The sequence below is a fragment of the Pseudomonas sp. LBUM1658 genome (assembly GCF_059716055.1).
The window spans coordinates 459,626-516,225 of sequence record NZ_CP166798.1 but is presented as its reverse complement, the minus strand read 5'-3'; the positions used below and the strand labels follow the sequence as shown (position 1 = coordinate 516,225).

The following is a 56,600-nucleotide window of genomic DNA, read 5'->3' as shown; positions in this document are numbered from 1 at the left end:
TGTTGTTCTCCGCGACCTTCTCCAACGACATCACGGCCTTGGCCGGGAAGTTGTTGCACAACCCGGAACGCATCGAAGTCACGCCACCGAACACCACGGTCGAGCGTATCGAGCAACGGGTGTTCCGCCTGGCGGCCAGCCACAAACGTTCACTGTTGGCCCACCTGATTACTGCCGGCGCCTGGGAACAGGTTCTGGTCTTCACCCGCACCAAGCACGGCGCCAACCGCCTGGCCGAGTACCTGGACAAGCACGGCCTCACCGCCGTAGCCATTCACGGTAACAAGAGCCAGAACGCCCGCACCAAAGCCCTGGCCGACTTCAAGGCTGGCGAAGTACGGATCCTGGTCGCCACCGATATCGCCGCTCGCGGCCTGGATATTGACCAGTTGCCACACGTGGTCAACTTCGAACTGCCGAACGTCGACGAAGACTACGTGCACCGGATCGGCCGTACTGGCCGTGCCGGTCGTTCGGGCGAGGCGATCTCGCTGGTGGCTCCGGATGAAGAAAAACTGCTGAAAAGCATCGAGCGCATGACCAAGCAGAAAATCGCCGATGGCGACCTGATGGGTTTTGACTCCAGTGCCGTAGAAGCCGAGAAACCTGAAGTTCGTGAGCGTCCGGATGTGCGTAACCCGCGCAATGCTCCGCGCGGTCCACGTGGTGACGGCCCGAACGGCAGCGGTGGCGGCGGTGGTCGTAAAGACAAGGGCAAGGACAAGGGCGGTAAAGAGAAGCCGGCCGCTGCAGCTCGCTCCGATCGCCCTGCTCGCGAGCAGAAGCCGCGTGAAGGCACTCCGGCCCGCGAACAGCGTCAACCCGCACCGCGTGCAGCGGCTGATCGTGCACCGGATGAGTTTCTCGACGACGATGTAGACAACTTCGGTAATCGCGTTGACTACGTTCCACAGCAAAAGGCACCTCAGGGCCGTGGCCGTCGTCCAGGCGCTCCGGCGCAGGGCGCTGCTGCAGGCGCCGGCACACCGCCACGCAGCGGTGGCGCGGGTCGTCCAAGCGCTCCACGCAATGGCAGCGGCGCCAGCACGGGCACCCCGCCTGCCAAGCGCAGTGGTCCACGTAATGGCGCTCCACGTGACGGTCAGGCCCGTCGCGAAGAGCCGCGCAATCGCCGTCCGGCGAGTGACGATCAGCCAGTACGCCAGGAACCCGCGGTTCAAGGCCCACGCGACAAGCAGCCGAAGATCATGCACAAGGAGTCCAAAAGCGATCGCTTCCCGACACCTGAGCAGCTCGATCAACTGCCAAGCCGTCCACGTGGCGAAAAACCGGCATTGCTGACCCGCAATCGCTGATTTCTCCTGCTAACAAAAACGCCCCCGATCGTAAGATCAGGGGCGTTTTTGTTTGTATGGCGAACTGCTTTTGTAGGAGCTGGCGAAGCCTGCGATCTTTTGATCTTTAAAAGATCGCAGCCTGCGGCAGCTCCTACGGTCTCAACATTATTTCGTTTGAACACCTTCGAACGAGATGTTCAGGTCCAGAGTTTGCGAAGAAGCACCTGGGCCCTTGATGCCGAAGTCGTTCAGCTGAACGGTAGTAGTACCGGCAAAACCGGCACGGTAGCCACCCCATGGATCCTTGCCTTCGCCAATGAAGGTAGTCTTGAACACCACCGGCTTGGTCACGCCGCGCAGGGTCAGGTCACCGGTCACGTCAGCGGTTTTTTCGCCAGTGGATTTGACACTGGTGGAGACGAACTTGGCTTCCGGGTATTTGCTTACGTCCAGGAAGTCTTTGCTGGCAATGTGCTTGTCACGTTCTGCGTGGTTGGAAAACAGGCTGGCAGTTTTCAGCTCGACAGCAATTTTACTGGCTTCTGGCTTGGCAGCATCGAAGCTGAACGAACCGTCCCAATCCTTGAAAGTGCCGTAGATGAAGCTGTAACCCAAGTGGCTGATTTTCCATTCGACGAAGGCATGTTGACCTTCCTTGTCGATTTTGTAGTCAGCCGCCATCGCCTGACCGGCGGACAACAGTGCAGAACCGATTGCCAGAGCGGCGAGAGTCTTTTTCAACATGCTTTCTATTCCTTTGGAGTCGAGGTTGAGCATCAGGCTTTGCGCCCCAGCATTCGCGTCAGGGTCGCGTCACGATCGATAAAATGGTGTTTCAATGCTGCCAACGCATGGAGACCGGAAAAAATTACCAATACCCAAGCCAGGTACAAATGGATCACCCCGGCCGTATCTGCCTGGTCCGGTAGTCCGGAAACCAGTGCAGGGATTTCAAACAGGCCAAACACCGGAATACCGACACCGTCTGCGGTGGAAATCAGGTAACCGGCAATCATCACAGCGAACAGACTGAGATAGAGAAAGCCATGGCCGAAACTGGCACCGAGCCGGGTCAAACGCCCATGGCTGGCCGGGACTGGCGGCGGCAGACTGATAAAACGCCATAGCAGCCGCAGCAACATGATCGCGAACAGCGTCAGGCCAATGCTTTTGTGCAGGTCGGGTGCGTCTTTACGCCAGGTGCTGTAATAGTCGAGGCCGACCATCCACAAGCCCAGGGCAAACAGACCGAAGACCGCGAGTGCCACGCCCCAGTGCAAAAAAATGCTGACCCAGCCGTAGCGGGAGGAAGAGTTACGAAGCTGCATTGCCCAAATCCTGTAAGAACAGCGCCCAAGACTAACGATTTACCTATCGATTTAAAGCGGAAAATTTCGCTTTGAAGTATCGAGAAATACGATCAAGAGTCTGAAGGGGGCTGGTTAAGGAAAGATTAACGACCAGGAAGGACTGGGATGAGGAGCCCAGTGAAACCCTGTGGCGAGGGGGCTTGCCCCCGTTGGGGCGCGCAGCGGCCCTGAAATCTGCAAACCGGTTCTGTCAGGCACACCGCATGTGCAGGCTTTACGACTGCTCCGCAGCCGAACGGGGGCAAGCCCCCTCGCCACAAGGTTCGATGCTCCGCTCAATATCGGGGTTGGATCAAGAAGAGCGCGGCATGGACGCCGCGCCCTGGAGAGGGTTACTGCACTTTGACGTCAGCGGCTGCCGCAGGCTTGGCCGCAAGCTTTTTGACCGGCTCCACGATGGCAGGAGCTTTCTTCGCTACAGGCTTGGCCGGGGCCTTTTTGGCTTCGGTTTTCACCACCGGCTTTTTCGCCGGTTGAGCTTTGGCCGGAGCTTTTTTCACCGGTTCGGCTTTCGCTGGCAGCAGGGGCTTCGGCGGTTCAACCGGCGCAGGCGCAACAACCGGCTCCGGAGTGGATACTGGAGCGGCTTGCGGCGCAGGCGCTGGTTTGGCCGGGGCCTTTTCCGTAGCGCCAAACATCCGCGAGAAGAAGCCAGGCTTGGAGTCTTGCGCTTTGCTTTCGGTTTTTGCCGGTTCAGGTTTCTTGTCGGTCGCTTTATCGGACGAGCCACCGAACATATCAGAGAAGAAATTCCCTTGGCTGGCTTTCGCCGCGCCAGCCGCTGCGACCGCAGCCACCGGCAGCACTTTGGCCGGCTCGAAGGATTTGCCTGCAGCCAGGTCTTCAACCTGGCTGGCCGCACGCTGCCCCGTGCGCAAGGCACCTTCCAGAGTGCCTGGGTACAAGGCGTCGGTATGCTCGCCGGCAAAGGCTACGCGTTGCATCGGACGCTCCCACAGGCGCCAGTACTTGCTGATCTGACCCGGACCGAAGGCCAGGTATGCACCGCCAGTCGATGGGTCGGTACTGTAACGACGGATTTCATAGCCGGTAAACGCACCACGAGCCTGTGGATAAAACGCGTGCAGACGGATCAGCACCTGGTCGACCATCTGCTTGTCGCCGAACGCCTGCAGGATCCGCGCGTTGTCGCCGGACAGGTTGATCACCACATTGGCGCCACCTTTGAGGGCTGGTTCAACCCACAGCATACCCAGGCCAGTGTTGCTGAAAATCTCACCGGACATCCGTGCCTTGCTTTCCCAGACCGGGGTGCTGAACTTCAGCATGATCTGGTCGCGCCAACCGTAATTGGTGCCTTTGATTGCCTTCTGATGCAGAGCATCCAGGGACGGGGTCATCTGGATTTTGCTCAGTGCCCGCAACGGTACCGCCAGCACCACGTAGTCGGCCTGGTAGCCAACGCTACCGACCTTGACCGTGACGCCATCCTTATCCTGGATAATCGCCGAAACCGGCGAACTGGTCTTGATGGTTTTCAGCTCTTTGACGAAGGCCTGGGCCAGCACCGGGCTGCCACCGAGCAAACGCGAAGCTCGCAGGTCGCGATCGGCAATGCCACGATAAACCCGGCTCTGCTGTGCAAAGTACAGCAGCGACAAGCGCGACGGTTCGTCGTAACGACTACGAATCTGCTGATTGACCAGCTGACGCGCGGTGACTGGCAATTGCAGGCGATCCAGCCAATTGGCTACGTTGATCTGGTCAAGTGCGAACAATGTGCTGTTGGCCGCTGGGTTCAGCGGGTCATCGATCGAGCGAGCCAGATCGTCCAGGGTCGTTTCGTAGCGTTTGAGCGCTTCGGCAGTCGCTGGCTGTTTCACCGCCAGATCGGCGACGGTGTAGTAGGTACCGTCGATCAGGTAGCTGGGGGTACGAACGAATTCCGGCGCCGGCGTAGTGCCCAGCTTAAAGGTCTCGATGTACTTGTTCAGGACCGGCTGGGTCTTGCTGTTGCCGATCCATTCACTGGTGGCCATGCCCGAGCGCCCACCCATGCCGGATTTGGCTTCCAGCAGCGTGACCTGCCAGCCTTTAGTCTGCAGCTCGTAAGCCGCGGTCAGGCCCGCCAATCCACCACCGATCACGATCGCCGTGGGTTTGTCCTTTGCCAGCGTCGAGACGCTGAACAGCCCTATAATCACCAGCGCACAGGCGCGCAGCCAAGCAGCAGACATTCTGCGAACTCCAGAAAAAAAGCGAGAAAAGTGTCGGATTATCGAGTCCGACGACTCAAAGAGCCGCGAAGAATACGTCAGGCATCACACGCCCGCCAGCGGCGTCTTCTACCCACTTCAGAGTAGCTGAAACTACGCAATGGGTTGTCCCCGCGTCATGCATTGCATAGGCTTGCGCGATTGTATGTCCGCGCATGTCGAGGACCGCCTCCAGGAGAATGAAAATGGGCCTGAATAATCAGTGGATGCAGCGCGATCTCGCGGTCTTGTGGCATCCCTGCACCCAGATGAAAGATCACGAACAACTGCCGCTGATCCCGATCAAGCGCGGCGAAGGCGTGTGGCTGGAAGACTTCGAAGGCAAACGCTACCTCGATGCGGTCAGTTCCTGGTGGGTCAACGTGTTCGGCCACGCCAACCCGCGGATCAATCAGCGCATCAAGGATCAGGTCGACCAGCTCGAGCACGTGATTCTTGCCGGATTCAGCCATCAGCCGGTGATCGAGTTGTCGGAACGCCTGGTGAAGATGACCCCGGAAGGTCTGACCCGGTGCTTCTACGCCGATAACGGCTCGTCCTGCATCGAAGTCGCGCTGAAAATGAGCTTTCACTACTGGCTCAACCGCGGTCAGCCGAACAAAAAGCGCTTTGTCACCCTGACCAATAGCTACCACGGCGAAACCATGGCCGCGATGTCGGTCGGTGACGTGCCGTTGTTCACCGAGACCTACAAGGCGCTGCTGCTCGACACCATCAAAGTGCCAAGCCCGGACTGCTACCTGCGCCCGGAAGGCATGAGCTGGGAAGACCACTCGCGCAATATGTTCGTCGCCATGGAACAGACCCTGGCCGAGAACCATGACACTGTCGCGGCGGTGATCGTCGAGCCGCTGATCCAGGGCGCCGGCGGTATGCGCATGTACCACCCGGTGTACCTGCAATTACTACGCGCAGCCTGCGACCGCTACGGCGTGCACTTGATCCACGATGAAATCGCCGTCGGCTTCGGCCGCACCGGGACGATGTTCGCCTGTGAACAGGCCGGTATCCGCCCGGACTTCCTCTGCCTGTCCAAAGCCCTGACCGGCGGTTATCTGCCGCTCGCCGCGTGCGTGACCACCGAGGATGTCTACAGCGCCTTCTACGACGACTACCCGACCCTGCGCGCCTTCCTGCATTCCCACAGCTACACCGGCAATCCGCTGGCCTGTGCGGCGGCGCTGGCGACCCTGGATATTTTCGAACAGGACAACGTGATCGAGAACAACAAGGCCCTCGCCCAACGTATGGCCACGTCCACTGCGCATCTGGTCGATCACCCGCATGTGGCGGAAGTGCGTCAGACCGGCATGGTGCTGGCCATCGAGATGGTTCAGGACAAGGCCAGCAAGACCGCCTATCCGTGGCAAGAGCGGCGCGGCCTCAAGGTGTTCCAGCATGCGCTGGAGCGTGGCGCGTTGCTCAGGCCCCTGGGCAGCGTGGTGTATTTCCTGCCGCCCTATGTGATTACCCCGGAGCAGATCGACTTCCTGGCCGAAGTGGCCAGTGAAGGGATCGATATCGCCACTCGCAGCGACATTCGCGTAGCGGTACCGGCGAATTTCCATCCGGATTTTCGTGATCCGGGCTAAGGTCCGACTCCGAGCCACAGTTGTGAGAGGGTTTGTGTGGCGAGCTCCCTCGCCACAGATGTTTTCCAGATCAAGTTCTTCGCCACACATTCGACTTTCAACAGAGATCCAGAATGAGACTGTCCCGCTTCTTTATCGACACCCCCTTGAGCCTCGGCGAACACGAACTGCCGGAGGCTCAGGCGCATTACATCAGCCGTGTGCTGCGCATGGCCGAAGGCGATGCGCTGCAGGTGTTCGACGGCTCAGGCTTTGAGTTTCGCGGAAAGTTGCTGGAAGTCGGCAAGAAGCGCGTGGTGGTCCAGCTGGATGAAACCTTCTCCGGGCAGATCGAATCGCCGCTGCAGATTCATCTGGGTCAGGGCTTGTCCCGTGGCGAGCGGATGGATTGGGCAATTCAGAAAGCCACCGAGCTGGGCGTTACCGAAATCACCCCGATCTTCAGCGACCGCTGCGAAGTTCGCCTCAAGGACGAGCGCGCCGACAAGCGTCTGATGCACTGGCGCCAGGTCGCCATCAGCGCCTGCGAGCAATGCGGGCGTTCACGGGTGCCAGTGATTCATCCACCGCTGTTGCTGGCCGATTGGCTGAAACAGGCCGAAGCCGAATTGAAGCTGGTGCTGCACCCGGTGGCCAAGCCGCTGCTCAGCCATGCCAAACCAGCGACGCTGGCGTTCCTGATCGGCCCGGAGGGCGGGTTGTCCGACGCTGAAGTCGATCAGGCTCAGGACGCCGGCTTCCAGCCCGCCCGCCTCGGCCCACGGGTGTTGCGAACCGAGACGGCGCCGGTGGTGGCGTTGGCGGTGGCCCAGCAACTTTGGGGTGATTTCTAACCGCACCATTGTTGATTTGCGGTGGCTGGGAAAAGATCGCAGCCTGCGGCAGCTCCTACGGATTTTCGTCCGCTCGCCATCGGGGGTTGAGCCGGTTGGCGCAGCCTGCGATCTTTTTGTCGATTTATTGCACCGGATCGCTCACCGGCTTGGCGATGATGGCCTTCAGCTCGCTGGTCATCGGGAACTCAAGGTTCAGCCCCTTGGGCGGGATTGGCTGTTCGAACCAGCGCTGATAGATCCCGTTGATCTCACCCGAGCGGTACAGATCCGCCAGCGTTTCGTTGACCAACGCGAGGAACTGCGGATCATCCTTGCGCACCATGCAGCTGTAGATTTCCCGCGACTGTTCTTCCCCTACCACCACCCATTTATGCGGGTCGCGGGCCTTGGCGCGCTCGCCATACAACAGCGCATCATCCATATAAAACGCTGCGGCCCGACCGGTTTCCAGCATCTGGAAGGCTTCGCCGTGATCCTTGGCGCTGATCACGAACATGTCGATCTTGTGCTCGACGTTGTAGCTCTTGAGGAAGCGTTCGTTAGTCGTGCCCGCAGTGGTCACCACGTTCTTCCCGCGCAAGTCGGCAAAGCTCTTGATGCCGCTGTCTTTCGCGGTCAGCAGTTGGCCTTTGACATAGATAAACCCATAGGAAAACGCCACCTGCTTCTGCCGCTCGGCGGTGACGCCAGTGGAGCCGCATTCCAGATCGACGGTGCCGTTCTGCACCAGCGGGATGCGCGTCTGCGAAGTCACCAGGTTGTACTTGACCTTGAGTTGCGGCAGCTCGAGTTTGTGCTTGATCCGCTCGACAACTTTGCTCGCCAGGTCCACCGAATAGCCCATCGGCTGGCCAGAGTTGTCACCCACATAGGAAAACGGCACCGACGCATCACGGTAGCCCAGCGTGATGCTGTTGGCATTGGCAATCTTGTTCAGCGTTCCCGCAAGTGTCGCCTCGGTGGCCTGCAGTTGGGTGCTGAGCAGAAGGCCCAGGGTGCAGCCGATCAACGTGATTTTTTGCATTGTTATTCTCCGTTGTGGGTGTGGGGATTAGCAGCGAACCGCGATGACACTGATTTCCACCAGGATTTCAGGTCGCGCCAGTTCGGCTTGCAAGGTGGTGCGGGTGGGCGCCTGGCCAGGCGCTAACCAGGCTGACCAGATCTCATTCATCGGGGCGAAATCATTCCGAATGTCTTTCAGGTAAATGGTCGCGTTGAGCAGGTGATCCTTGTCGCTCCCCGCCTCGGCCAACAGGAGGTCGATCTTTTCCAGCACCTCGCGGGTCTGGCCAGAGATCTCGGGGCTTGCTCCCGGGACCTGGCCGGAAAGAAATATCAGGTCGCCGAAGGTCACGGCAGCGCAGAGTCGGCTGTTGCTGTTGATCCGATTGATGGTCATGGGATTTTCCTTCTGCTGGATGAGTGTCAGGCGGCAGCGGGCGCGAGGCCCAGCATGTCGATCGAGGTACTGCGTTGGCCAATCAATTCGCTGAGCAGTCGGGCGCTGCCGCTGGCCAAGGTGAAACCCAGGGCGCCGTGACCGAGATTGAGCCAGAGGTTGCGATAGCCACTGGCGCCGATCAGCGGCACGCCGCTGGGGGTGGCCGGCCGCATGCCGGCCCATTCGATGGCGGCGTTGTAGTCCCCGGCATTCGGGAAAGTTGCGCAGGCCTGGCGTTTCATCAGCGCCAGGCGTTTGGGATCAACCGCTGGATCGAACCCGACGATGTCCACCATTGCCGCTATCCGTAGCTGCTGCCCGATACGGGCGTAAACCATCTTGCGGTCGTAATCGGTGATGCTGATGTCCGGCGCGTGATGCTGCATACCAATCGGCACGGTGAGGCTGTAACCCTTGAGCGGATAGAGCGGCACCCGCACACCGGGCAGCGCTAGCGCCGGGCTGCGATGGCCGGCGGCGATCACCAGTTGTTCGACCGGCAGGACTTCGCCACCCAATTCGATGGCCTGCACCGCGCCGTTGCCGTGACGAATGCCCGTCACCGTACGGCCAAGCAGGAACTCGCAGCGACCGGAAGCCTTCAGCTTCGCCGCCAGTTGCTGGCAGAAGGCGTAACAGTCACCAACCTCTTCGTCCGGGGTGTAGATCGCGCCGACAAAGGGCGAGTCGGCCAGTGTGGGCTCCAGCTGTGCGCAGTCGGCCTGAGACAAAACTTGCTGGTGCCGGGTATCGGCCAGGTTGTGCCGGGCATGGGCAAAACTGCCCGAGTTGCGGAAGGTCACCAGCTTGCCGTTGCGCCGCCAGTTGAACCCCTCGAGGTGGTCTTCTTCGCGCCAGCACTGCAGCGTGCTCTGGCTCAACAGGGCCAGACGCAACAGATGGCCAGCGTTCCGGCGATTCACTGAACTGCGGCACGCACCGAGGAACGACGCCATCCAGCGCCATTGTGCCGGATCGAAACGCGGGCGCAGCTTTAACGGTGAATCTCCGCGCAACATCCAGCCGATCGCCTGCAAGGGCACGCCGGCATCCGCCAGCGGCGCGACGTAGCGATAAGAGAGTTGGCCACCATTGGCGAAGCTGGTTTCGCTGCCCAGCGAGTCCCGAGCCTCGACCAGGGTCACGCCAAAGCCGTCACGAACCAGTGCGTAGGCCGTTGCCAAGCCGATTACGCCACCTCCGATGATGCAAACCCGTTGAGCCATATCAGTCCTTAGCCGCAATTGGAACGAGCTTCAGATTAGGACCAGGTGACAGGCGCGGAACAATGAATAAAGATGCGCTAACCATAAACAAAGGTTATGGACTAGCCATGCGATTGCGACATATCGAGATCTTCCAGGCCATCCGCCAGACCGGCTCGGTCAGCGGCGCGGCGCAACTGCTGCATGTCTCACAGCCGGCGGTGACCAAGGTCCTGCAGCACGCCGAACTGCAGTTGGGCTTCCCGTTGTTCCTGCGGGTGCGCGGCAAACTGCAAGCCACACCCGAGGCGCTGGAGCTGGAGCGCGAGGTCGATAAGGTCACCGAAAGCCTGCAAGGCGTAAGGCGCCTGGCCCAGAGCTTGCGCCGCGATCCGGGTCACAGCTTGCGTATCGGTGCCACACCGGCGCTGGCCCTGTCGCTGCTGCCACCGGCGATCAGCGAATGGACCCGGCGTTACCCGGACATTGTCTGCGAGCTATCCAGCGCCCATAGCCGCGAACTGGTGCAGAACCTGTTGATGCGCGAGATTGATGTCGCCCTAAGCCTGCAGCCGCCGGATCACCCAGGGCTTAAAGCCCAGGCGTTGGCTCACGGCGTGTTGGTGGTATTGGCGCCCATCGATTACTGGGCCGACGAGAGCAAGGGCAAACCATTGCCGTTGATGGAGCTGGCGAATGCGCCATTGATTGGCTTGTCCAGTGCCGATCCGCTGTCGGCGAAACTCGACAGCTACCTGAAAGCCGTCGAACCGCCGCCACGGATCAGCATTGCCGTGCAGACTTATTCACTGGCCAGGGCCATGGTCGAATCCGGTGCCGGACTGGCGGTGATCGACCCGTTCACCGCCCTCGGGGCGTCGCCCACCAGCACCGCCATACGCCCGCTGGCTCCGGCGCTGCCGATCAGCCTGTACGCCGTGACCCGCGCCAATGAACCGCCGCCGCACACCCTGAGCAATCTGCTGGAGATCTTCAGCAGCCGGGCGCAGGAGCAGTTGGATCGGTTGATGGATAAGGGTTGATCGCGGTGCCGTCACAACACATAAAACAGGATCGCCACAAAATGCAGCAAACTGCCGGCGATCACGAACAAATGCCAAATCCCATGGGCATGGCGTAGACGGTTGTCGAGAGCGAAGAAAATAATTCCCACGGTGTACAACACCCCACCTGACGCCAGCCAGGCGAAACCGGCAGTGCCCAGCGCCGCCAGCAACGGCTTGACCGCCACCAGCACGATCCAGCCCATAACCGCATAGATCACGATCGACAGAATCCGTGCCTCGGAACGCGGCTTGATCTCTTGCAGGATGCCGATGATCGCCAGGCCCCAGACAATCCCGAACAAGGTCCAGCCCCAAGGTCCACGCAAAGTAACCAGACAGAACGGTGTGTAACTCCCGGCGATCAGCAAGTAGATCGAAAAATGATCGACCTTTTGCATGATGGTTTTCTTGCGCCCTTGCACGCTGTGATACACCGTCGAAGCGCTGTACAGCACCAGCAAGGTGAAACCGTAAATCGCCACGCTGACAATCTTCCAGGGGCTGCCGTCCAGACTGGCAATCACCAGTAACCAGACCGCCCCGATACTCGCCGCGACCGCACCCACCAAATGCGTCCAGGCGTTCAATCTTTCCCCGTGATACATGCGTCACTTACCTCATCTACCGACCCAACATCACCCAAGGCTCAGGCCTTAAGCCTAAAAGCACAATGTCTATGCACACATCCAACTGTAGGAGCTGCCGAAGGCTGCGATCTTTTGATCTTCAGCGCCAGAGAGGTCGCTAAAGATCGCAGCCTTCGGCAGCTCCTACAAAAGCACGAGCCAGGCTCCCGACAGTTGGGCACAATCAAGTCATTCGAATAAGAGTCCGCGCCATGCTGATCGATGAAGAGTTGACCCTGAAAAAGCTCGAGGTGTTCCTGGCCTTCATGCGTACCGGCAATCTGGCGCGAGCGGCGGTTGAGTTGCAGACCAGCAATGTCAGCGTGCATCGGGCCATCCACTCCCTGGAAAGCGCCCTGCGTTGCCCCCTGTTCAAACATGAAGGGCGCAACCTGACGCCACTGGAAAGCGCCTATGTGCTGGAAGAACGCGCACAGAAGCTGATCCAGGACGTGGTCGAAACCGTGCGTCTGACCCGCGAAGCCGCCGGATTCTCCGCGGAGCGCTTCAAGCTGGGCTCGTTGTATTCACTGACGGTCAAGACCGTGCCGCAACTGATCATGGGTCTGAAAATCCGCCGCAGCGAACTGAATATCGACCTGATTCTCGGCTCGAATATCGATCTGCTGTACAAGCTCAAAAACATGGAAGTCGACGCGATTCTGGTGTCTCTCGACGACAGCATGAACGACCCGGACTGTGAGCAGATTCCATTGTTCTCCGACGATATCTTCCTCGCCACACCGGCCGATTCACCCTTTGCGCAACAAGCGGAAGTCGACCTCAGCGATGTACGCAACGAAACCTTCATCACCCTGACCCAGGGCTTCGCCACTCACCAGGACGGTAATCGGGTGTTCAAACAAGCAGGCTTCGAGCCGAAGGTGGCGATGCAGGTCAACGACATCTTCACCCTGCTGAGCATGGTCAGTTCCGGGGTCGGTTATGCCTTGCTGCCGGGGCGGATTGCGGCGGTGTATGAAAACCGGGTGAAGCTGATTCCATTGCAGGCGCGTTATCGCCTGCAACAGCATATCGGCGTGGTGTTTCTCAAGGCCAAGGAGCGCGATCCGAATTTGTTGGCGCTGTTGGCGGAGTGTCGGATGTATGCCCATCGGCATGCCTGAGACACCGCGGCGCCTGCTTCGCGAGCAGGCTCGCTCCCACAAGTACAGTGTCGAACCCATCTTTGTTGATCGACACACAACCCTGTGGAGCGAGCCTGCTCGCGATGACGGAGTAACATTCAACACAAACCTGGAACCTACCCCACAATCCCCCGCACAATGAAATACAACAACGACGGCCCCAGCAGACAACCCAACCCGGTATGGAAAGTCGCCGTCAGCGCCCCATAAGGCACCAACCGTCGATCCGTCGCCGCCAACCCCGCCGTCACCCCGCTGACCGTGCCAGCCAAACCACCGAAGACCATCGCCGAGCGCGGGTTATCCAGCCCCATCCAACGGGCGGCCATTGGCGTGCCGACCATCACCAGAATCGCCTTGATCAGCCCCGTGGCAATCGACAGCGCCACCACATCGGAACTCGCCCCAATCGCCGCACCGGTCACCGGACCGACGATGTAAGTCACCGCACCGGCACCGATGGTGGTCATGCTCACCGCATCGCGATAACCGAATACCCAGGCAATGCTCGCACCGACGATAAACGGCAGCACCGTGCCCAGCACCAGCGCGATCGCCCCGATCATTCCGGCCTTGCGCGCTTCAGTGGCCTGCACCTCGAACGCCGTGGCGACGATCGCGAAGTCCCGCAGCATGGCACCGCCCATCAGCCCGATGCCGGAAAACAGCGCCAGATCCGCCAGGCCTTTTTGTCCGCCGGTAATAGTCCCGCCGACCCAGGCCAGTACCAGCCCGATGACGATGGCAATCGCCGAGCCGTGGATCCGCCCGAAAGTCAGGCGCTTGGACAGCACCACCGAGACCCACATGATCACACCGACAAACGCGAATGCCGTGACCAGACCGTTATGTTCCAGGCCTTTTTCAATGAGATCCCACATATCAACGCCCCCCTGCGGTAACGGCAGACTGCGCGATATCGTCCGGCTCATCCGGCAGTGGCTCGCCTTTGTGAGTCCGGCTGATCAAGGCAATGGTGCATCCGCAAATCACCACTGAGCCGATCGCCGCCAGCACCGCCACCGGGCCGCCGTGCAGCGCGGTCACCACGTTTTGTTGCGCGGCCATGGCCACCACCACCGGAATATACATGGCACCCCAGAAGCCGACACCCAACTCGCACTCCTTGCTCATGCCGCCCTGCCGGTGCGTCCACAACCGCGCACAGATCAACAGGATCATGGCGATACCCACACCGCCGACGTTCGACTTCACGCCCAGCAGCACGCCGAGCATGTCACCCAGAATCACCCCTGCCAGCGTACAGATCGCCAACAGCGCCACACCGTAAATAATCATTGTTGTAATCCTCAAAGTGCATCGTCGAAGTTGTTGTTTTTGTCCTTCGAAAGCCTGAGCAAGGTGTCTAGGGCTGGCTTCCCTCCTCACGCAACAGTGCTTGCAAGGTGTCCAGACGCGCACCGTCGAAAGCAATGGCCGTGCCTTGTTCAAACACCCGGCGCGCCAGCCCGGTAAGCACCGCACCCGGCGGCAGTTCAATCTGCAGCCGCACGCCACGCTCGTAAGCGCTTTGTACGGTGCCGCGCCAGTCGACAACCCGGCACATGTTGAAAGCCAGATCGTCGCGCAGCTGCTCGACCGTACGAATCGGCCGGGCGCGACTGCCGCTTAAATAACCCAGCGTTGGAACCTGCAGAGGCACCTGGGCAAAGGCTTGCGCCAAAACCCCGGCCGGTTGTTCCAGCAGTGGACAATGGGACGGCACGCTGACCGCCAGCCGCTTGGCCAGACCGGCACCACAACTGCTAGCCAGCTTGGCGACCGCTTGCATCGCCCCATCGCTACCGGCGATGACTACCTGGTTATCGGCGTTGATATTGGCCAGGTAGACCGGTGTTGGCGGGCGATGAACCTGCGCCAGCAACGCCTCCACCGTCGCCAGATCCAGACCGATAATCGCGGTCATTCCATAGCCCTGTGGATAAGCCTGCTGCATCAACTCACCACGCAGGCTGACCAGACGCAGCGCATCGCTGAACGCCAATGCACCGGCCACCACCGCCGCCGGATAGGCACCGATCGACAGCCCGGCCACGTAGTCCGGTGCCGGCGCTTGCTGCAACAGCAAACGCGAACCGGCAATCCCGGCGATCAGCAGACAGAGCTGAACCGCACGGGTCGAGGCCAGCGCCTGAGTGGAGTCCAACTGCAAAACGTCCTGCCCCAGCACTTCGCTCGCCTCTTTCAAGCAAGCTTCAACCTCTGCGTTTTGCGGCAGACGATGAAGCATGCCCGGCTGCTGCGCACCCTGGCCCGGGAACACCAGCAGACTGCTCACGCTGCCTGCTCCAATGCCTGCCATGGATCCAGCACCAACCGTGCACCGCTGGCACTTTTGAGCAACACCCGCTGCGCCGAACCGGCCCATTCACGCAAGGCGACGGCGCCGTTGGGTGTTTGCAATTGCAGGTCCACCGGGCAAACGGCTGCGTCCAATTGCTTTAACAATTCCAGGGCCTGAACACGACTCAGCGGCTGTGGGGTACGCAGGATCAGATCGAGATCGCTGTGCTGATGCAGCGCCGCGACGCCACTGGCCAACTCGAACCCGGCACTGCCGCTGACACCCCAACTCAGGCCGCCAACGTCGAGCAATGGACGCAATTGAGCCAAAGCCTGCAGCGCCGGCCAGTTCCGATCCGTCTCGACATGACAAAGCTCCTCCGGCCGCACTCGCCGCTGGATCGCCGCGACCGCCATCACCGTGGCGTAACGCTGCTCACGCATACGCCCGCGCACGCCGACAGCGATCTGGTTGGCCGCAGCCAACGCGCGCCGTACCACAACCGGCTGACCGGCGCTCATGGCCTCAACGGCCCAGGCTGGCGCATCGGCAGGTAACTGTTCTGGAGTCAGTCCCCAGAGCAGGTCATGGGCAAGTATCCCGGTCATCTCGCTCACCACTGTTCGCGCAACAACTGCCGAACCTTGCTCGACGCTGCTCGATTGCTGGCACCCAAGCGGCTGCTCAGATCATGACCACTGGCTTCAACGTCGTGGATCGCCTGAGCCAGACAAGCATTCACCTGAGCCAGATCACTGGTTGTTGGCTGCTCGATCTGGCTGACTTCCAGGGTTTCCCACAGCAAGCCAAGGCTGGCGAAGCTGTCGATGTCATAAGCCATCGGCGGTACGCTGGCGGCCAGGGCTTCGAGCTCTTCGACGCTGCGCAAGGTCACTCGCGCCGCCGAGGCCTTGCCCATGGCATGCACCATCACACCGGGATCGCGCAGGGCGATGAGTCGGTTCGCTTGATATCCATGAGCGAGAAACGCCCCGGACATGGCCTTGCCGACCAACAGACTGATCACCGCATGCCCGGCCAATCGTGCCCGGGCATAACTGTCCACCGCGCCCGCCAATGCCTGATGAATGCCCAGTGCTTCTTCGCGTCGGCCATAGGCCTGACTTGGCACGTCGACGATGACGATCAAGGCTCGTTTGTGCGGCTGGTTGCGATCCGCCTCGATCACTTCATCAATCGCCTTGGCCAGACCCCAGCCTTCCAGCAGACCGACTTCGCCGTTGCGAGCGCGGACGAAGCGGTTTTGCGGGTCCGCTACCACGGCGAGAAAGCGCACCGGTTGCTCGCCCAGCAAACCGTCGGCGACTTTCAACGAAGCGGGTAATCCGTTCACGGGTACGGCGCCGGCACTCAAGGCCTGGAACCACTGCAAACCTCTCAGGGAATAGCTACTCATGAGCGCGCTCCTTGATACAGATCGCGAACCGTCGCTGGATCGATTTGCGGTTCGGCATCGAGACGGGCCAGGCGTTGCAGGAATAATTCGGCCTGACGGCTGCGTTGTTCGCTCGGCAGACCCTGTTGCAGCAGTTCACTGACCTGCTGCTGAATCTGCGCCACATCGTCGGCCACATAACGGTCCACTAAACCACTGGCAAACCGCTGCTCACCTCCGGTCAGGCTCCAGATAAACGGCCGATCGCGGGAGTCGTATTCCTCAAGTCCTGCTTCCTGCTCGATCACCTGCGGGCCGTTGAGACCCAGGCGGGCTTCCCGGGTTACCAGCAGATAGCTGCACAACCCCGCGGCAATCGACATGCCGCCAAAGCAACCGACGCTGCCGGCCACTACGCCGATCACCGGCTGGTATTGGCGAAGGTCAACGATGGCGGCATGGATATCAGCAATCGCTGCCAGCCCCAGGTTGGCTTCCTGCAAGCGCACGCCACCGGTTTCCAGCAGCAACACGGCGCGGGTGGCAATGCCGTTGCGGTTGTCCTCGGCTGCCAGTTCCAGCGCGCCGGCGATTTTCGCTCCGCCCACTTCACCCAGGCTACCGCCCTGGAAAGCGCCTTCTATGGCCGCGATCACCACCGGCAAACCACCGATGCTGCCCTTGGCGATCACCACGCCGTCATCGGCTTGCGGGACCACGCCCTGGCGCGCCAACCACGGCGACATCAGTCGTTGGAACGGATCAAGTAGTTCGCGAAAGCTACCGGCGTCAAGCAGGGCTTTGGCCCGCTGGCGAGCACCGAGTTCGACGAAGCTGTGCTTGTTGAGCAAGGCTGTACTGTCAGTCATGACCGATCTCCTCGAAGCCTTGTTCCAGACGCAAACGCACCACACCCGGCGTAGCACCGAAATCATGAATATCGATCAACAACGCCGGGGGCATCGATTCGTCGAACATCCGCTCGAACAAGTGCCGCCAACGTTGCGCGCTGCCGTTGACCGAGGTCTGCACCTGGATCGTCAGCTTGCCGGCCTGGCCCGGTTCCAGCAGTACTTCCAGATCACCGGAACCGACACAGCCCACCAGCGCCCGGCCCTTGGCCGGCTGCCCGGCGGGGAATTCAAAGGATAAGGTTTCCATCAAAATGCTCCCTGGATGAAGCTGTCGCCAGACTCGATACGATCGATAAACAGGCAAGCCGCGAGCAGATCCGCAGCGCCGCCGGGCGAGGCATTCAACGCCAATAATTGTTGGTCCAGCTCATGCAGCCGACGACGTCCGCCAAGGCTTGCGCTGCCACCGGCGTCGAGCACCGCTTGCGCGCCGTGTTGCATGGCTTGCAGGCCGGTTGGACCTGCGCGATAGAGCACGCAGGTGTCGGCCAGGCCAGTCATGATTGCCAGCAAGGCATCGAGCCGGGCGTTCTGTTCGCCATGGCCATCGGCACGGCTGCGTTTGAGTTGCGGTAACGCGCGTTGCATCACAGCAGGGAAGCCGAGTTGCGCTTCTTCTCGGGCTCCGCGTGCGCCATAACGTTCGGCGACTTGGGCACCATGGCTGAGGGGACGCGGGGAGTAACGGTCGTCGAGCAAGGCCAGGCGTGCGGCGCGCAAGGTTACTGCGCCAGGGCCAGTGGATTCAGGTTCCAGTGCCGCAGCGGCAACCAGCAGACCCAAAGCCCAGATCGCACCGCGATGGGTATTGACGCCATTAGTGGTGGCCAGCATGAGTTGCTCACCTTCACGACCAATACGGCCGAGGGCTTCGCGCAGCGGCAGGCCGACTTCAGCAAACTCGAGAGCCGCTTCAGCCATTTCCTTGAATGCCGGCCATAAGGACAACGCCGAGGCGTGCATCAGCCCCAGGTACAGATCACTGTGGGCGCCATTGCCGCGACGATCGACCAGCGCCGGTTTCGGCGAGAGGTCGGCTTCATCGATCAAGGCCTCCACCGCCAGATCCGCCAGGCGTTCGGCCAGAGAGAGGGTTTTGGGTTGCAGGTTAAATGCGTGCATTACCAGCTCCTGAATTTGGCGGGCGGGTTGTACAAGCCACCCGACCACTCCACCAGATCGGCGACACTTTTCGCCGCGAGCAATTCGCGGGTGGCGTCGGTGCGACGGATGCCGAGGTCTTCCGGCAGCGCGATCAAACCTTCGCGACGCATGCGGGCAGTGTCTTTCGGGTTATGCCGCATGCCGATGACGGTCACCCCGGCGACTGCAGCGATCATTGCCTGGCGCTCTTCCAGGGAGCGGGCCTTGTACAGGTAGGCAATGCCTTCTTCGGTGAGCAGGTGGGTGACGTCGTCGCCGTAGATCATGATCGGCGCGAGTGGCATGCCACTTTTTTTTGCCACTTCGACCGCGTCCAGGGTCTCGACGAAGGTCGGTTTACCGCCCTCCTGAAAGGTCTCGACCATCTGCACCACCAGCTTCTTGCCGCGTTCGAGCAAGGCTTCAGGGGCATCGCCATGACGCATATCCAGCCAGGCCGGCGTGCCATGACGGCGACCGCGTGGATCATGACCCATGTTCGGCGCACCGCCGAAGCCGGCCAGGCGTCCACGGGTGACAGTCGAGGAGTGGCCATCGCCATCGACCTGCAAGGTCGCGCCGATAAACAGGTCCACCGCGTATTGCCCGGCCAGTTGGCAGAACATCCGGTTCGAGCGCAGCGAACCGTCCCGCCCGGTGAAGAACACATCCGGCCGCGCGGCGATGTAGTTTTCCATCCCAAGCTCAGTGCCGAAGCAATGCACGCTCTCGACCCAGCCACTTTCGATGGCAGGAATCAGGGTGGGATGGGGGTTGAGGGTCCAGTTGCGGCAGATCTTGCCCTTGAGCCCGAGGGACTCGCCGTAGGTCGGCAGGATCAGTTCTATGGCCGCAGTGTTGAAACCGATGCCATGGTTGAGCGACTGAACGTTGTGCTTTTCATAGATGCCGCGGATCGCCATCATCGCCATCAACACGTGCACCGGTTTGATGTGCCGTGGGTCGCGGGTGAACAACGGTTCGATGTAGAACGGCTTATCGGCGACCACCACGAAGTCGACCCAAGAGGCGGGAATGTCCACGCGGGGCAACTTACTGACGTCGTCCACCAACTGGTTGACCTGGACAATCACGATGCCGTCGCTGAAGGCGGCGGGTTCGATCAGCGCCGGGGTGTCTTCGGTGCTCGGCCCGGTGTAGATGTTGCCCGCGCGGTCGGCCATGAAACCGGCCGAGAGCACCACGTTGGGAATCAGGTCCACCACCAGCCGGGCATAGAGTTCGATGTAGGTATGGATCGCGCCGATTTCCAGCAGCCCGTCTTCGAGCAACTGGCTGATGCGCAGGCTTTGGGTGCCAGCGAAGGAGAAGTCCAGCTTGCGGGCGATACCGCGCTCGAACAGGTCAAGATGCTCGGACCGGCCGACGCTGGGCATGATCATGTGCAGATCGTGCAGCTTTGCCGGATCGGCCTTGGCCAGAGAGCGAGAAAGGAAGTCCGCCTGCTTCTGGTTGTTACCTTCAAGCACCACCCGGTCGCCGGGCATAATCAACGCCTCCAGCGCCGCGACAATCTTGTCGGTCGGCAACACCACACCATCGGCGAGACCCCGCACTTGTTCGAGGCGACGCTGCTTTTCGCTGCGCCGCCGCGTCCAGCGCGAGTCGGGGGATATTATTGTTGTCATGCTCACTCCACGGGTTCGCTGTCGTGGAGCTACCTTAGGAGCGAATGGATAACAGCATCAATCAAGCACAGAGACGGATTGTTACGGTTAGGGTAATGAATTGATCCCTGTGGCGAGGGAGCTTGCTCCCGCTGGACTGCGTAGCGGTCCCAAAAAAGCCGCACCACATTTTTTCAGGCAAACCCCATGAACCGATTACGACCGCTGCGCGGCCGAGCGGGAGCAAGCTCCCTCGCCACAATTGATCGGTTCGGTCTGGAGATTTATGTCGATTGTTCCGCCGTCTTCGCGGGCAAGCCCGGTTCAGGGTTTGTGTCGATCCCGGTAAAGTGTGTCAACCCACTGTAGGAGCGAGCTTGCTCGCGATGGACTTAAAGCTGACGCGTTTCGTCAGTCAGCACGCGTTATCGTTGACGACCATCGCGAGCAAGCTCGCTCCTACCTCTGCTGTACCAACCCAGCGCCCACCAACAACTCTTCCAGCCCCAGCAAATCCGGCACTTTGGCCACTTGATCGGCGATTTGCACGGCGGCTTTTTCCAGTGGGCATAGCGGCACGTCGACGTAGCTCAGCTGGCTGTCGAGTTTGTAGGAGCGTGGAATGCCCTGCACCAGCAAGGCGATGAATTTGAGCTGCGGGCGTCCGCCCAAGGCGTTGAGTACGACGATGCGCGCGCGGTCGCCGATCACGGTTTTGCTGCCGCAGATGGATTCGAAGCTGAGCAGCGGGATCTGTCGGTCGCGCCAGGTCACCAGGCCCAGGTACCAGGGCGGGGTGTCGAGGTCGAAGGTACCGGGTTGGTAGTCGATCAGTTCGGCGATGGCGACGTTGGGCAGGATCAGGTTGCGGTCGGCCAGGGGCAGCAGCAGCCCGGTGAGGTTGCTGGTGCGGTGATCAAGCATGGGTTTTGCTCCATAGGGCGATGCTCTCCAGCAGGACCGATTCCTGGTACGGCTTGCCGAGGTAGTCGTTGACGCCGATGGCCATGGCTCGGTCGCGGTGTTTTTGACCAGTGCGTGAGGTGATCATGATGATCGGCAGGTGCTGTAAGCGCGGATCGCTGCGGACCTGCATCGCCACTTCGAAACCATCCATGCGCGGCATTTCAATGTCCAGCAGCATCAGGTCCGGCGTGTGCTCCTCCAGCAGCGCCATGGCATCGACTCCATCCTTGGCGGTCAGCACGTTCATACCGTGGCGTTCGAGCAGGCGGCTGGTGACCTTGCGTACGGTGACCGAATCATCGACTACCATGACCAGTAGCGGCCGATATGGCTCGGCGTCGACCGCAGGCTCACCGCCATTGACCGGGCGCGATTGCGGCAAGCGCGCCTGCATGGCGCGGATGTGCGCCAGCAGGTCGAGAATCAGCACCACCCGGCCATCGCCCAGGATGGTCGCACCCGACAACCCCTGCACTGCGGCAAACTGCGGGCCGAGACTTTTCACCACGATTTCCCGGGTTCCGGCCATGGCATCGACTTGCACCGCGATCCGTCGCTCATTGCACTGCACCAGCAGCACCGGTAGCGGCAGGCTTTGGCCGAGCAGCTTGGGTTTGACCAGGGTGTGCAGCAGCTCGCCGAGGTAGCAGAGTTCGTACCGTTGCCCGGCGTATTCGTAGGTCGGCGGGTCGAGTTGGTAGTAACCGTCGAGTTCGTTGGGCAGCACCCGAACGATGCCTTCGATGGTGTTCAGCGGGATCGCGTACTGGTCCTCGCCGCATTGCACCATCAACGCACGGTTGACTGATACGGTGAACGGCAGGCGAATGCGAAAGTGCACGCCCTGCCCCGGTGTCGAGTCGATGCTCATGCTGCCGCCCAGTTGCCGGACCTCTTCGTGGACCACGTCCATGCCGACGCCGCGGCCGGATATCTGGGTGATTTTTTCGGCGGTCGAGAACCCCGGCTGCAGGATGAACTGCAGCACATCGCGGTCGCTGATGTCGAGATCCGGAGCGAGCAGCCCACGCTTGATCGCCTTGCGCCTTACCGCATCGAGGGGTATTCCGGCACCGTCGTCGCGGATGTCGAAAATGATGTCGCCACCTTCATGAGCCAGGTCCAGGCTGATCCTGCCCTGGGCAGGCTTGCCGGCCGCGAGCCGCACCTCGGCAGATTCCAGACCGTGGTCGACGGCATTGCGCAGCATGTGCTCCAGCGGCGCGAGCATGCGCTCGAGCACGTTACGGTCCATCTCGCTCTGGGCGTTGCCGACAATGAATTCGACGTCTTTGCCCAACTCGCTGGCGACCTGCCGGACGATCCGTTTCAGGCGCGGCAACATGCGTTCGAACGGCACCATGCGCGTACGCATCAGGCCTTCCTGCAAATCGGTGTTGATCCGCCCCTGCTGCTGCAACAGGCTTTCCGCCTCCTGGTTGCGCCGGTCGAGGGTTTCCTTGAGGTCGAGCAAGTCCGACGCTGACTCGAACAAGGCCCGCGACAGCTGCTGCAATTGCGAATGACGGTCCATTTCCAGCGGGTCGAATTCTTCGTAGCCCAGGCGCTCGGCATCGACTTGCTGACGGCTGAGAATCCGTCCCTGGGTTTCAGTGTCCAGGCGCCGCAATTGGTCGCGCATGCGCTCAATGGTAGTTTCCATCTCGCTCAGGGTTACCCGGGCATCGTTGACTTGTTGCTCGATACGGCCACGGAAGATCGAGGTTTCACCGGCCAGATTGACCAGATCATCGAGCAGCTCGGCCGAGACCTTGACCATATCGCCAGTCGTCCCGGCTTCAGGCGGCATTGCTGGCGACTCGGTTTTGGCCTGAGCCTGAACCTGGAGCTGAGATACGACCTCGCCTGGGAGCGCCTGCGGCTGTAAATCGCTGACAGCAGGATGGGTGAAGGCGACGATCGCCTCGATCAAGGCCTGGGCGGGTAAAACCGGCTTGCCCGCCCGAGCCGCATCCAACATCTGCGCGAGCTGGTCATGGCTGCGTTGCAACAGCGTGAACAACGGCTCCGTCGGTTGCAGCAGGCCGGCCGACAAACCTTCGTAGAGAAATTCCAGTTCATGGGCCAGGTCGCCAATCGGCCCGATCTCGACCATCCGCGCGCCCCCCTTGAGGGTATGCAGGTCACGCAGCAGGGTTTCCACTTCAAGGCGGTTTTGCGGGTCGGCCTGCCAGCGCAACAGCGCCGCGCCAGAACTGTCGATGATGTCGAAACCTTCCTCGAGGAAGATTTCCAGTAGTTCGGGATCGTGACTCGCCGAGTCAGCCTGGGGCACGGTCTCGACCACATCAGCGTTCATGCCACTGCCCAAACGGAACTCGCGGATCGCCTCAATCAGTTCGCCGGGGTCGCTCAGCGGTTGCTGCCTGTGCAGTTGCTCGAGCAGCACGGACAAGCGGTCATGGCTCTGTTGCAGCAGTTGCGCCAACTCGCCGGAGTGGCTGTAGCGGCGGTCGACCAGGCCTTCATAGAGGCTTTCCAGCTCATGGGCCAGGTCCCCGACCAGCCCGACTTCGGCCATCCGCGCGCCGCCCTTGAGGGTGTGCAGGTCGCGCTGCAACGACAATAACGGCGCGGCGTTATCGGGGTCGTCCAGCCAACGCTGCAAGGCTTGCCCGGCACTCTCGAGGATATCCACCGCCTCTTCGAGAAAGATCGAGACGATTTCATCGTCCAGCTCCAGCGCCACCGGTGCCTGCTGCAACTCACTGGTGGCGGCGCTCAGCTCAGTGATGCTCAGCGTACGACTGCCATCGCTCCTGATCAGCCCCATGGCCGACGGGTCGAGACTTTGATCGAGCAAATCGCGCAGGGCTTGGACCCGATCCGCCCGGGGGCTGACTTCCTGGCCGGCGGCCAGTTGATCGAGCATGCTGATCAAGGCTTCGTGGGCACTGTCGGCCTCATGGAAAAACCGCTCGCTGACCGCCAGGCTGCTCTCTTCCACTGCGCCATACAGGTCAAGCAAGGCTTCGCACAGTTCATCGACCGGATGCAGGTCGGCCAGATGCGCGCCCTCGCCCAGGGTGGTCAGTTCATCGAGCAGCGCGCTGAGTTCCTGGCGCTCTCCGGGATGTTGCTGCCAGCGGCGCAAGAGGTTTTCAGCATCGAGCAGGATGTCCATGCCCTGGGCGAGGAAATTGCTGATCAGTTGCGGATCACGCTTGATCCGCAGGCCTGTATTCGGCGAGTTGAGCAGGGCTTCCAGGCGTTCGGCCAGTAGCCTCTGAGTTCGTTCGATCAATGACTGCGCGCCGCTGATCGCGGCCAGTGGATCGGTCTTGAGCTGCTTCACACTTCGGCGCAATAAACCTTCAGCTTCGAGCAGCAGCTCGATTTCATCCAGATCCAGTGCCAGTTGGTGCGCTTTGTATTCACGGGTCAGCTGGTCCAGCGGTTTCGCCAGTTCGGCGATCGGCAACACGCCGGCCATGTAGGCGCTGCCTTTGAGGGTGTGCAGTGCACGCTGCAATTCATCGCTGGCCTGCAGCGGCAAGTGTTCGGCGGCCTCATCCAGAAAACGGTTGATGCTGTCGAGGTGGGTTTCAGCTTCGTTGCGGAAGATTTCCAGCAACAGCGGATCGAGAGCCTCCTGCGCTTGCACAACAGCGTCCGGCGCCTGTTCATTGCCCTTGGTCAGTCCATGGGCACGGGCAGCCAATTGGTCGACATCATCGCGCTGGCGCTGGCTATTGGCGGCGAACTCGTCGATCAGTTCGGGCAACAACTGCAGCACGTCACCCAGCAGTTGCTGCACCTGTGGCCCTGGCTCGACGCTGCGTTCCAGAACCCGGTTGAGCAGATTTTCCACCGCCCAGGCCAGCTCCCCCAACACCAGTGCGCGGACCATGCGCCCACTGCCTTTCAAGGTATGAAAGGCGCGGCGCAATTCGCTTAATGCGATCTTGTTGTCGGGATTGGCCACCCATTGCGGCAATGACTCACGCAATACCTCGAGGACCTCGTCGGTCTCTTCGAGAAAGACTTCCCGCAACTCGTTATCCACCGGTGCTTCATCGTCCGGTGGTGGCAGCAGGCTGCCCGGCGTATGCAGGGCCGGAGGGTTGAGGACGGAAACCGGGCTGGCCAGCACCTCGGCCAGGGACTGCACCACTTCAGGGCTGTCCAGCGCTTGCTGGTCCCGCATGGCCATGGCTTCACTCGGGCTGAGCACTTCATTGAGCAATGGCACTTGCAGCGGGGTCGGGAAATACCCCAAGGCGGCCAGGCTCTCTTCGGCGACGTCCAGCACCTGTTCGCCGGGCGCCTGAGCATCCTCGCTCAGGCGTTCCAGGTAGTACTCGACGCTGGTAATGACATCGGCCAGATTGTCCAGCTGCTGCCAGTCGGGCTGGACCTTATCGACCAGCAAATGCTCGCGAACGTAGCCGTTACAGGCCTCCAACAGACTTGCCGCCCGGCTCAACGGAATCATCGCCAATGCACCGCGAACCTGGGTCAGCAACTCCGGCAACGGTTGCAGGTGCTGACGGTCCCAGCCGGCGTCGATGTAGTCGACGATGGTGTCCTTGGCTTGCTGCATACAGATCCGCGCTTCCTTGATCACCAACTGGTGGATCTGGGTCAGGTCGGTGGTTGGCAGCCGACTTTCCTCCCTGCTTTCCGGCTCGACGGTGCCGACCATCCCGGCCAGGGTCGCCTCGACGTACAGCAAGGCCCCGGCCACGTCCATGAGGATCGCGTCATTGGGTTCACGCTGCCCCTGGGCCAGACTCAGGACCACCGCCAGTTGGTCGATTATCACCTTGCGCGGCTGACCAAAACCCAGCACTGCCAGGGTGTCGGCAATTTGCCGCAGCGGTGCGAGCAAGCTGTCGAGGTCGGAGGCATGCTGGCGATCGCTGCGCACGAACAAGTCCAGACGTTCCTTGACCCGCACCAGCTCTTCGCACAACGCCGCCAGGACCGAACGCATGGCATCCCGGTCCGGGCCGGCCAGGCGGGCGCGCTCTTCGTCGACCAGCGCACTGCTGGGTAGCGCGTCATCGAGTCCGTAACTTTCTTTCATGGTCTGCATCTGCCCGGTGGGGTATTCGGCTTTGGCTATATAGAACAATAGGCTCTTGAGCAATTCTTGCGGGGCCGGCTGATTAATCCCGGCCATTCCTTGCTCGAGCAAGCGCTTGAGTTCCATGTCGGTGTCTTTGAGCAGGCTGCGCAAGGCCGGGCTATTGGCAATGCTGCCCGCGAGCATGCCTTCCACCAGCGCTGAAGCAACCTTCCATAACGGGCTCAGTGGCGCGTGGCGGCAAAGTCCTTCAAGACGCTCGAAGACCTTGGCCAGATAACCCAGATTGGTTCGGTCATCCTGTTCGCGCAGCAAGCCGACCAACGCCGCTTGCAGCATCTGTCGCAACTTGCGCAGCACACTTGGCAGATCCGCCGGTTCAAGCAGGGCCAGGGCTTCCTCGCTCAACGCAGGCAGGTCCGGTAGCTGCGGGCTGAACAGGCTGGTTTCCGACAACAGGCTCTCACCGCGGGCGCTGCGCAGGTCGTTAAGCAGCGGTAACACCACCAGTGGCAGATCGTGGCGGGCGCTGTGTATAAGGTCGAGGTAGATCGGCAACTGGCCAAGCGCTTGCTGCAACAGCCGGATCGCTTCGTCGCGATGACTGACGCGGTTCTGCTCCAGGGCCAGCGCCAGTTTTTCCATTTCTTCGGCAAGCAGCGCGGCGCCATAGAACTCGACCATCTGCAAACTGCCGTGGACCTGATGGATGTACGCCAGGCACTGGTTGAGCGCACGCACCGCCTGCGAGTCGGCAACCAGGCTGTCGAGTGCCCGGCTGGCCTGCTTCAGCGTTTCGGCAATTTCGCCTTTGACCCATTCGAGGGCTACATAGTCGTGGCGATCACCCATAACCACTCCACTCTGATTTCATACCCGGCATGCACTGCTCACGCTTTATCCGCGGCCGGCTCCGATGCGGCCGGCAAGGTGAAACCGGACACCGAACGCCGCAGCTGGCTGGCCATTTTCGCCAGGTTGCCGATGCTCTCGGCGGTGGCGGTCGAGCCGGACGAGGTTTGCGTAGTGATCTGCTGGATCACGTTCATCGTCAAGGAGATCTGACCCGCCGAGGACGTCTGCTGCTGCGCCGCGTTGGAAATGCTCTGGATCAGGGCCGCGAGGGTTTTCGACACCCCTTCGATTTCTTCCAGAGCGACTCCGGCATCTTGAGCCAGACGCGCGCCGCGCACCACTTCGGTGGTGGTCTGCTCCATGGAAATTACCGCTTCGTTGGTATCGGTCTGGATTGCCCGCACCAGGGTTTCAATCTGGCGGGTGGCGGCCGACGAGCGCTCGGCCAGCCGTTGCACTTCATCGGCGACCACCGCAAAGCCGCGCCCGGCGTCACCGGCCATTGAGGCCTGAATCGCCGCGTTGAGCGCGAGAATATTGGTTTGATCGGCAATATCGTCGATCAGGCTGACTATGTCGCCAATTTCCTGGGAAGACTCGCCCAGGCGCTTAATGCGTTTTGCCGTATCCTGAATCTGCTCGCGGATGTTGTCCATGCCGTGGATGGTGTTGTGCACCACCTCGTTGCCTTTGTTCGCGATCTCCACCGAACGCTCGGCCACTGCCGACGATTCTGCGGCGTTGGCCGATACCTGATCGATGGACTCCGCCATGTCGTTGATCGCCGCCGAGGCCTCGCTGATCTGCTGCGCCTGATGCTCGGAAGCTTGCGCCAGATGCATCGCCGTGGCCTGGGTTTCCTGCACGGCGGCAGCGACCTGACCTGCGGTGAGGTTGATGGTTGCCACCAGATCGCGCAGTTGATCGACCGAGTAGTTGATCGAGTCGGCGATGGTGCCGGTGAAGTCTTCAGTCACCGAAGCCGTCACCGTCAGATCACCGTCGGCCAGGTCTTCGATTTCGTCGAGCAGACGCATGATAGCGTTCTGGTTGCGCTCGTTCTTCTCGGCGGTCTCGCGTAGCTGGCGATTGGTTTCACGCACCATCACCAGCCCGATCAGAATGATCGAGGTCAGCGCCGCCAGGCCCAGCATGTAACCGCCGATGGTATGGGTAGTGCGCCCGGCCGCGAGGTTCTCGAAGCCGGTGGCCAGCAGCGAGGCTTCATCGAGCAAGGTTTGCGAGAGGCTGAAAATGCTGCTCGCCGACTCCCGGACCTTGAACAGTTCGGGCGAGGTTTCGAGGATTTCGTCCACCGAGCCCGAGACGAATTCGAATAGCTCGGCAATCTCGGTCAGCCGGGAGCGGGCATCGCGGTCCTCGACCTGGCTGATCTTCAACGCGGGATTGCCCTGCAGCATGCCATTGAGCACCTGACCAAAGCGCGCCGCATCCCGGCCAAAGGCATCGGCGGCCTGCACTGCCGTGTCGTCACCGGACAGCACCGTGTTCACCGCACCGAGAATGCGCTCGGCCAATAGCGTCTGTCGCTGGGCCACGGCTACCTGACTGGCCGGTGCCCCGCGTTGCAGCAGAATCTCCACGACTTTCTCGTATTCGACCTGCAATTGCGGCACGGTCTCGGCCAGCGTCGCTGCTACCTGGTGCAAGGACAACACGGTCTGCTCACTGGACAGAATTGCGTCGGTGTTCTTCAGCAAGTGCTCCCAATCCAGCTGTACCGCACGCATCTCCGGACGCACTTCCCGTGGCGCGCGAGGCAAGCCGGTGGCCGGATCACCTTTCTTGAGGTAACCCCAGCGTCGCGCAAAATCGTTGCGCGCATCGCTCAGCAACTTGAACGCGGCAGCCTTGCCGGCAGCCGCTTCGGTAGCGTTCTTGGCAATGCGCTGGGACAGCACCCGCAGTTCACCGGCGTGTCCTATGTATTGCTTGTCGTAATTGGCTTGGGTGCTGAGATAAGCGAAATTGGCGAACAGCAGCATGATGAACACGATCAGTGCCATGAACAGCACGATGATCTGCGAACGGCTGCGCGACCCTTCCATTGGCTTGCCTGTTTTTGCTTTTATCATCGGTATTCGCCTAAACAGCTGGATTCTCTGTGGCCGCCTTCAAAGATCGCAGCCTACGGCAGCTCCTACAGGTATTGCGTACGGCGTAGGAGCTGCCGCAGGCTGCGATCTTGGCGATGCCGAACGCGCCGAAAGTCTATGAGAAGACCTCTTTTTACAGGGCTACATCCATGAACCCCGGTGATTGTGCCAGGGCGAACGGACTGAAGACCCGCCAGAGTTGCTCGCGCTGGAACTGCCCCTTCACGAACGGTGTAATCGCGTCTTCCAGCGCCTGCGCCGCCAACGTTTCCAGGCAATCCTGCGCAAAATGCTGCAGGCCGAACACTTCATCCACCAGCAGTCCGGCAAAAACATCCTGGTGCTCGACCACCAGCACCCGCCGCTGTTTGCGCACTGTCGATAGCTCGTGGCCGAAGAAACCGCACAAGTCCATGATCGGCAACAGCCTTCCGCGCAGATTGGCCACACCTTTGACCCAAGGCTTTACCCCGGGCAGCACGGTACAACGCGGCTCATGCAGAACCTCACTGACTTCGCCCATGGGCGCGACGTACCAGCATTCGCCAATACGAAAGCCGATCCCGCTCCAACTCTGCTGGCGGGTTTCCTGGGACGGCAAATCCGCCGCCAGCAGGCGACAGCGGTGGTCGATCTCCAGCAGCAGCTCGAAAGCCGTTTGCGACTCGGTCATACGACCGCCGTCAGCCGGCCAGGACCGCATTCAAGGTTTTAATCAGGGTTTCTTCATCCACCGGTTTGGTCAGGTAGTCCTTGGCGCCCTGACGGGTGCCCCAGACCTTGTCGGTTTCCTGATCCTTGGTGGTGATGATGATCACCGGAATGTGCCCGGTTTCCGGGTCTTTGGTCAGCTGGCGAGTCGCCTGGAAACCATTGAGGCCAGGCATGACGATGTCCATCAGCACGGCATCGGGTTTTTCCTGGCGCGCCAGGGCCACGCCGTCGGCGCCGTTTTCAGCCTTCAACACTTCATGGCCGTGCTTTTCCAGCATGCCAGCCAGTTTGTACATTTCAGTCGGCGAGTCATCGACGATCAGGATACGTGCCATGGTCTTCCCCATTCGAGTAGGCGTGCGGCCCGCTGGCCGGACGTCAATGTGCTTGTTCTACTGCAGCGAAACCCGGCACATGGGCCTTGATCGCGCTCAGCAGTTCTTCCTTGCTGAAAGGCTTGGTCAAAAACTGGTCAGAGCCGACGATCCGCCCCTTGGCCTTGTCGAACAGACCGTCCTTGGAGGACAGCATAATGACCGGTGTGGACTTGAACGCGCTGTTGTTCTTGATCAACGCACAGGTCTGATAACCATCCAGACGCGGCATCATGATGTCGACGAAGATGATCCCGGGGTGATTGTCGGCAATCTTGGCCAAGGCATCGAAACCATCGACCGCAGTGATCACTTCACACCCCACATTCTTCAATAGCGTTTCGGCGGTGCGGCGAATCGTCTTCGAATCGTCGATCACCATGACTTTCAAGGCGCTGGAATGCTGTTCCATATCTGCTCTACCATCGCCACAGCGAATCGTTTTTTATCCATGCTCGGGTTACCAGAGCTCGAACCCCTTGATGTTCAAGGGCTCGGCGCCGCATGGGAGCCTTTTTAGCACAGTCGCAGGGTTCAATCTATCGGCCGACCCGCAAGGTGGTTTTTCCTTGACCGGGAACAAGCCGGGCGCCACTCTGACGCCACTTTTCAGCGCCCAATTTGCCAGAGGAATCACCCCATGAGCGTTCGCGTCGGGATTGTCATGGACCCCATTGCCAGCATCTCCTACAAAAAGGATAGCTCGCTGGCCATGCTGCTTGCCGCCCAGGAGCGCGGCTGGACGCTGTTCTATATGGAACAGCGTGACCTGTATCAAACTGCCGGTGAAGCGCGGGCGCGGATGCGTCCGCTGAAAGTCTTCGCCAACCCGCAGAAATGGTTCGAACTGGAAGCGGAAACCGACACTGCCCTGAGCGAGCTGGATGTGATCCTGATGCGCAAGGATCCGCCGTTCGACATGGAATTCGTCTATTCCACCTACCTGCTGGAACAGGCCGAACAAGCCGGCGTGCTGGTGGTGAACAAGCCACAGAGCCTGCGTGACTGCAATGAAAAGCTGTTCGCCACGCTGTTTCCGCAGTGCACGCCGCCGACCGTGGTCAGCCGTCGCCCGGACATCCTGCGCGAATTCGCCGACCATCACGGCGACGTGATTCTCAAACCGCTGGACGGCATGGGCGGCGCATCGATCTTCCGTCACACCGCCGGCCACCCGAACCTCTCGGTGATCCTCGAAACCCTGACCCTGCACGGCAGGCAACAAATCATGGCCCAGGGCTACCTGCCGGCGATCAAGGACGGCGACAAACGCATCCTGATGATCGATGGCGAGCCGGTGCCGTATTGCCTGGCGCGAATCCCGGCAGCCGGTGAAACCCGTGGCAACCTCGCCGCCGGTGGCCGTGGCGAAGCGCGACCGCTGACCGAGAAAGACCGTTGGATCGCCGCTCAGGTCGGTCCGACCCTGCGTGAAAAAGGCCTGCTGTTCGTCGGCCTCGACGTGATTGGCGAGCATCTGACGGAAATCAACGTCACCAGCCCGACCTGCATTCGCGAGATCGACAACGCCTTTGGCACCAACATCGGCGGCATGCTGATGGATGCCATCGATCTGAAGCTGAAGGCTCGTTGATCCAGAACTCCCAAGGTGAAACCAACATTGCGTTATGATGCCCCGCCTGTAGAACACGCGATGTTGGTTTTGTTGACATGACACTCCCCGCCGATCTGCCCCCCGAACTTGCCCATAGCGGCGTGCGCCCGGCCGATCGTCTCGGATTTACCCTGTTTCTCGCGGCGCTGATTCACCTGGCGCTGATCCTGGGCGTGGGTTTTACCTTCGTCGAACCCAAGCAGATCAGCCGAACCCTGGAAATCACCCTCGCTACCTTTAAAAGCGAAACCCAGCCGAAAAAGGCAGATTTTCTCGCTCAGGAAAACCAGCAGGGCAGCGGCACCCTGGACAAAAAGGCGATCCCGAAGACCACTGAAGTTGCGCCGTTCCAGGACAACACGGTGAAGAAGGTCACGCCACCGCCTTCGGCGCAACCCGAAGTCAAAGTGGCCGCACCCAAAGCCGCAGTCGCCACCACCGCGCCGAAGCCGAAGAAGACCGTCACCAAGCGTGAAGAGGTCAAGACCGAACCCAAACCCAAGACCGCCACGCCGACTTTCGACAGCTCGCAGTTGTCCAGCGAGATCTCCAGCCTGGAAGCCGAGCTGGCCAATGAGCAGCAGTTGTATGCCAAGCGCCCACGCATCCATCGTCTGAGCGCCGCCTCGACCATGCGCGACAAAGGCGCCTGGTATAAGGACGAATGGCGCAAGAAGGTCGAACGCATCGGTAACCTCAACTACCCCGACGAAGCCCGACGCAAGCAGATTTACGGCAATTTGCGGCTGATGGTATCGATCAACCGCGATGGTTCGCTGTTTGAGGTGCTGGTACTGGAGTCTTCGGGGCAACCGCTGCTGGATCAGGCCGCGCAGCGAATCGTTCGGCTGGCGGCGCCCTTTGCACCGTTCAGCGGCGACCTGTCGGATATCGACCGGCTGGAAATCATCCGCACCTGGAAGTTTGCCCGTGGGGATAAGTTGTCGAGCAAATGACCGAAGGTTTATGGCCTGCGCCGAACCTTCTGGGCCCGGAGGTGAGTCTGATCGTCATTTCCTACTCATCACCAGCTTGTCAGCTCGCGCCGCCAACGCCACACTAGCGCACATGAAGAATGTCAGCCCCAGCTATCTCAAGCATCAATTCCTGATCGCCATGCCGCATATGGCCGACCCGAACTTTGCGCATACCTTGACCTACATCGTCGAGCACACTGCCAATGGTGCCATGGGGTTGGTGGTCAATCGTCCACAGGACCTGAACCTGGCGGACATCCTCGAACAATTGCGCCCTGATATCGAGCCGCCACCGCTTTGCCAGCACGTGCCGATCTTTATCGGCGGTCCGGTGCAAACCGACCGCGGTTTTGTGCTGCACCCCAGTGGTTCGACCTACCAGGCCACGGTCGAGCTCGATGGCCTGGCGCTGTCGACCTCCCAGGACGTGCTGTTTGCCATCGCCGACGGGGTTGGCCCGGCAAAAAGCCTGATTGCCCTCGGCTATGCAGGTTGGGAAGCAGGGCAACTGGAAGCCGAAGTGGCCGAGAACGCCTGGCTTACCTGCCCGTTTGACGCCGACATTCTGTTTAATACCAGCAGCGAACTGCGTCTGGAAGCCGCCGCCAAACGTCTGGGCATCAATCTGAGCCTGTTGACCAGTCAGGCGGGACACGCCTGATGGCCTTGCGCTTACTACTGGGTTTTGACTTCGGCACCAAACAAATCGGCGTTGCCGTCGGTCAGGTGATTACCGGCCAGGCCCGCGAGCTCTGCACCCTGAAGGCGCAGAACGGCATTCCCGACTGGAATCAGGTCGAAGCACTGATCAAGGAATGGAAACCCGACGCCGTGGTGGTCGGTCTGCCGCTGAACATGGACGGCACGCCCAGCGATATGTGCGCGCGCGCCGAGAAGTTTGCCCGGCGTCTGAATGGCCGCTACAACCTGCCCTTCTATACCCACGATGAGCGCCTGACCACCTTCGAGGCCAAGGGCGAGCGCCTGGCTCGGGGCGGCCAGAAGGGCAGCTACCGCGACAACCCGGTCGACGCCATCGCCGCAGCCCTGCTGCTGCAAGGCTGGCTCGACGAAAACTCAGCGCTGTTCGAATCCTGAAGAACCGAATCCTGAAGATGCACGGCTGTCATCAGCCACGCACCTGCTGGTTTCACCCGAACTTGCCTACAACCCGAGCCTCAATGCACAGAACCCGGCTCGGGCCCATGAAGGAGCAACCATGAGCCTGCCCAATCCCGTCGAACTGATCAGCCAGATGGCCGTCGATCTCAAGGCCCATCTGGCCCACCGCGGCATCAGCGAACCGCGCTACATCGGCATCCGCACCGGTGGCATCTGGGTTGCCCAAGCCTTGTTGGAAGCCCTGGGCAGCGATTCGCCACTGGGCACGCTGGACGTCTCTTTCTACCGCGACGACTTCAGCCAAAGTGGTCTGCACCCCCAAGTGCGCCCTTCAGAGCTGCCGTTCGAGATCGAAGGCCAGCACCTGGTGCTGATCGACGATGTGCTGATGAGCGGGCGAACCATCCGCGCCGCACTCAACGAGCTCTTTGATTACGGCCGCCCGGCCAGCGTGACCCTGGTCTGCCTGCTGGATCTGGACGCCGCCGAACTGCCGATCCGGCCGAATGTGCTCGGCGCCACGCTGTCGCTGGCCGCCCACGAGCGGGTAAAACTGTCCGGCCCCGAGCTCCAGCTCGAAATCCAAGACCTCGCCCTTTAAGAGTCCATTGCGATGACGCCTCTCAATACCAAGCGCCCGCTGCAGCTCAATGATCAGGGCCAGCTGCGCCACTTCCTCTCGCTCGACGGTTTGCGCCGCGAGCTGCTGACGGAAATCCTCGACACCGCCGACTCCTTCCTCGAAGTCGGCGCCCGGGCCGTGAAGAAAGTCCCGTTGCTGCGCGGCAAGACCGTCTGCAACGTATTCTTCGAGAACTCCACTCGCACCCGTACCACCTTCGAGCTCGCGGCCCAGCGGCTGTCTGCGGACGTCATCACGCTAAACGTGTCGACCTCCTCGGCGAGCAAGGGCGAAACCCTGCTCGACACCCTGCGCAACCTTGAAGCCATGGCCGCCGACATGTTCGTTGTGCGTCACGGTGACTCCGGTGCCGCGCATTTCATCGCCGAACACGTGTGCCCGCAGGTGGCGATCATCAACGGCGGCGACGGCCGGCACGCCCACCCGACCCAAGGCATGCTCGACATGCTGACCATCCGTCGGCACAAGGGCGGCTTCGAAAACCTCTCAGTGGCGATCGTCGGTGACATTCTGCACTCGCGGGTCGCACGCTCGAACATGCTGGCGCTGAAAACCCTGGGTTGCCCGGACATCCGCGTGATCGCACCGAAAACCCTGCTACCAATCGGCGTCGAGCAGTATGGAGTGAAGGTCTACACCGACATGACCGCAGGCCTGAAAGACGTCGATGTGGTGATCATGCTGCGTCTGCAACGCGAACGCATGAATGGTGGCCTGCTGCCGAGCGAAGGTGAGTTCTATCGCCTGTTCGGCCTGACCACCGCGCGCCTGGCCGGCGCCAAGCCGGATGCCATCGTCATGCACCCGGGGCCGATCAACCGAGGGGTGGAGATTGAGTCGGCGGTGGCCGACGGTCCGCACTCGGTGATCCTCAACCAGGTGACCTACGGTATCGCGATACGTATGGCCGTGCTGTCCATGGCCATGAGCGGGCAAACCGCCCAGCGTCAATTCGAGCAGGAGAACGCCCAGTGAAGCTCAGCATCCTCGGCGCCCGCGTCATCGATCCAGGCACGGGCCTGGATCAAGTTACCGATATCCACGTTGAAGCCTGCAAGATCGTCGCCATTGGCGCCGCTCCGGCCGGTTTCGTCGCCGTCGACACGATCGACGCCAAGGGCCTGGTGGCCGCACCCGGCCTGGTCGACCTGAGTGTCGCCCTGCGTGAACCGGGTTACAGCCGCAAAGGCACGATTGCCAGCGAAACCCAGGCTGCAGCGGCCGGTGGCGTCACCAGCCTGTGCTGCCCGCCCCAGACCAAACCGGTGCTGGATACTTCGGCTGTGGCCGAGTTGATCCTCGATCGCGCTCGCGAAGCTGGCAATTGCAAAGTCTTCCCGATCGGCGCGTTGAGTAAAGGCCTGGAAGGCGAACAGCTGGCAGAACTGATTGCCTTGCGCGATGCCGGTTGTGTCGCGTTCGGCAACGGTCTGGACAGCTTCCGCAACACTCGCACCCTGTGCCGGGCGCTGGAATATGCGGCGACTTTCGACCTGACGGTGATCTTCCACTCCCAGGATCATGATCTGGCAGAGGGTGGCCTGGCCCATGAAGGCCCGACCGCCAGCTTCCTCGGTTTGCCGGGGATTCCGGAAACCGCGGAAACCGTGGCCCTGGCCCGGGATCTGCTGCTGGTCGAGCAAAGTGGCGTGCGCGCGCACTTCAGCCAGCTGACTAGCGCTCGCGGCGCGGCCCTGATCGCTCAGGCCCAGGCTCGCGGATTGCCGGTGACAGCCGACGTGGCGCTGTATCAGCTGATTCTCACCGACGAAGCACTGATCGACTTCAACAGCCTTTACCACGTGCAACCACCGCTGCGCACCCGCGCCGACCGCGATGGCCTGCGCGAGGCGGTGAAGTCTGGCGTGGTCCAGGCCATTTCCAGCCATCACCAACCCCATGAGCGGGACGCCAAGCTGGCGCCGTTCGGCGGTACCGAACCGGGTATCAGTAGCGTCGAACTGCTGCTGCCACTGGCCATGACCCTGGTAGAAGACGGTTTGCTGGACCTGCCGACGCTGCTGACTCGTCTTGGCGCCGGTCCGGCCGCAGCTCTGCGCCTGCCGGCTGGCAAACTCGCGGTGGGTGGGCCGGCTGACCTGGTGCTATTCGATCCGGCTGCCTCGACAGTTGCCGGTGAGGCCTGGTTGTCCAAAGGCGAAAACTGCCCGTTCCTCGGCCATAGCCTGCCGGCGACCGTGCGTTACACGCTGGTGGATGGGCGGATCAGCTACCAGGCTTGATGCCGCAACGCCGCTCCCACAGGTTATAGCTGGACCTTGTGGGAGCGAGCCTGCTCGCGATAGCGATTTATCAGGCGCCGCGGCGCTCGGCATTGCGAATGGAAATCTGGTCATTCAAGGTCCAGAAGTCATACAACACCCCAATCAGGAAAAATCCGCCGGTCAGCAAATAAAGGAACCCGGTAATCCACTTGCCCTGATACATGCGATGCACGCCGAACACCCCGAGGAATGCCAGCAGAATCCACGCGACGTTGTACTCGATGGGACCTGCGGTGAATCGCAGATCAGCTTCGCGGTCCATTGCCGGGATCAGGAACACGTCGATCAGCCAGCCAATCCCGAACAACCCCAAGGTGAAAAACCAGATAGTTCCGGTCACCGGTTTGCCGTAATAGAAGCGGTGAGCACCGGTAAAGCCGAAAATCCACAGCAGGTAACCGATAACCTTGCTATGGGTATCCTGCGGTGAAAAGTCCTGTCGATAGTTGTTCATGGGTTCCCTCTTTCCACGCGATAGATAAATTTTTTCAGTTTTTCTGTGACTTTTTTGTGTCGAGCCGACGTGTGGCTTCTAGACACTAAAGATGGCGCAAAGCCTTATAGGGCCTGACTTGTGTCAGACAATTGCGCCAATTTGCCACACATTTGCCGAACTTGACCCCCAGGTTGAATCGACCAGTGGCCTCGAAAGGGACCAAAAAGCTGTTATAAAGTTGCGCGCCTACCTACATGAGCCTTGCCTAATGCGTTTATTTTTCAAGACATGGCTAACCATTTGCCTATTATTGCCTCTGGCCGCCCACGCCACCAATCGTGAGCAACGTCTTCCAAACGTTAATGGTTACACCACAAAGTCCCATACATCGTCTGCCACCAAACAAGCCATCAAACGCTCAACTTACCTGAGCAAGGCCGACAACACATTGGTCCCACCCATGCCGTCCAAGCAAAGCAGCAATGTGCTGAGCCGCGCCGTAAACGTGCTGGGTACACCTTATCGTTGGGGCGGCAGCAGCCCAAGTAAAGGTTTCGACTGCAGCGGTCTGGTGAAATACGCTTTCACCGATGTTGCTGCTGTCGACCTGCCGCGTACCTCGAATGCCATGGCCAGCGGTCATGGACAGAAAATCGACCGCAAGGACCTCAAGCCTGGAGATCTGATTTTCTTCAATATAAGGAGCCGCAGGGTCAATCATGTTGCCATCTACCTGGGCAACGACCGGTTCATCCATGCACCACGTCGCGGCAAATCGGTGTCCATCGATACGCTGAAGAAGCCTTACTGGCAAAGCCACTACGTGGTCGCCAAACGGGTGCTGCCGAAAGAGTCGACCACCCTGCGTATGGCTCAGCGTTGATCTGAAGCCTGGCTATATAAGGCAGGCTTGCTCAACACCCCAAAAAGATCGCAGCCTTCGGCAGCTCCTACGGGACCCTGTACACCTTGATTCTCTGTAGGAGCTGCCGATAGGCTGCGATCTTTTTGGCAACACCACAACCTCAGCGGTCATGCCAAGCCACCCCCTCAAATCCCATCCGGCATCCTGGCTTTCTCCCGAGCGTGCTCGCGGGTGATCAAGCCCTTCGCCACCAATTCCTTCAAACACATATCCAGGGTTTGCATCCCCACCGAACTCCCGGTCTGTATCGAGGAGTACATTTGGGCGACCTTGTCTTCGCGAATCAGATTCCGGATCGCCGAGGTACCAATCATGATTTCGTGAGCCGCGACCCTGCCGCCGCCGATTTTTTTAACCAGGCTTTGCGAAATCACTGCCTGCAACGACTCGGACAGCATCGAACGAACCATCGACTTCTCATCCGCCGGAAACACGTCCACCACTCTGTCGATGGTTTTAGCCGCGGACGTGGTGTGCAGCGTGCCGAACACCAGATGCCCGGTCTCCGCCGCGGTCAGCGCCAGGCGGATGGTCTCCAGATCGCGCATCTCGCCCACCAGGATCACATCCGGATCCTCTCGCAGGGCCGAGCGCAGCGCAGAAGAAAAACTAAGGGTGTCGCGATGCACCTCACGCTGATTGATCAGGCATTTCTTCGATTCGTGGACGAATTCGATGGGGTCTTCAATGGTGAGGATGTGGTGATGCCGGTGGTTGTTCAGGTAATCGATCATCGCCGCCAGGGTGGTCGACTTGCCCGAGCCGGTCGGCCCGGTGACCAGCACCAGCCCCCGTGGCACCTCGGTAATCTTGCGAAACACTTCACCCATGCCGAGCTCGTCCAGGCTCATGACCTTTGACGGAATAGTCCGGAACACCGCGCCAACGCCACGATTCTGGTGGAACGCATTGACCCGAAAGCGCGCCACACCGGGCACCTCGAAGGAAAAATCGAGTTCCAGCAGCTCTTCGAAGTCCACCCGCTGCTTGTCGTTCATGATGGTGTGGATCAGCTCATGAACCTGCTGGTGGTCCAGCGCTGGCAAGTTGATCCGCCGCACATCACCATCGACCCGGATCATCGGCGGCAAGCCCGCGGAGAGGTGCAAGTCGGACGCACCCTGTTTGGCGCTGAAGGCCAGCAGTTCAGTGATATCCATAGTGCTCCCCAATTCCAGTAGAATGCCGCGAACCTCAGACCCGCTGGCGCACATTGAATGTCCACGATAGCAGACAACATCGCTCTGGTTCAGACACGTATCCATGCGGCGGCACTTGCCGCGCAACGCGACGCAAACAGCGTTCATCTGTTGGCCGTGAGTAAAACCAAGCCCGCCGAGGCCTTGCGCGAAGCCTACGCTGCCGGGATCCGCGACTTCGGCGAGAACTATCTGCAAGAAGCCTTGAGCAAACAGCTCGATTTGGCCGACCTGCCCTTGAGCTGGCACTTTATCGGTCCCATTCAGTCGAACAAGACTCGCGCTATTGCCGAGAACTTCGCCTGGGTGCACTCAGTGGATCGCTTGAAAATCGCACAACGCTTGTCCGAACAACGCCCAGCCGAACTGCCACCCCTGAACATCTGCATTCAGGTCAACGTCAGCGGTGAAGCCAGCAAGTCCGGCTGCACCCCGGCCGACTTGCCCGCCCTGGCCAGCGCCATCAGCGCCTTGCCGCGCTTGAAACTGCGTGGATTGATGGCTATCCCCGAGCCGACTGAAGATCGTGCCGTCCAGGATGCCGCCTTTGCTGCCGTGCAGGACTTGAACAAGAGCCTGCAAGCCAGCCTGAATCTGCCACTCGACACACTTTCCATGGGCATGAGCCACGACCTCGAGTCGGCCATCGCCCAAGGCGCCACTTGGGTACGAATAGGTACCGCCTTGTTTGGCGCCCGCGACTACGGCCAGCCCTGAACGTGGCTGACTCACCTCTCTATAAGGACCTCTCATGAGCAAGACTCGTATTGCCTTTATCGGTGCCGGCAACATGGCCGCCAGCCTGATCGGCGGCCTGCGCGCCAAGGGGCTGGAAGCGGCACAGATCCGCGCCAGTGATCCAGGCGTCGAAACCCGCGCCAGGGTTCATGCCGAACACGGCATCGAACTGTTCGCCGACAACGCCCAAGCCATCGAAGGCGCCGACGTCGTGGTACTGGCGGTCAAACCCCAGATGATGAAGGCCGTTTGCCAGGCCTTGCAGCCAAGCCTCAAGTCGAATCAATTGGTGGTGTCCATCGCCGCCGGTATCACCTGCGCCAGCATGAACAACTGGCTCGGCGCCCAGCCGATCGTGCGCTGCATGCCCAACACCCCGGCACTGCTGCGTCAGGGCGTGAGCGGCCTGTACGCCACGGCCGAAGTCTCTGCCAAACAGCGTCAGCAAGCCGAAGACCTGCTTTCAGCCGTCGGTATTGCTCTGTGGCTGGATCAGGAACAGCAACTGGATGCCGTCACTGCGGTCTCCGGCAGCGGCCCGGCGTATTTCTTCCTGCTGATCGAAGCCATGACCGCCGCCGGCGAAAAGCTCGGCCTGCCACGGGAAACCGCCGCTCGACTGACCTTGCAAACCGCCTTGGGTGCCGCTCATATGGCCGTCGCCAGTGATGTCGACGCCGCGGAATTGCGTCGCCGCGTGACCTCACCTGCGGGCACCACCGAAGCCGCCATCAAGTCGTTCCAGGCCGGCGGTTTCGAAGCCCTGGTAGAAAAAGCACTGGATGCCGCCGCGCACCGCTCGGCCGAGATGGCCGAACAATTGGGTCAATAAGGAGCAAATAATGATTGGATTGAACACTGCAGCGGTTTACGTGCTGCAAACCCTCGGCAGTCTGTACCTGCTGATCGTGCTACTGCGCTTTGTGCTGCAACTGGTGCGGGCGAACTTCTACAACCCGCTCTGCCAGTTCATCGTGCGCGCCACCCAACCGCTGCTCAAGCCTCTGCGCCGGATCATTCCGAGCATGTTTGGCCTGGACATGTCTTCGCTGGTACTGGCAATCATCGTGCAACTGGCCTTGATGGCCCTGACCCTGCTGCTGACCTATGGCACCATCGGTAACCCGCTGCTATTGCTGGTCTGGTCGCTCATTGGCGTGACGGCGCTGTTCCTGAAGATCTTCTTCTTCGCCCTGATCATCAGCGTGATCCTCTCCTGGGTCGCTCCGGCCAGCCATAACCCGGGCGCCGAGCTGGTCAATCAGATCTGCGAGCCGGCCCTGGCGCCGTTTCGCAAGGTCGTGCCGAACCTGGGCGGCCTGGATATCACACCGATCCTCGCGTTCATCGTGCTCAAGCTGCTGGACATGCTGGTAATCAACAACCTCGCTGCCATGACCATGATGCCGGCCATCTTGCGTCTGTTGATCTGACCCGGGTGAGTTATTTCCGCTGGGACGGTGAGGACCTGATCCTCGATTGCCACCTGCAACCCAAGGCCAGCAGCGATGAATTTGCAGGCCTGCATGGTGAGCGACTGAAGATCCGGCTCACCGCCCCGCCGGTGGAAGGCAAAGCCAATGCGCACTTGATGGCGTTTCTGGCCAAGGCCTTCGGCATCTCGAAAAGCCAGGTCAGTTTGATCAGCGGCGAGTTGAACCGGCAGAAGCGCGTGCGCTTGCATTCGCCGAAGAAACTGCCGGATTTGCCAGGGTTAACGCGGCCACCTGCAGCCACGCCTGCTTCCTCGTAAGGACGGGTCGGCAGGTTGCCGACCCGCACTTGCCACCTTCTACCTCAATCGAAATCCGCCCATCTGCCGCGCCAGATCGTCGGCCAGACGTTGCAGAGTCTGACAGTCCTCACGACACGCCCGTACTTCGCTGGCTGTCGCCCGAGCCAGGTCGGAGATGCCTTGCACGTTACGGTTGATCTCTTCAGTCACCGCCGACTGCTCTTCGGTGGCGGTTGCCACCTGCTGGTTCATGTCGCTGATGCGCTCGACCTGACCGGTAATCGCTGTCAACGAAGCCCCGGTGCGCTTGCTCGACTCTACCCCGGTACCGGTCGCGGCCTGCCCGGAGTGCATCGACGATACGGCGTTATCCGCACCCTGCTTGAGGCTCTGGATCATCTGCTGGATTTCATTGGTGGACGACTGAGTTCGCCGGGCCAGGGTCCGCACCTCGTCGGCCACCACCGCAAAACCACGGCCCATATCCCCCGCTCGCGCCGCTTCAATTGCCGCGTTCAGGGCTAGTAAATTGGTTTGCTCGGAGATTGCGCGAATCACCGCCAGCACCTGATCGATAGACGCCACCTGATTCGCCAGCTCGCCCACCGCACCGGCGGCGATGCCGATCTCGTCGGACATGCTTTCGATATGCCGGATGGAACCACCGACCACCTCGCGCGCCTGCAAGGCTTCATCGCGAGCAGCTTGCGAGGCGACGGCAGCGTTGCCGGCGTTCTGGGCGATTTCCTGCACCGTGAGGCCCATCTCATGCACAGCGGTGGCGACCATGTCGGTCATTTCCTGCTGCCGGCCGGAGCGTTCGGCAGTGTTGTCGACCACCAGGGCGACCTGCCCGACGGCGGTGCGCAGCCGCTCACTGGTGGCCAGGACCTCGCCGATCATCTCGCGCTGGCTGTCGAGGAAACGATTGAAGCCACGCGCCAGATCACCCAGCTCATCGGCTCGGGTAGAATCTAACCTGTGGGTCAAATCACCACCACCGCTACCAATCGCCACCAGTGCCGCTGTTACCTGACGAATCGGCCTCACCAGTCCACGCGCCAGCAGCACCACCAATAACAGGCAGACCAGGGCCACCGCCAAGCCGATAGCACTGGTCAGCCACATCGCTTGCCGGGCCTCGGCGTAGATCTGCGACTGCGGCACTTCGGCCACCAGTGTCCAGCCCAAATCCCGCAGGGGCAGGCTCAGAGCCAGAAAATCTTCACCCTCGCGGACAAAGTCGCTGCTGGTCGGTCCTTGATGCCCCATCACCGCCTGCGCCGCCGGGCTGCCGATCTGCTCGGCCAATTGACGTTTACCGCTGAATTCAGCCTCCGGATGTATCTGGATCAAACCGTCGGAACGCACCAGATAGACCTTGCCGCGTGCGCCGAAGCTGAAGTTGTGAATCAACTCCGACAGCTCGCGCATGCTCAGGCCCAGCCCGGCGACGCCCACTACTTTCCCGGCCTGTTCGACCTTGAGGTCAATAAACAGCGCCAGCTCTCCGGTGCGGGTGTCTTTGTCGATGTTCAGGGTGCGAGGCTGGTTGCTGTCGAGGAAGGAATAGAACCAGGCGTCGGCGGGATTGGCTCGGCTCAGGGTTCGATCCAGGCCTTTTTCGCTGTAGTAGTGACTCGACTCGGAGCCGGCGATCAGCGCGGTAAAGGCTTTGTGCTCGGCGCGGATGCCTTCCAGGTAACTGACAAAGTCGGGGGTCTGGGCACTATTTTCGCCTGCAGCCAACCATTCGCGCACCATGCTGTTGCTGGCGATGTCTTTGGCGGCAGTCAGCGGCTGCACCAGAATCCGTTCGATGTCATTGCGCATTGCTTCGATGCTGGACGGCAGCGCCTTCTCGACCAGATAGCTCTGGGCCAGGCGGTTGACCACCAGGGTATAAACGCCAACCACGATAAGAATACTGACCAGCAGGGCGGTCCCCATGCTGAGGATCAACTGCCATTGAATACTGCGTCGCCAGAACGGCATGGAACACCCCCAAAGAATAAGAGGCTGAAACACTGCAACAGCCGTGCCGATTGTATACAACACAAGCGACAATCCATTATTTGGTTGTGCGCAAAGACGATAAGGCCTGGTCGATTGTGTCGTTGGCCACTAATTGCGCAATCGACCTTCGCATCCTGAGGGCAATCTTTCGTCCATACCTGTCAACTTTGACAGGTGTCAGGCCTATACCTGAAGTTTAAACTCTGCGGACCTGAATCGTAGTATTGCAGTGTTTCGGGAAAACGGCGGGCATATGCCCGCACCAATATTTCATTCAAGAGTACGCAAAATGAAGCTTGAACGAACCCGCAGAAACACTGTTTCCACTGGCCGTTACGTGGGGGAGTACCCCGAAGACATTTACACAAGATGCGGCGACACATGGTTCACGTCTGCTGGTGAATTTCTGGTAACAGACAAACATTACATCACATATGAGAACAACGATTACAACATTGAAGTGGACGCTGAACCGGTCAAAGACGCCGCGCAAGGAATCGAAAGTATTAACAAAGGACGCGAAGAAGTATTCGCCCTGCCGGAACTGCCGAACCCCACGGCGGATACCCATGAGCTCCACTTGACCCTCGCCGTAGGTGATGACTACACCGATAAGTCGGGAAAACGCCGGAAAGTAACAGGCAAGTACTTTCGGGAAATGTCAGGCGGCAGGTTGAAAATAGGCATTTACTACGCTTGAACCACAGACGATCTTTTTACCTGGCAAAGGCCTGACTCTATCGAGCCTCCGGCACCCAAAAGCGCGCTCGCGGATTGCCAAGCGCGCGTTTGAGTAATGTAGCCAGGAAACGCTTTAATTACTTTGCCCTATCGCCTGTGAAATCACCTGAACCGTGGCGCTGACTTGCTCTTGGTAACGGTTGAGTTCCTGCTTGTGCTGTTTCTGCATTTCGATCTGCTGGGAGCACAGATTCATCGCGGCCAGCACCAGCAGCCTGTCACCGATCAGGGTCGGGTACTTGCGCTTGGTGTCTGCCAGGGCAGCTTTCAACATTAACGCGGCGTCCAGCAGGGTCTGCTCTTCCCCGACCGGCGCCTTGATTGAATAGTCTTCCCCGAGAATCGAGACGACTTTTACCCCTTCGGCGCCGTGTTTCATGCGCTGACAGGGCCGGCGCTGACGCGCTCAACCAGGGCTTGAATACGTGCGGCGGTGGCACCCTGCTTTTCTTCCTGTTCCATCAGGCTCAGTTGCAGGCTTTCGTTTTCGTCTTTGACCTGGGCCAGTTCCGCACTCAGGGTCTGGTTCGTGCCGACCAGCTCCTGGTTCTGTTGCACCAATTCGCTGACCAGTTGTTCCAATTGACTTAGGGATGCTTCTAGCATTTTGATTTCTCGGGCATTTTCAAAAGGGCGCGTACGATAAAGAAAAGTCACCACGGAAGCCAGGGTTATCCAGCTCGCAAGCCCTGATTTTCCTGGCGGCGACCTTGCTCGCGAGTTTTAAAAGACTGCTATTCCTCCATCTGGTTCCGGACACTTCGTCGTACTGCAATTCGGTCCTGCGCCACGGCCGAAAAGATCGCAGCCTGCGGCAGCTCCTACGGAAACTGCGTACGCCTCGAAATCCGTGGCTGTACGCAAACAGTGTAGGAGCTGCCGCAGGCTGCGATCTTTTGATCTTAAAACCTTTTTGACAGCACGCCATTTCAACAGGTTAGAATCGCTGGCACGCAGACTGCATGGTCAGTTTGTGCCCGCCTTTCTGCTTCTGGAGTACCGCCTTTGAATGCGACGACCATCAACAGCCTGTTCTTGATCGGCGCGTTGCTGGTAGGTGCGAGCATTTTGGTAAGCTCCCTTTCGTCCCGCCTCGGCATCCCGATTTTGGTGATCATCCTGGCCGTGGGCATGGCTGCCGGTGTCGACGGCGCCGGCATCATTTTCGACAATTACCCCACCGCTTATCTGGTCGGCAACCTCGCCCTTGCCGTAATCCTGCTCGATGGCGGGCTGCGCACCCGGGTGGCGAGTTTTCGCGTGGCGTTATGGCCGGCGCTCTCGCTGGCCACAGTGGGGGTATTGATCACCACCGGCCTGACCGGCATGGCGGCGGCCTGGTTGTTCGACCTGAACCTCATTCAAGGCCTGCTGATCGGCGCCATCGTCGGCTCCACGGATGCCGCGGCGGTGTTCTCGCTGCTGGGCGGCAAAGGCCTCAATGAACGGGTGAGCGCCAGCCTGGAAATAGAATCCGGCAGCAACGACCCGATGGCGGTGTTCCTCACCGTAACCCTGATCGACATGCTTGCCAGCGGCGAGACCGGTCTGCACTGGAACCTGCTGGTGCATCTGCTTCGTGAGTTCGGCATCGGCGGCATCATCGGCCTGGGTGGCGGCTGGCTAATGCTGCAAATGGTCAACCGGATCAAGCTGGCTTCCGGTCTCTACCCGATTCTGGTGATCAGCGGCGGCCTGGCGGTCTTCGCCCTGACCAATGCCCTGCACGGCAGCGGATTCCTCGCGGTATATCTGTGCGGCCTGGTGATCGGCAACCGTCCGGTGCGCAGCCGTCACGGCATTCTGCACATGCTCGACGGCATGGCGTGGCTGGCGCAGATCGGCATGTTCCTGGTGCTGGGCCTGCTGGTCACTCCCCACGATTTGCTGCCGATCGCCGTGCCCGCCCTGGGCCTGGCGTTGTGGATGATCCTGTTTGCCCGCCCACTTTCGGTGATCGTTGGCCTGCTGCCGTTCAAGGCCTTTCATGGGCGCGAGAAGGCGTTTATCGCCTGGGTCGGGCTGCGCGGCGCGGTACCGATCATTCTCGCGGTGTTCCCGCTGATGGCCGGGCTGCCGAACGCCCAGCTCTACTTCAACCTCGCGTTCTTTATCGTGCTGGTCTCGCTGCTGGTGCAAGGCACCAGCCTGCCGTGGGTCGCCAAACTGCTGAAAGTCACGGTTCCGCCAGAGCCCGCGCCGATCTCCCGGGCGGCGCTCGAAGTGCATGTCACCAGCGAGTGGGAATTGTTCGTCTATCGCCTCGGCGCGGAAAAATGGTGCATCGGTGCGGCCCTTCGTGAGCTGAAAATGCCCGAGGGCACCCGCATCGCCGCGTTGTTTCGTGGCCAGCAACTGCTCCATCCGTCGGGTAGTACCACCCTGGAAGTCGATGATTTGCTTTGCGTAATCGGCCATGAGCACAACCTCCCTGCCCTCGGAAAACTGTTCAGTCAGGCACCGCAACGAGGGCTGGATTTACGCTTCTTCGGCGACTTCATACTCGAAGGCGATGCCCGGCTGGGCGCGGTTTCAGCGTTGTATGGACTCAAACTCGAAGGGCTCGACCCGGACATGCCATTGAGCCGCTTCATCACCCAGAAGGTGGGCGGTGCGCCGGTAGTCGGTGACCAGGTGGAGTGGAACAACACCATCTGGACAGTTGCAGTGATGGAGGGGAACAAGATTGGTAAAGTGGGCGTCAGATTCCCCGAAGGAAGTCGCCCGGGCCCCGGACTCTTCCTCTAAACTGCCCACTCTCTATCCAGTTTGACCGGTATTTATGTCAACCCTGCGCACTTATTTCGCTATTGTCCTGCTTGGGCTGAGTCTTTCCGTCGGTACGCTTTACGCGGCAGACCTGCCCAGCACCGAGGCAGTCCAGCAAAGCCTGGACAAAATTGCTGATCGAAAGCTACCTGAAGCTGACCAAAAAGCCCTGCAAGGAATTCTGCAACAAACGTTGACGCACTTGGCCAACAAGCAGGATTACGAAAAAAAACTGGCCGCCCTCAAGCAGCAACTGAGCACCGCGCCGCGCCAGAACACCGAAAATCAGAAGGAACTGACACGCCTCAAGGCGACCAAGGTGGTGCCTACGGCGCAACGTTACGCCAACCTGCCAGTCCCGCAGCTGGAGCAGTTGCTGACCGAGCGCACTAGCCAGCAAGGCCAACTGCAAAAAGCCCTGGCCGATGCCAACAGCCTGATCATCACCTCCCAGACCCGCCCGGAGCGGGCTCAGGCCGAGATCAGCAGCAGCCAGACGCGAATCCAGGCCATCAACAACACCCTCAAAAGCGGTAAGGACAACGGCAAGCCGTTGAGTGGCGACCAACGCAATCTGCTCGCTGCCGAACAGGCCGCGCTCGACGCATTGATTCCTCTGCGCCGCCAGGAACTGGCTGGCAATAACCAGCTGCAAGACCTGGGCAACAGTCAACATGATCTGCTGGAAGAAAAGACCGCGCGCCTGGAGCAGGAAATCCAGGACCTGCAAACCCTGATCAACCAGAAGCGCCTGGCCCAATCCCAGGAGACGGTGACCCAACAGTCGATCGAAGCGCAAAAATCCGGCGGCAGCACCCTGCTCGCCACCGAAAGCGCGGCCAACCTGAAACTGTCCGACTACCTGCTCAAAAGCACCGACCGCCTCAACGAGGTGACCCAGCAGAACCTGCAGACCAAGCAGCAGCTGGACAGCGTGACCCAAAGCGATTCGGCTCTGGAAGAGCAGATCAACGTGCTCAAGGGCAGCCTGCTGCTGTCGAAGATTCTCTATAAACAAAAACAGTCGCTGCCACACCTCAAGCTCGACCGCGATCTGGCCGATCAGATTGCCGATATTCGCTTGTACCAGTTCGAGGTCAGCCAGCAACGAGAGCTGCTCAGCAATCCGAGTGCCTACGTTGATACCCTGCTGGCGACCCAAACGCCGGAGCAAGTCACCCCACAGTTGCGCAAGACCCTGCTCGAGCTGGCAACTACCCGCGCCGATCTGCTGGAACGACTGAACCGCGAGCTGAGCGCCGTACTCAACGAATCCATCACACTGCAACTGAACCAGAAGCAGTTGCTCGCCACTGCGCAAAGCCTGCGCGCGACCCTCGACGAGCAGATGTTCTGGATTCCAAGCAACAAGCCGCTGGACCTCGAATGGATGCGAGCAGTACCTGACCGGCTGGAAAGACAGATCACCACCCTGCCATGGGCTTCAAGCCTGAGCGAGCTGGCTGACGGCCTGACTCAGCGTCCGCTGCTGTTCCTGCCCCTGGCACTGCTGATCGGCGCCTTGCTGTGGCGACGCAAGTACCTCTATGCCCAGCTGAACAAGGTTCACCAGGACATCGGCCATTTCAAACGCGACAGCCAGTGGCATACACCCCAGGCGATTCTGATCAACATCCTGCTGGCAATGCCGATTTCCCTGGCGCTGGCCCTGTGCGGCTACGCCTTGCAGATCGATGCCCGGGGACAGAACACCAACCTGGGTGCGGCGCTGCTACAGATTTCCCAGGCCTGGCTGGTGTTCTACACCGCTTACCGAACCCTCGCGCCGGGTGGCGTGGCCGAACTGCATTTCCGCTGGGAAAAGCGCCAGGTCGAATTTCTCCAGGGCTGGATCCGCCGACTCGGGCTGGTAGTGTTGGCGCTGGTGGCGGTGGTGGCTGTCGCTGAGCTGCAACCCGCGGCACTGGCCGATGACGTCCTCGGGATGCCGGTAGTTCTGACCTGCTACGCCTTGATGACCTGGCTGCTCAGCCGGCTGCTGATCAGCAGCCCGACCCATCGCAACGCTTCACTGTTTCGCAAAGCCGTCGGAGTGATATTCACCGCCCTGCCGATCGCCTTGTTCATCGCCGTGTGCTTTGGCTACTACTACACCGCACTGAAACTCAGCGACCGACTGATCAACACCCTCTACCTGCTGATGTTCTGGCTGGTGATCGAAGCTACCTTCGCCCGCGGCCTGGGCGTGGCGGCGAGGCGCCTGGCCTACCAGCGGGCGCTGAGCAAACGCCAGGCGGCCAAGGAAGCCGGTGATGGCGAAGCGGTGGTTGAAGAGCCGACGCTGGACATCGAGCAGGTCAACGAACAGTCCATGCGCCTGATCCGTCTGGCGCTGCTCGGTGGTTTCATCGCCGCGCTGTATTGGGTCTGGTCGGACCTGATCACGGTCTTCTCGTACCTGGACAACGTCACCCTCTACGAATACACCAGTGGCACAGGGGCCAATGTGAGCATGGTGCCGATCAGCATCGGCGACTTGCTCGGGGCGCTGATCATCATCGGCATTACCTTCGCCCTGGCGCGCAACCTGCCCGGCCTGCTGGAAGTGCTGGTGCTGTCCAAGCTCAATCTGGCCCAGGGCAGCGCCTACGCCACCACCACGCTGCTGTCCTACGCGATCGCCGGAGTCGGTTTCGTCTCCACGCTATCCACCCTCGGCGTGAGCTGGGACAAGCTGCAATGGCTGGTGGCGGCGCTGTCGGTAGGCCTGGGTTTCGGCATGCAGGAAATCTTCGCCAACTTCATCTCGGGGATCATGATCCTGTTCGAGCGCCCGGTCCGGATTGGCGACACCATCACCATCGGCAACCTGTCCGGCACGGTGAGCAAGATCCGCATTCGCGCCACGACTATCACCGACTTCGACCGCAAGGACATCATTGTCCCGAACAAGACCTTTATTACCGGGCAACTGATCAACTGGTCGCTGACCGACACCGTCACTCGGGTCACCCTCAAGCTCGGCGTCGACTACGGCTCCGACCTCGACCTGGTCAAGGAGCTGCTGCTCAAGGCCGCCCGGGACAACCCACGGGTGTTGAAAGAACCCGAGCCCCATGTGTACTTCCTGAACTTCGGCGAAAGTACCCTCGATCACGAGCTGCGCATGCATGTGCGTGACCTCGGCGACCGCAACCCGGTGCTCGATGAGGTCAACCGCTTCATCAACCGCGAGTTCAAGAAGCAGCACATCAACATCTCGTTCCGACAGATGGAGGTCTACCTGAAAAATCTTCAGGGCCAGGAGTACAAAATGGTACCCATCGAATCGGAAAACAAAACCATCGTGCCCGCACCCGTCGGAGAATCGACGCAAGAGCCACCGCCGACCAAACTCGACTAACCATGCTATCCCTAGCAGAATGCTCGGACATTCTGCTGGAGATGGCCGTTGAAAGCCCTCGACGAACTGACCTTCGATAATCGCTTCGCCCGCCTGGGCGATGCGTTCTCAACCCATGTGCTGCCTGAACCTATCGCCGACCCACGGCTGGTGGTAGCCAGCCCCGCCGCCATGGCCCTGCTCGATCTGGATCCGGCGATCGCCGAAACTCCCGTGTTCGCCGAGCTGTTCAGCGGCCACAAGCTCTGGGCCGAGGCAGAACCACGGGCGATGGTTTATTCCGGGCATCAGTTCGGCTCCTACAACCCACAACTGGGCGATGGTCGCGGGCTGCTACTGGGCGAGGTCTACAACGAAGCCGGCGAGCATTGGGACCTGCACCTCAAGGGCGCCGGGCAAACGCCCTATTCGCGCATGGGCGATGGTCGGGCGGTGCTGCGCTCATCGATCCGCGAGTTTCTCGCCTCTGAAGCACTGCAGGCGCTGGGCATTCCCACTACCCGCGCGTTGTGTGTGATCGGCTCGAGTACGCCGGTCTGGCGCGAGAAGCAGGAACGCGGTGCGATGCTGCTGCGTCTGTCGCCAAGCCATGTGCGCTTCGGACATTTCGAATATTTCTATTACACCAAGAGACCCGAGCAACAGAAACAGCTCGGCGAGCACGTGTTGGCGATGCACTTCCCGGAGTGCCTGGAACAACCCGAGCCGTATCTGGCGATGTTTCGCGAGATCGTCGAGCGCAACGCCGAGCTGATTGCCAAATGGCAGGCCTATGGCTTCTGCCACGGCGTGATGAACACCGACAATATGTCGATCCTCGGCATCACGTTCGACTTCGGTCCGTTCGCCTTCCTGGATGACTTCGACGCCCAGTTCATCTGCAACCACTCCGATGACCAGGGCCGCTATTCCTTCAGCAACCAGGTGCCCATCGGCCAGTGGAACCTCAGCGCCCTGGCCCAGGCCCTGACCCCATTCATCAGCGTCGAGGCCCTGCGCGAAACCCTCGGCCTGTACTTCCCGCTGTACCAGGCCCACTACCTGGACCTGATGCGTCGCCGCCTTGGCTTCACGACCGCCGAGGACGAAGATCAGAAACTGGTCGAAGGCCTGCTGCAATTGATGCAGAACAGCGCCGTCGACTACAGCCTGTTCTTCCGACGCCTGGGTAATGAATCCGCCGAACTGGCCGTCGCCCGCCTGCGTGACGACTTCGTCGATCTCCAAGGCTTCGATGCCTGGGCCGGGCGTTACACCGCCCGCGTCGCCCGCGAGGATTCAGATAACCAGGAGCAACGCCGCAGCCGCATGCACGCGGTCAACCCGCTCTACATTCTGCGCAACTATTTGGCGCAGAAAGCTATCGATGCAGCAGAAAGCGGTGATTATGCAGAGGTTCGCCGCTTGCACGCGGTACTGAGCAATCCGTTCGAAGAACAGCCGGGAATGGAAAATTATGCAGAGCGCCCGCCCGAGTGGGGCAAGCATCTGGAGATCAGTTGCTCGTCGTAAAACCGATCAAATAAAGGTCTCCACCGACACGCCAAAGCGCTCGGCCAACCAGCGAATCTGCCGTAGGTTGAGCTGTCGCTTGCCACTCAGCACTTCCGAAACCACAGATTGCGCACCCACACCCGGCAGGTCACTCTGGCTAAGACCATGCTCACGCATCATGTAGCGAAGTGCATCAACACCGCCGGCCTTGGGCATCGGGCGATGCTCATGGTCCCAGGCCTCGATCCACTCGCCGATGATGTCCACCAGACTCATCAGCGGGTGCAACTCATCTTCGCCCACCAGGTCCAGCAATTCGTCGAGCGCCTGGACCAACATGTCGTAGTCGTCTTCGGTCTTTGGTTTTCGCAGCAATGGCGATACGAACTGCCAGTGCTCGGCAACCTGTTTAATCAGAACACTCATCCTCTTTCTCCTTCCATTTACCCCTGTCGTACTCGTGATGGCTCAGCACGTATTTGATGTACAGCCGTTGAGGCTGATACCGGACAACGGCTATCAACCGCAACTTGTTACCACCTATATCAAACACATGAAACGGGCCTACCTTATCGGTTGCAGGAAACATCGATTTCATTTCGGCAAAGTCACCAGGGTTGTTGCGCTTGATCAATCGATACCATTGATCTAGCGAACTCGCTGATCGTGGCCACTTTTCCTTGGCCTCCCAGATTCGTTTTTCGGTGAGCACATGCATGCAATTTCATTATCGCATTCTGCTATGGATGAGTTAAACACAGACCGTGAATATCGCAAGTTGCGATATATCCAATCTGACCAACGGCGCAGTCGACATTTCTTCAGCCTAGATTCGTAAAGCCGCGATGCCCGATTGAAAATGTGAGTAGGCGTCTCCAGATAAGGGGTTATCGGCCTCTTATACGGACCCCTTCCATGACTGACCCACTCCTCATCCCCTGCCCTCACTGCAATGGTCTGAACCGCATCCCCGCCGAACGCCTGAACGACAAGCCCAAGTGCGGCCGGTGCAAAGCTGAGGTGTTGCTTCACCAGCCGTTCGAGTTGAAGCAGGGCGATTACGCCAGCCAGATCAAGGGCGATTTACCGTTGCTGGTGGATGTCTGGGCAGACTGGTGCGGACCATGCAAGTCATTTGCGCCGGTGTTTGAGCAGGCGGCAGCGCAGTTGGCGGGCAAGTGTCGGCTGGCCAAGCTCGACAGCGAGGCCAATCAGCAGCTGTCGGCACAGTTGGGCATTCGCTCGATTCCCAGCCTGATTCTGTTCAAGAACGGCCAGGAAGTTGCGCGCCAGAGCGGTGCCTTCCCGTTACCATCGTTGCTGAGCTGGCTGCGTAGTCAGGGCATCTGAAGCACTGGGTGCCCCCCAAAAGATCGCAGCCTTCGGCAGCTCCTACAGTTATTGCATACACCTGATAATTTTCGGCCGTACCAACTCGGCGTAGGAGCTGCCGTAGGCTGCGATCTTGGCGATCTTGCCCGCGCTGAAGGTCAGGCATTTTCCAATAGGGCGTGCAGCTCGACAAATTGCTGGGTCAGTTTATGCCGTGGATCGAGGTGGATCAGCGGCATGTTGGCCTGGTGGGATTCGCGCATGCGCACTGAGCTGCCCAGGTACACGGGCAATACCGGCAGACCTTCGCCGATCAGTTCGTCGAGCATTTGCTGTGGCAGACTCGCCCGGGCCTGGAACTGGTTGACCACGATGCCTTCGACTTGCAGGTCTTCGTTGTGGTCTTCTTTGAGCTCTTCGATTTCTGCCAGCAGGCCATAGAGCGCCTGACGGGAAAAGCTGTCGCAATCGAAGGGAATCAGCACGCGATCGGCGGCGATCAGCGCGGAAACCGCGTAGAAATTCAGGGCTGGCGGAGTATCGAGGTAGATCCGGTCATAATCCTCGGCCAATTCATCCAGCAGTTTGCGCAGTTTGTTGATCTTGTGCTTCGCCTCGAGCTTGGGCTGCAGATCGGCCAGCTCCGCGGTGGCGGTGACCACATGCAGGTTGTCGAACGGCGTTTCGTAGATATCCACCTGGTTTTTCTTCGAGAACGGCCCGGACGACAGGGTCTGCTTGAAGAAATCGGCGATGCCCATCGGGATATCGCTACCGGTAAGCCCGGTGAGGTATTGAGTGGAGTTGGCCTGAGCATCGAGATCGACCAGCAGCGTCCGGTAGCCTTCATGGGCGCTGACCGCTGCCAGATTGCAGGCAATGCTGGATTTGCCAACGCCACCTTTTTGATTGAACACCACGCGCCGCATGTCAAAACCTCCGTGCATCAAAGAATGACCGAGTGTAGTAGTCCACGGCTGCGCTTAGCTAGCGCGTAAGGAATGGGACTACACAGTCAGTTGCAATTTTTCCTCCGAGAATGCGAATGGGCCAGCAGAGGCGGCTGTGAAAAAACGGACAATGAGCAAACAGCACTTTTTCCTGAAAAACCGGTCAATTCTATTGAGCAAAATGTAACCACCGTTTGCTACAAGCCAGCTGTGCCGGGATAATGCGCGCCACTCGGCCATCGCGCCATGTACGGCTGGCCGCCCGTCAAAACGACTCGCCGTATCAAGGAAGCCCGCAGGGGCGGGATGAATTCAGTGATCAATTTCAATATCGCCCAATGGCGCGCCTGGGCTCCAGGGCTCGAAAGCGTGGACGATTGGCTGGCCTGGAGTCGACAACCGGTCGTACTCGACAGCAGCGATGCCGCCCCCGATGTCTCATTTCTCCCCGCCATGCAACGCCGACGCCTCAGTCGCCTGGCGCGGATGGCCTTCAGTGTGGGCTGGCCATTGGCCGAAGGCCTTGAGCAGCTACCGTTGGTCTTTATTTCACGCCACGGCGAAACCCCGCGGACCTTCAACATCCTCTGTGAACTGGCCATCGATCAACCCTTGTCACCAACCCAGTTCAGCCTGTCGGTACACAACGCAGTGATTGGGCTGTGGTCGATCATGCGCGGCGAAACCAGCGAAATGACTGCTCTCGCGGCAGCTGGCGACGGCCTTGAACACGGCATGCTAGAAGCTGCCACACTGCTCGACGAAGGGGCACCGGCGGTGTTGCTGGTAGTCACCGAAGAGCAGCCGCCCGAAGCCTACGCCGCCTGGATCGATGACGTGCCATTCCCGTACGCCGTCGGCCTGTTATTGACCCGGGGCGATGATTGGCAGCTGTCACTGAGCAGCGCCACAGCCGAGCCGACCAAAGCCGACTGGCCCCATGCCCTGAATCTCTTGCGTATTCTGCTCAACGAGCAGACCAACTGCCAACATACCTGGAAGAATCGTGTATGGACCTGGCAACGCAACCCTTGAAGGATAAGCGCCGTGATGCCTATTACTGGCGCCTGCTTGCGACCGCCGCAAGCTTTGCGCTGTTCGGCCTGGTCGGGTTATGCCTGCGGCTGGGTTTTCCGCTACTCAGACTCCTGCCGGGCGACGCGCAGGAACATCGGCAACGGGCGCGCCGCAGCATCGGCTGCCTGTTCTGGTTTTTTATCCGTTTCATGGCACGTACCGGGGTCTTGACCTATGAGGTCGAAGGCGCCGAAAAACTCGGTCGCCCGGGACAGATGATCATCGCCAATCACCCGTCGCTGATCGATGTAGTGTTCCTGATCGGCCTGGTGCGCAACGCCAACTGCGTGGTCAAACAGAGTCTCTGGAAAAATCCTTTCACTCGCGGTCCGCTGCGTTCCACCCAATACATCAGCAATGATGGCAGTATGGACATGCTCGATGCCGCCGCGCAGGCTCTGCAAAGTGGACAGACGCTGATTATCTTCCCCGAGGGCACCCGCACCCGGCCTGGCCAACCGCCGGCCTTTCATCGGGGCGCAGCGGCAATCGCGCTGCGTGGTGCGAAAATCGTGACCCCGGTAATCATCAACGTCAACCCGACCACCCTGACCAAAGCCCAGCCCTGGTATCGCATCCCATCTCGTCGCGCGCACTTCAGTTTGCGTGTCGGCGCCGACATAGATCCACAGGCCTTTGTCGAGCTTGGCCCGCCGCCCCAGGCCTCGCGCAAGCTCAACGACTATCTGCACCACTACTTTATCAAGGAGCTCGCCGAAGATGAGCGATCTACAGCACGACCTTCAGCATGAAATCAAACTGTTGATCATCGACGCCCTGGGCCTCGAAGACATCAGCGCACAAGACATCGGCGACGAGCAGGTACTTTTCGGTGAAGGCCTGGGCCTGGACTCGGTGGACGCACTCGAACTCGGCCTGGCGATCCAGAAAAAGTAC

55 protein-coding genes and 1 pseudogene (2 of these 56 running past the window's edge) are annotated in these 56,600 nt (G+C 60.2%); 25 read left to right on the top strand and 31 right to left on the bottom strand.

Annotated features, from left to right (window positions below):
* Positions 1-1,316, top strand: partial view of an RNA helicase RhlE2 gene (rhlE2, locus tag ACA064_RS02335; protein WP_497671951.1) — the 3' portion only. 562 nt of this gene lie to the left of the window's left edge; only the last 1,316 of its 1,878 coding nucleotides appear in the window; the start codon falls outside the window, past its left edge; it ends in the stop codon at positions 1,314-1,316.
* 147 nt (positions 1,317-1,463) lie between these two features.
* Here rhlE2 and ACA064_RS02330 read toward each other — a convergent pair whose 3' ends face one another.
* The 3 genes from ACA064_RS02330 to ACA064_RS02320 all read right to left on the bottom strand — a co-directional run bounded on the left by ACA064_RS02330 (position 1,464) and on the right by ACA064_RS02320 (position 4,866).
* Positions 1,464-2,042: a YceI family protein gene (locus ACA064_RS02330; RefSeq protein ID WP_497671950.1), complete on the bottom strand. Its 579-nt coding sequence runs from the start codon at positions 2,040-2,042 to the stop codon at positions 1,464-1,466.
* A 32-nt stretch (positions 2,043-2,074) separates the two neighbouring features.
* Positions 2,075-2,626, bottom strand: a complete 552-nt coding sequence (locus ACA064_RS02325) for a cytochrome b (RefSeq protein WP_497671949.1) — start codon at positions 2,624-2,626, stop codon at positions 2,075-2,077.
* A 374-nt stretch (positions 2,627-3,000) separates the two neighbouring features.
* A complete protein-coding gene (locus ACA064_RS02320) occupies positions 3,001-4,866 on the bottom strand; it encodes an FAD-dependent oxidoreductase (protein WP_497671948.1) in 1,866 nt (621 codons plus the stop codon).
* Between the two features lie 224 nt (positions 4,867-5,090).
* Here ACA064_RS02320 and ACA064_RS02315 point away from each other — a divergent pair, with 224 nt between their 5' ends.
* Both ACA064_RS02315 and ACA064_RS02310 read left to right on the top strand, forming a co-directional pair.
* On the top strand, positions 5,091-6,497 hold the full coding sequence (locus ACA064_RS02315) for an adenosylmethionine--8-amino-7-oxononanoate transaminase (RefSeq protein WP_497671947.1): 1,407 nt from the start codon (positions 5,091-5,093) through the stop codon (positions 6,495-6,497).
* 113 nt (positions 6,498-6,610) lie between these two features.
* The gene (locus ACA064_RS02310) at positions 6,611-7,330 is read left to right on the top strand and encodes a 16S rRNA (uracil(1498)-N(3))-methyltransferase (RefSeq protein ID WP_497671946.1); all 720 of its coding nucleotides are present in this window, start codon (positions 6,611-6,613) and stop codon (positions 7,328-7,330) included.
* Between the two features lie 124 nt (positions 7,331-7,454).
* Here the strand turns inward: ACA064_RS02310 and ACA064_RS02305 are convergent, their stop codons facing one another.
* From ACA064_RS02305 to ACA064_RS02295, 3 genes are read right to left on the bottom strand one after another with little or no spacing between them, the layout of a single operon-like run.
* Positions 7,455-8,357, bottom strand: a complete 903-nt coding sequence (locus ACA064_RS02305) for a transporter substrate-binding domain-containing protein (protein ID WP_497671945.1) — start codon at positions 8,355-8,357, stop codon at positions 7,455-7,457.
* Between the two features lie 27 nt (positions 8,358-8,384).
* On the bottom strand, positions 8,385-8,735 hold the full coding sequence (locus ACA064_RS02300; RefSeq protein WP_497671944.1) for a RidA family protein: 351 nt from the start codon (positions 8,733-8,735) through the stop codon (positions 8,385-8,387).
* Between the two features lie 26 nt (positions 8,736-8,761).
* On the bottom strand, positions 8,762-10,003 hold the full coding sequence (locus ACA064_RS02295; RefSeq protein WP_497671943.1) for a D-amino acid dehydrogenase: 1,242 nt from the start codon (positions 10,001-10,003) through the stop codon (positions 8,762-8,764).
* Between the two features lie 107 nt (positions 10,004-10,110).
* On the opposite strand from ACA064_RS02295, the gene ACA064_RS02290 reads away from it, so the two are divergent.
* The gene (locus ACA064_RS02290) at positions 10,111-11,025 is read left to right on the top strand and encodes a LysR family transcriptional regulator (protein WP_497671942.1); all 915 of its coding nucleotides are present in this window, start codon (positions 10,111-10,113) and stop codon (positions 11,023-11,025) included.
* A gap of 11 nt (positions 11,026-11,036) precedes the next feature.
* Here the strand turns inward: ACA064_RS02290 and trhA are convergent, their stop codons facing one another.
* Positions 11,037-11,654, bottom strand: a complete 618-nt coding sequence (gene trhA, locus ACA064_RS02285; protein ID WP_497671941.1) for a PAQR family membrane homeostasis protein TrhA — start codon at positions 11,652-11,654, stop codon at positions 11,037-11,039.
* Between the two features lie 233 nt (positions 11,655-11,887).
* On the opposite strand from trhA, the gene ACA064_RS02280 reads away from it, so the two are divergent.
* Positions 11,888-12,802, top strand: coding sequence for a LysR family transcriptional regulator (locus ACA064_RS02280; RefSeq protein ID WP_497671940.1), 915 nt, complete (start codon positions 11,888-11,890; stop codon positions 12,800-12,802).
* A gap of 137 nt (positions 12,803-12,939) precedes the next feature.
* On the opposite strand, the gene madM is transcribed toward ACA064_RS02280, so the two are convergent.
* The 15 genes from madM to pilG form a co-directional block, all read right to left on the bottom strand.
* A complete protein-coding gene (gene madM / locus ACA064_RS02275) occupies positions 12,940-13,704 on the bottom strand; it encodes a malonate transporter subunit MadM (RefSeq protein ID WP_150642400.1) in 765 nt (254 codons plus the stop codon).
* A gap of 1 nt (position 13,705) precedes the next feature.
* Positions 13,706-14,122, bottom strand: a complete 417-nt coding sequence (madL, locus tag ACA064_RS02270; RefSeq protein WP_497671939.1) for a malonate transporter subunit MadL — start codon at positions 14,120-14,122, stop codon at positions 13,706-13,708.
* Positions 14,123-14,189: 67 nt separating this feature from the next.
* Positions 14,190-15,122 (bottom strand): malonate decarboxylase subunit epsilon, encoded by a 933-nt coding sequence (mdcH, locus tag ACA064_RS02265; protein WP_497671938.1) that lies wholly within the window; start codon positions 15,120-15,122, stop codon positions 14,190-14,192.
* Positions 15,119-15,736 carry a malonate decarboxylase holo-ACP synthase gene (locus ACA064_RS02260; protein ID WP_497671937.1) on the bottom strand — a complete coding sequence of 206 codons (618 nt, stop codon included), beginning with the start codon at positions 15,734-15,736 and terminating at the stop codon, positions 15,119-15,121. The genes mdcH and ACA064_RS02260 overlap by 4 nt, the downstream gene beginning before the upstream one ends.
* 5 nt (positions 15,737-15,741) lie before the next feature.
* Positions 15,742-16,545, bottom strand: coding sequence for a biotin-independent malonate decarboxylase subunit gamma (mdcE, locus tag ACA064_RS02255; protein WP_497671936.1), 804 nt, complete (start codon positions 16,543-16,545; stop codon positions 15,742-15,744).
* Entirely contained in the window at positions 16,542-17,393 is an 852-nt protein-coding gene (locus ACA064_RS02250; protein ID WP_497671935.1) for a biotin-independent malonate decarboxylase subunit beta, read from the bottom strand. The genes mdcE and ACA064_RS02250 overlap by 4 nt, the downstream gene beginning before the upstream one ends.
* Positions 17,386-17,685: a malonate decarboxylase subunit delta gene (locus ACA064_RS02245; RefSeq protein WP_497671934.1), complete on the bottom strand. Its 300-nt coding sequence runs from the start codon at positions 17,683-17,685 to the stop codon at positions 17,386-17,388. Before ACA064_RS02245 ends, ACA064_RS02250 begins: the two co-directional genes overlap by 8 nt.
* A complete protein-coding gene (locus ACA064_RS02240) occupies positions 17,685-18,560 on the bottom strand; it encodes a triphosphoribosyl-dephospho-CoA synthase (RefSeq protein ID WP_497671933.1) in 876 nt (291 codons plus the stop codon). The genes ACA064_RS02245 and ACA064_RS02240 overlap by 1 nt, the downstream gene beginning before the upstream one ends.
* A complete protein-coding gene (gene mdcA, locus ACA064_RS02235; protein WP_497671932.1) occupies positions 18,560-20,230 on the bottom strand; it encodes a malonate decarboxylase subunit alpha in 1,671 nt (556 codons plus the stop codon). The genes ACA064_RS02240 and mdcA overlap by 1 nt, the downstream gene beginning before the upstream one ends.
* A gap of 438 nt (positions 20,231-20,668) precedes the next feature.
* Positions 20,669-21,133: a chemotaxis protein CheW gene (locus tag ACA064_RS02230; RefSeq protein ID WP_497671931.1), complete on the bottom strand. Its 465-nt coding sequence runs from the start codon at positions 21,131-21,133 to the stop codon at positions 20,669-20,671.
* Positions 21,126-27,077 (bottom strand): Hpt domain-containing protein, encoded by a 5,952-nt coding sequence (locus ACA064_RS02225; RefSeq protein ID WP_497671930.1) that lies wholly within the window; start codon positions 27,075-27,077, stop codon positions 21,126-21,128. The genes ACA064_RS02230 and ACA064_RS02225 overlap by 8 nt, the downstream gene beginning before the upstream one ends.
* Before the next feature lie 38 nt (positions 27,078-27,115).
* Positions 27,116-29,176 (bottom strand): methyl-accepting chemotaxis protein, encoded by a 2,061-nt coding sequence (locus ACA064_RS02220; RefSeq protein WP_497671929.1) that lies wholly within the window; start codon positions 29,174-29,176, stop codon positions 27,116-27,118.
* A gap of 154 nt (positions 29,177-29,330) precedes the next feature.
* On the bottom strand, positions 29,331-29,870 hold the full coding sequence (locus ACA064_RS02215; protein ID WP_497671928.1) for a chemotaxis protein CheW: 540 nt from the start codon (positions 29,868-29,870) through the stop codon (positions 29,331-29,333).
* Between the two features lie 10 nt (positions 29,871-29,880).
* Positions 29,881-30,246, bottom strand: a complete 366-nt coding sequence (pilH, locus tag ACA064_RS02210; RefSeq protein ID WP_497671927.1) for a twitching motility response regulator PilH — start codon at positions 30,244-30,246, stop codon at positions 29,881-29,883.
* Between the two features lie 43 nt (positions 30,247-30,289).
* A complete protein-coding gene (gene pilG, locus ACA064_RS02205; RefSeq protein ID WP_150807029.1) occupies positions 30,290-30,697 on the bottom strand; it encodes a twitching motility response regulator PilG in 408 nt (135 codons plus the stop codon).
* A 228-nt stretch (positions 30,698-30,925) separates the two neighbouring features.
* Between pilG and gshB the strand changes: the two genes are divergently transcribed.
* The 7 genes from gshB (at position 30,926) to ACA064_RS02170 (ending at position 36,885) form a co-directional block, all read left to right on the top strand.
* Positions 30,926-31,879 (top strand): glutathione synthase, encoded by a 954-nt coding sequence (gene gshB / locus ACA064_RS02200; RefSeq protein WP_497671926.1) that lies wholly within the window; start codon positions 30,926-30,928, stop codon positions 31,877-31,879.
* A 77-nt stretch (positions 31,880-31,956) separates the two neighbouring features.
* On the top strand, positions 31,957-32,856 hold the full coding sequence (locus tag ACA064_RS02195; protein WP_497671925.1) for an energy transducer TonB: 900 nt from the start codon (positions 31,957-31,959) through the stop codon (positions 32,854-32,856).
* Between the two features lie 112 nt (positions 32,857-32,968).
* Positions 32,969-33,538 (top strand): YqgE/AlgH family protein, encoded by a 570-nt coding sequence (locus ACA064_RS02190; protein ID WP_497671924.1) that lies wholly within the window; start codon positions 32,969-32,971, stop codon positions 33,536-33,538.
* Complete coding sequence (gene ruvX / locus ACA064_RS02185; RefSeq protein ID WP_150642382.1) at positions 33,538-33,975, top strand: Holliday junction resolvase RuvX; 438 nt, start codon at positions 33,538-33,540, stop codon at positions 33,973-33,975. Before ACA064_RS02190 ends, ruvX begins: the two co-directional genes overlap by 1 nt.
* A 121-nt stretch (positions 33,976-34,096) precedes the next feature.
* Positions 34,097-34,600: a bifunctional pyr operon transcriptional regulator/uracil phosphoribosyltransferase PyrR gene (gene pyrR / locus ACA064_RS02180; RefSeq protein WP_150807033.1), complete on the top strand. Its 504-nt coding sequence runs from the start codon at positions 34,097-34,099 to the stop codon at positions 34,598-34,600.
* 12 nt (positions 34,601-34,612) lie between these two features.
* Complete coding sequence (locus ACA064_RS02175) at positions 34,613-35,617, top strand: aspartate carbamoyltransferase catalytic subunit (RefSeq protein WP_497671923.1); 1,005 nt, start codon at positions 34,613-34,615, stop codon at positions 35,615-35,617.
* Positions 35,614-36,885: a dihydroorotase gene (locus ACA064_RS02170; protein WP_497671922.1), complete on the top strand. Its 1,272-nt coding sequence runs from the start codon at positions 35,614-35,616 to the stop codon at positions 36,883-36,885. Before ACA064_RS02175 ends, ACA064_RS02170 begins: the two co-directional genes overlap by 4 nt.
* A gap of 70 nt (positions 36,886-36,955) precedes the next feature.
* Here the strand turns inward: ACA064_RS02170 and ACA064_RS02165 are convergent, their stop codons facing one another.
* A complete protein-coding gene (locus ACA064_RS02165; protein WP_497671921.1) occupies positions 36,956-37,381 on the bottom strand; it encodes an NINE protein in 426 nt (141 codons plus the stop codon).
* Between the two features lie 250 nt (positions 37,382-37,631).
* Here ACA064_RS02165 and ACA064_RS02160 point away from each other — a divergent pair, with 250 nt between their 5' ends.
* Positions 37,632-38,246: a C40 family peptidase gene (locus ACA064_RS02160; protein WP_497671920.1), complete on the top strand. Its 615-nt coding sequence runs from the start codon at positions 37,632-37,634 to the stop codon at positions 38,244-38,246.
* Positions 38,247-38,413: 167 nt separating this feature from the next.
* Here ACA064_RS02160 and ACA064_RS02155 read toward each other — a convergent pair whose 3' ends face one another.
* Positions 38,414-39,448, bottom strand: coding sequence for a type IV pilus twitching motility protein PilT (locus tag ACA064_RS02155; protein ID WP_497671919.1), 1,035 nt, complete (start codon positions 39,446-39,448; stop codon positions 38,414-38,416).
* 57 nt (positions 39,449-39,505) lie between these two features.
* Here ACA064_RS02155 and ACA064_RS02150 point away from each other — a divergent pair, with 57 nt between their 5' ends.
* The 4 genes from ACA064_RS02150 to ACA064_RS02135 are packed head-to-tail and all read left to right on the top strand — an operon-like array spanning position 39,506 to position 41,978.
* Positions 39,506-40,204: a YggS family pyridoxal phosphate-dependent enzyme gene (locus tag ACA064_RS02150; RefSeq protein ID WP_497671918.1), complete on the top strand. Its 699-nt coding sequence runs from the start codon at positions 39,506-39,508 to the stop codon at positions 40,202-40,204.
* A gap of 34 nt (positions 40,205-40,238) precedes the next feature.
* Complete coding sequence (gene proC / locus ACA064_RS02145; RefSeq protein WP_497671917.1) at positions 40,239-41,057, top strand: pyrroline-5-carboxylate reductase; 819 nt, start codon at positions 40,239-40,241, stop codon at positions 41,055-41,057.
* Between the two features lie 10 nt (positions 41,058-41,067).
* Entirely contained in the window at positions 41,068-41,658 is a 591-nt protein-coding gene (locus ACA064_RS02140; RefSeq protein WP_497671916.1) for a YggT family protein, read from the top strand.
* A gap of 5 nt (positions 41,659-41,663) precedes the next feature.
* Positions 41,664-41,978, top strand: coding sequence for a DUF167 domain-containing protein (locus tag ACA064_RS02135; RefSeq protein ID WP_497671915.1), 315 nt, complete (start codon positions 41,664-41,666; stop codon positions 41,976-41,978).
* A gap of 39 nt (positions 41,979-42,017) precedes the next feature.
* Here ACA064_RS02135 and ACA064_RS02130 read toward each other — a convergent pair whose 3' ends face one another.
* Positions 42,018-42,749, bottom strand: a complete 732-nt coding sequence (locus ACA064_RS02130; protein ID WP_497674156.1) for a methyl-accepting chemotaxis protein — start codon at positions 42,747-42,749, stop codon at positions 42,018-42,020.
* A 132-nt stretch (positions 42,750-42,881) separates the two neighbouring features.
* A pseudogene (locus tag ACA064_RS02125) lies at positions 42,882-43,910 on the bottom strand (HAMP domain-containing protein); the annotation flags it as partial.
* 355 nt (positions 43,911-44,265) lie between these two features.
* Here ACA064_RS02125 and ACA064_RS02120 point away from each other — a divergent pair.
* Positions 44,266-44,676, top strand: coding sequence for a hypothetical protein (locus tag ACA064_RS02120; protein WP_497671914.1), 411 nt, complete (start codon positions 44,266-44,268; stop codon positions 44,674-44,676).
* A 114-nt stretch (positions 44,677-44,790) separates the two neighbouring features.
* Here ACA064_RS02120 and ACA064_RS02115 read toward each other — a convergent pair whose 3' ends face one another.
* Together ACA064_RS02115 and ACA064_RS02110 are read right to left on the bottom strand one after the other, a co-directional pair.
* Positions 44,791-45,096, bottom strand: coding sequence for a cell division protein ZapA (locus tag ACA064_RS02115; protein ID WP_497671913.1), 306 nt, complete (start codon positions 45,094-45,096; stop codon positions 44,791-44,793).
* The gene (locus ACA064_RS02110; protein WP_497671912.1) at positions 45,093-45,323 is read right to left on the bottom strand and encodes a hypothetical protein; all 231 of its coding nucleotides are present in this window, start codon (positions 45,321-45,323) and stop codon (positions 45,093-45,095) included. The genes ACA064_RS02115 and ACA064_RS02110 overlap by 4 nt, the downstream gene beginning before the upstream one ends.
* Before the next feature lie 399 nt (positions 45,324-45,722).
* Between ACA064_RS02110 and ACA064_RS02105 the strand changes: the two genes are divergently transcribed.
* The 3 genes from ACA064_RS02105 to selO are packed head-to-tail and all read left to right on the top strand — an operon-like array spanning position 45,723 to position 52,362.
* On the top strand, positions 45,723-47,465 hold the full coding sequence (locus tag ACA064_RS02105; protein ID WP_497671911.1) for a potassium/proton antiporter: 1,743 nt from the start codon (positions 45,723-45,725) through the stop codon (positions 47,463-47,465).
* Between the two features lie 34 nt (positions 47,466-47,499).
* The gene (mscK, locus tag ACA064_RS02100; protein WP_497671910.1) at positions 47,500-50,850 is read left to right on the top strand and encodes a mechanosensitive channel MscK; all 3,351 of its coding nucleotides are present in this window, start codon (positions 47,500-47,502) and stop codon (positions 50,848-50,850) included.
* A 48-nt stretch (positions 50,851-50,898) separates the two neighbouring features.
* Complete coding sequence (gene selO, locus ACA064_RS02095; RefSeq protein ID WP_497671909.1) at positions 50,899-52,362, top strand: protein adenylyltransferase SelO; 1,464 nt, start codon at positions 50,899-50,901, stop codon at positions 52,360-52,362.
* 6 nt (positions 52,363-52,368) lie between these two features.
* Here selO and ACA064_RS02090 read toward each other — a convergent pair whose 3' ends face one another.
* Positions 52,369-52,770, bottom strand: coding sequence for a helix-turn-helix domain-containing protein (locus tag ACA064_RS02090; protein ID WP_497671908.1), 402 nt, complete (start codon positions 52,768-52,770; stop codon positions 52,369-52,371).
* Positions 52,754-53,062, bottom strand: a complete 309-nt coding sequence (locus ACA064_RS02085) for a type II toxin-antitoxin system HigB family toxin (protein WP_497671907.1) — start codon at positions 53,060-53,062, stop codon at positions 52,754-52,756. Before ACA064_RS02085 ends, ACA064_RS02090 begins: the two co-directional genes overlap by 17 nt.
* Before the next feature lie 197 nt (positions 53,063-53,259).
* On the opposite strand from ACA064_RS02085, the gene trxC reads away from it, so the two are divergent.
* Positions 53,260-53,694 carry a thioredoxin TrxC gene (gene trxC, locus ACA064_RS02080; protein ID WP_497671906.1) on the top strand — a complete coding sequence of 145 codons (435 nt, stop codon included), beginning with the start codon at positions 53,260-53,262 and terminating at the stop codon, positions 53,692-53,694.
* Between the two features lie 140 nt (positions 53,695-53,834).
* Here trxC and ACA064_RS02075 read toward each other — a convergent pair whose 3' ends face one another.
* A complete protein-coding gene (locus tag ACA064_RS02075; protein ID WP_497671905.1) occupies positions 53,835-54,605 on the bottom strand; it encodes a ParA family protein in 771 nt (256 codons plus the stop codon).
* 327 nt (positions 54,606-54,932) lie between these two features.
* On the opposite strand from ACA064_RS02075, the gene ACA064_RS02070 reads away from it, so the two are divergent.
* The 3 genes in view from ACA064_RS02070 to ACA064_RS02060 are tightly spaced (each overlapping or abutting the next) and all read left to right on the top strand, a layout consistent with a single transcriptional unit that may run on beyond the window.
* Positions 54,933-55,661 (top strand): beta-ketoacyl synthase chain length factor, encoded by a 729-nt coding sequence (locus ACA064_RS02070; RefSeq protein ID WP_497671904.1) that lies wholly within the window; start codon positions 54,933-54,935, stop codon positions 55,659-55,661.
* On the top strand, positions 55,637-56,455 hold the full coding sequence (locus ACA064_RS02065; RefSeq protein WP_497671903.1) for a lysophospholipid acyltransferase family protein: 819 nt from the start codon (positions 55,637-55,639) through the stop codon (positions 56,453-56,455). Before ACA064_RS02070 ends, ACA064_RS02065 begins: the two co-directional genes overlap by 25 nt.
* Positions 56,424-56,600, top strand: the 5' portion of a protein-coding gene (locus ACA064_RS02060) for a phosphopantetheine-binding protein (RefSeq protein WP_497671902.1). The gene runs 96 nt beyond the window's last position; only the first 177 of its 273 coding nucleotides appear in the window; it begins with the start codon at positions 56,424-56,426; the stop codon falls past the right edge of the window. Before ACA064_RS02065 ends, ACA064_RS02060 begins: the two co-directional genes overlap by 32 nt.

Coding starts and splice junctions, on each gene's coding strand:
- ACA064_RS02330 (WP_497671950.1), bottom strand. CDS start 2,042: ATGTTGAAAAAGACTCTCGCCGCTCTGGCAATCGGTTCTGCACTGTTG.
- ACA064_RS02325 (WP_497671949.1), bottom strand. CDS start 2,626: ATGCAGCTTCGTAACTCTTCCTCCCGCTACGGCTGGGTCAGCATTTTT.
- ACA064_RS02320 (WP_497671948.1), bottom strand. CDS start 4,866: ATGTCTGCTGCTTGGCTGCGCGCCTGTGCGCTGGTGATTATAGGGCTG.
- ACA064_RS02315 (WP_497671947.1), top strand. CDS start 5,091: ATGGGCCTGAATAATCAGTGGATGCAGCGCGATCTCGCGGTCTTGTGG.
- ACA064_RS02310 (WP_497671946.1), top strand. CDS start 6,611: ATGAGACTGTCCCGCTTCTTTATCGACACCCCCTTGAGCCTCGGCGAA.
- ACA064_RS02305 (WP_497671945.1), bottom strand. CDS start 8,357: ATGCAAAAAATCACGTTGATCGGCTGCACCCTGGGCCTTCTGCTCAGC.
- ACA064_RS02300 (WP_497671944.1), bottom strand. CDS start 8,735: ATGACCATCAATCGGATCAACAGCAACAGCCGACTCTGCGCTGCCGTG.
- ACA064_RS02295 (WP_497671943.1), bottom strand. CDS start 10,003: ATGGCTCAACGGGTTTGCATCATCGGAGGTGGCGTAATCGGCTTGGCA.
- ACA064_RS02290 (WP_497671942.1), top strand. CDS start 10,111: ATGCGATTGCGACATATCGAGATCTTCCAGGCCATCCGCCAGACCGGC.
- trhA (WP_497671941.1), bottom strand. CDS start 11,654: ATGTATCACGGGGAAAGATTGAACGCCTGGACGCATTTGGTGGGTGCG.
- ACA064_RS02280 (WP_497671940.1), top strand. CDS start 11,888: ATGCTGATCGATGAAGAGTTGACCCTGAAAAAGCTCGAGGTGTTCCTG.
- madM (WP_150642400.1), bottom strand. CDS start 13,704: ATGTGGGATCTCATTGAAAAAGGCCTGGAACATAACGGTCTGGTCACG.
- madL (WP_497671939.1), bottom strand. CDS start 14,122: ATGATTATTTACGGTGTGGCGCTGTTGGCGATCTGTACGCTGGCAGGG.
- ACA064_RS02260 (WP_497671937.1), bottom strand. CDS start 15,736: ATGACCGGGATACTTGCCCATGACCTGCTCTGGGGACTGACTCCAGAA.
- mdcE (WP_497671936.1), bottom strand. CDS start 16,545: ATGAGTAGCTATTCCCTGAGAGGTTTGCAGTGGTTCCAGGCCTTGAGT.
- ACA064_RS02250 (WP_497671935.1), bottom strand. CDS start 17,393: ATGACTGACAGTACAGCCTTGCTCAACAAGCACAGCTTCGTCGAACTC.
- ACA064_RS02245 (WP_497671934.1), bottom strand. CDS start 17,685: ATGGAAACCTTATCCTTTGAATTCCCCGCCGGGCAGCCGGCCAAGGGC.
- ACA064_RS02240 (WP_497671933.1), bottom strand. CDS start 18,560: ATGCACGCATTTAACCTGCAACCCAAAACCCTCTCTCTGGCCGAACGC.
- mdcA (WP_497671932.1), bottom strand. CDS start 20,230: ATGACAACAATAATATCCCCCGACTCGCGCTGGACGCGGCGGCGCAGC.
- ACA064_RS02230 (WP_497671931.1), bottom strand. CDS start 21,133: ATGCTTGATCACCGCACCAGCAACCTCACCGGGCTGCTGCTGCCCCTG.
- ACA064_RS02225 (WP_497671930.1), bottom strand. CDS start 27,077: ATGGGTGATCGCCACGACTATGTAGCCCTCGAATGGGTCAAAGGCGAA.
- ACA064_RS02220 (WP_497671929.1), bottom strand. CDS start 29,176: ATGATAAAAGCAAAAACAGGCAAGCCAATGGAAGGGTCGCGCAGCCGT.
- ACA064_RS02215 (WP_497671928.1), bottom strand. CDS start 29,870: ATGACCGAGTCGCAAACGGCTTTCGAGCTGCTGCTGGAGATCGACCAC.
- pilH (WP_497671927.1), bottom strand. CDS start 30,246: ATGGCACGTATCCTGATCGTCGATGACTCGCCGACTGAAATGTACAAA.
- pilG (WP_150807029.1), bottom strand. CDS start 30,697: ATGGAACAGCATTCCAGCGCCTTGAAAGTCATGGTGATCGACGATTCG.
- gshB (WP_497671926.1), top strand. CDS start 30,926: ATGAGCGTTCGCGTCGGGATTGTCATGGACCCCATTGCCAGCATCTCC.
- ACA064_RS02195 (WP_497671925.1), top strand. CDS start 31,957: ATGACACTCCCCGCCGATCTGCCCCCCGAACTTGCCCATAGCGGCGTG.
- ACA064_RS02190 (WP_497671924.1), top strand. CDS start 32,969: ATGAAGAATGTCAGCCCCAGCTATCTCAAGCATCAATTCCTGATCGCC.
- ruvX (WP_150642382.1), top strand. CDS start 33,538: ATGGCCTTGCGCTTACTACTGGGTTTTGACTTCGGCACCAAACAAATC.
- pyrR (WP_150807033.1), top strand. CDS start 34,097: ATGAGCCTGCCCAATCCCGTCGAACTGATCAGCCAGATGGCCGTCGAT.
- ACA064_RS02175 (WP_497671923.1), top strand. CDS start 34,613: ATGACGCCTCTCAATACCAAGCGCCCGCTGCAGCTCAATGATCAGGGC.
- ACA064_RS02165 (WP_497671921.1), bottom strand. CDS start 37,381: ATGAACAACTATCGACAGGACTTTTCACCGCAGGATACCCATAGCAAG.
- ACA064_RS02160 (WP_497671920.1), top strand. CDS start 37,632: ATGCGTTTATTTTTCAAGACATGGCTAACCATTTGCCTATTATTGCCT.
- ACA064_RS02155 (WP_497671919.1), bottom strand. CDS start 39,448: ATGGATATCACTGAACTGCTGGCCTTCAGCGCCAAACAGGGTGCGTCC.
- ACA064_RS02150 (WP_497671918.1), top strand. CDS start 39,506: ATGTCCACGATAGCAGACAACATCGCTCTGGTTCAGACACGTATCCAT.
- proC (WP_497671917.1), top strand. CDS start 40,239: ATGAGCAAGACTCGTATTGCCTTTATCGGTGCCGGCAACATGGCCGCC.
- ACA064_RS02140 (WP_497671916.1), top strand. CDS start 41,068: ATGATTGGATTGAACACTGCAGCGGTTTACGTGCTGCAAACCCTCGGC.
- ACA064_RS02130 (WP_497674156.1), bottom strand. CDS start 42,749: ATGGTCGCCACCGCTGTGCATGAGATGGGCCTCACGGTGCAGGAAATC.
- ACA064_RS02120 (WP_497671914.1), top strand. CDS start 44,266: ATGAAGCTTGAACGAACCCGCAGAAACACTGTTTCCACTGGCCGTTAC.
- ACA064_RS02115 (WP_497671913.1), bottom strand. CDS start 45,096: ATGAAACACGGCGCCGAAGGGGTAAAAGTCGTCTCGATTCTCGGGGAA.
- ACA064_RS02110 (WP_497671912.1), bottom strand. CDS start 45,323: ATGCTAGAAGCATCCCTAAGTCAATTGGAACAACTGGTCAGCGAATTG.
- mscK (WP_497671910.1), top strand. CDS start 47,500: ATGTCAACCCTGCGCACTTATTTCGCTATTGTCCTGCTTGGGCTGAGT.
- ACA064_RS02090 (WP_497671908.1), bottom strand. CDS start 52,770: ATGAGTGTTCTGATTAAACAGGTTGCCGAGCACTGGCAGTTCGTATCG.
- ACA064_RS02085 (WP_497671907.1), bottom strand. CDS start 53,062: ATGCATGTGCTCACCGAAAAACGAATCTGGGAGGCCAAGGAAAAGTGG.
- trxC (WP_497671906.1), top strand. CDS start 53,260: ATGACTGACCCACTCCTCATCCCCTGCCCTCACTGCAATGGTCTGAAC.
- ACA064_RS02075 (WP_497671905.1), bottom strand. CDS start 54,605: ATGCGGCGCGTGGTGTTCAATCAAAAAGGTGGCGTTGGCAAATCCAGC.
- ACA064_RS02070 (WP_497671904.1), top strand. CDS start 54,933: ATGAATTCAGTGATCAATTTCAATATCGCCCAATGGCGCGCCTGGGCT.
- ACA064_RS02065 (WP_497671903.1), top strand. CDS start 55,637: ATGGACCTGGCAACGCAACCCTTGAAGGATAAGCGCCGTGATGCCTAT.